Annotated in this window: 39 protein-coding genes and 2 tRNA genes; 14 read left to right on the top strand and 27 right to left on the bottom strand. The window is 71.6% G+C overall.

The window, feature by feature from the left end; genetic code table 11:
• The 11 genes from DW297_RS07470 to DW297_RS07420 all read right to left on the bottom strand — a co-directional run.
• Window positions 1–328 (bottom strand): ATP-binding cassette domain-containing protein (locus tag DW297_RS07470; RefSeq protein WP_136030945.1); only part of this gene is annotated, 328 nt, incomplete at its 3' end.
• Complete coding sequence (locus DW297_RS07465; protein WP_136030943.1) at window positions 325–1,137, bottom strand: ABC transporter permease; 813 nt, start codon at window positions 1,135–1,137, stop codon at window positions 325–327. The genes DW297_RS07465 and DW297_RS07470, both read right to left, overlap by 4 nt.
• On the bottom strand, window positions 1,134–2,078 hold the full coding sequence (locus DW297_RS07460; protein WP_136030942.1) for an ABC transporter permease: 945 nt from the start codon (window positions 2,076–2,078) through the stop codon (window positions 1,134–1,136). The genes DW297_RS07465 and DW297_RS07460 overlap by 4 nt, the downstream gene beginning before the upstream one ends.
• Before the next feature lie 40 nt (window positions 2,079–2,118).
• A complete protein-coding gene (locus tag DW297_RS07455) occupies window positions 2,119–3,738 on the bottom strand; it encodes an ABC transporter substrate-binding protein (RefSeq protein ID WP_136030939.1) in 1,620 nt (539 codons plus the stop codon).
• Window positions 3,739–3,832: 94 nt separating this feature from the next.
• Entirely contained in the window at window positions 3,833–5,356 is a 1,524-nt protein-coding gene (locus tag DW297_RS07450) for a serine hydrolase domain-containing protein (protein ID WP_136030937.1), read from the bottom strand.
• Window positions 5,353–6,066, bottom strand: coding sequence for a type 1 glutamine amidotransferase (locus tag DW297_RS07445; protein WP_136030935.1), 714 nt, complete (start codon window positions 6,064–6,066; stop codon window positions 5,353–5,355). The genes DW297_RS07450 and DW297_RS07445 overlap by 4 nt, the downstream gene beginning before the upstream one ends.
• The gene (locus DW297_RS07440; protein ID WP_240744547.1) at window positions 6,063–7,175 is read right to left on the bottom strand and encodes a dipeptidase; all 1,113 of its coding nucleotides are present in this window, start codon (window positions 7,173–7,175) and stop codon (window positions 6,063–6,065) included. Before DW297_RS07440 ends, DW297_RS07445 begins: the two co-directional genes overlap by 4 nt.
• A 1-nt stretch (window position 7,176) precedes the next feature.
• Complete coding sequence (locus DW297_RS07435) at window positions 7,177–8,067, bottom strand: aminotransferase class IV (RefSeq protein WP_136030933.1); 891 nt, start codon at window positions 8,065–8,067, stop codon at window positions 7,177–7,179.
• A gap of 30 nt (window positions 8,068–8,097) precedes the next feature.
• Complete coding sequence (gene menC, locus DW297_RS07430; protein WP_136030931.1) at window positions 8,098–9,246, bottom strand: o-succinylbenzoate synthase; 1,149 nt, start codon at window positions 9,244–9,246, stop codon at window positions 8,098–8,100.
• Window positions 9,243–9,929, bottom strand: a complete 687-nt coding sequence (locus DW297_RS07425) for a MurR/RpiR family transcriptional regulator (RefSeq protein ID WP_136030929.1) — start codon at window positions 9,927–9,929, stop codon at window positions 9,243–9,245. The genes menC and DW297_RS07425 overlap by 4 nt, the downstream gene beginning before the upstream one ends.
• Window positions 9,926–10,708, bottom strand: coding sequence for a GNAT family N-acetyltransferase (locus DW297_RS07420; protein WP_136030927.1), 783 nt, complete (start codon window positions 10,706–10,708; stop codon window positions 9,926–9,928). The genes DW297_RS07425 and DW297_RS07420 overlap by 4 nt, the downstream gene beginning before the upstream one ends.
• A 92-nt stretch (window positions 10,709–10,800) precedes the next feature.
• On the opposite strand from DW297_RS07420, the gene DW297_RS07415 reads away from it, so the two are divergent.
• The 8 genes from DW297_RS07415 to DW297_RS07380 all read left to right on the top strand — a co-directional run bounded on the left by DW297_RS07415 (window position 10,801) and on the right by DW297_RS07380 (window position 20,365).
• Entirely contained in the window at window positions 10,801–11,949 is a 1,149-nt protein-coding gene (locus DW297_RS07415; protein WP_136030925.1) for a M20/M25/M40 family metallo-hydrolase, read from the top strand.
• A 316-nt stretch (window positions 11,950–12,265) separates the two neighbouring features.
• Window positions 12,266–14,071, top strand: a complete 1,806-nt coding sequence (locus DW297_RS07410; RefSeq protein WP_240744546.1) for an ABC transporter substrate-binding protein — start codon at window positions 12,266–12,268, stop codon at window positions 14,069–14,071.
• 72 nt (window positions 14,072–14,143) lie between these two features.
• Window positions 14,144–15,187 carry an ABC transporter permease gene (locus DW297_RS07405; protein WP_136030921.1) on the top strand — a complete coding sequence of 348 codons (1,044 nt, stop codon included), beginning with the start codon at window positions 14,144–14,146 and terminating at the stop codon, window positions 15,185–15,187.
• On the top strand, window positions 15,184–16,098 hold the full coding sequence (locus DW297_RS07400) for an ABC transporter permease (RefSeq protein ID WP_136030919.1): 915 nt from the start codon (window positions 15,184–15,186) through the stop codon (window positions 16,096–16,098). Before DW297_RS07405 ends, DW297_RS07400 begins: the two co-directional genes overlap by 4 nt.
• A 1-nt stretch (window position 16,099) precedes the next feature.
• Entirely contained in the window at window positions 16,100–17,749 is a 1,650-nt protein-coding gene (locus DW297_RS07395) for an ATP-binding cassette domain-containing protein (protein WP_136030917.1), read from the top strand.
• Window positions 17,746–18,723 carry a S66 peptidase family protein gene (locus tag DW297_RS07390; RefSeq protein ID WP_240744545.1) on the top strand — a complete coding sequence of 326 codons (978 nt, stop codon included), beginning with the start codon at window positions 17,746–17,748 and terminating at the stop codon, window positions 18,721–18,723. The genes DW297_RS07395 and DW297_RS07390 overlap by 4 nt, the downstream gene beginning before the upstream one ends.
• Window positions 18,720–19,556: a serine hydrolase gene (locus DW297_RS07385; RefSeq protein ID WP_136030915.1), complete on the top strand. Its 837-nt coding sequence runs from the start codon at window positions 18,720–18,722 to the stop codon at window positions 19,554–19,556. Before DW297_RS07390 ends, DW297_RS07385 begins: the two co-directional genes overlap by 4 nt.
• Entirely contained in the window at window positions 19,553–20,365 is an 813-nt protein-coding gene (locus DW297_RS07380) for a serine hydrolase (RefSeq protein WP_136030913.1), read from the top strand. The genes DW297_RS07385 and DW297_RS07380 overlap by 4 nt, the downstream gene beginning before the upstream one ends.
• Window positions 20,366–20,462: 97 nt before the next feature.
• Here the strand turns inward: DW297_RS07380 and DW297_RS07375 are convergent, their stop codons facing one another.
• On the bottom strand, window positions 20,463–21,512 hold the full coding sequence (locus DW297_RS07375) for a P1 family peptidase (RefSeq protein ID WP_136030911.1): 1,050 nt from the start codon (window positions 21,510–21,512) through the stop codon (window positions 20,463–20,465).
• A gap of 156 nt (window positions 21,513–21,668) precedes the next feature.
• Between DW297_RS07375 and valS the strand changes: the two genes are divergently transcribed.
• Both valS and DW297_RS07365 read left to right on the top strand, forming a co-directional pair.
• Window positions 21,669–24,263 carry a valine--tRNA ligase gene (gene valS / locus DW297_RS07370; RefSeq protein WP_136030909.1) on the top strand — a complete coding sequence of 865 codons (2,595 nt, stop codon included), beginning with the start codon at window positions 21,669–21,671 and terminating at the stop codon, window positions 24,261–24,263.
• Window positions 24,263–24,478 (top strand): hypothetical protein, encoded by a 216-nt coding sequence (locus tag DW297_RS07365; protein ID WP_136030907.1) that lies wholly within the window; start codon window positions 24,263–24,265, stop codon window positions 24,476–24,478. The genes valS and DW297_RS07365 overlap by 1 nt, the downstream gene beginning before the upstream one ends.
• A 70-nt stretch (window positions 24,479–24,548) precedes the next feature.
• On the opposite strand, the gene DW297_RS07360 is transcribed toward DW297_RS07365, so the two are convergent.
• From DW297_RS07360 to tdh, 4 genes are all read right to left on the bottom strand, one after another.
• Window positions 24,549–24,767: a hypothetical protein gene (locus DW297_RS07360; protein WP_136030905.1), complete on the bottom strand. Its 219-nt coding sequence runs from the start codon at window positions 24,765–24,767 to the stop codon at window positions 24,549–24,551.
• Window positions 24,764–25,381: an ArsR/SmtB family transcription factor gene (locus DW297_RS07355; RefSeq protein ID WP_136030902.1), complete on the bottom strand. Its 618-nt coding sequence runs from the start codon at window positions 25,379–25,381 to the stop codon at window positions 24,764–24,766. Before DW297_RS07355 ends, DW297_RS07360 begins: the two co-directional genes overlap by 4 nt.
• Window positions 25,382–25,446: 65 nt before the next feature.
• Window positions 25,447–26,625, bottom strand: a complete 1,179-nt coding sequence (locus DW297_RS07350; protein ID WP_136030900.1) for a glycine C-acetyltransferase — start codon at window positions 26,623–26,625, stop codon at window positions 25,447–25,449.
• A complete protein-coding gene (tdh, locus tag DW297_RS07345; protein ID WP_136030898.1) occupies window positions 26,625–27,668 on the bottom strand; it encodes an L-threonine 3-dehydrogenase in 1,044 nt (347 codons plus the stop codon). Before tdh ends, DW297_RS07350 begins: the two co-directional genes overlap by 1 nt.
• An 82-nt stretch (window positions 27,669–27,750) precedes the next feature.
• On the opposite strand from tdh, the gene DW297_RS07340 reads away from it, so the two are divergent.
• Genes DW297_RS07340 through DW297_RS07330 form a run of 3 tightly spaced genes read left to right on the top strand, consistent with a single transcriptional unit; the run spans window position 27,751 to window position 31,267 of the window.
• Window positions 27,751–28,689 (top strand): LysR family transcriptional regulator, encoded by a 939-nt coding sequence (locus DW297_RS07340; protein ID WP_136030896.1) that lies wholly within the window; start codon window positions 27,751–27,753, stop codon window positions 28,687–28,689.
• Between the two features lie 9 nt (window positions 28,690–28,698).
• Window positions 28,699–30,750 carry a M3 family metallopeptidase gene (locus DW297_RS07335; RefSeq protein WP_136030893.1) on the top strand — a complete coding sequence of 684 codons (2,052 nt, stop codon included), beginning with the start codon at window positions 28,699–28,701 and terminating at the stop codon, window positions 30,748–30,750.
• 19 nt (window positions 30,751–30,769) lie between these two features.
• On the top strand, window positions 30,770–31,267 hold the full coding sequence (locus tag DW297_RS07330) for a GyrI-like domain-containing protein (RefSeq protein WP_136030891.1): 498 nt from the start codon (window positions 30,770–30,772) through the stop codon (window positions 31,265–31,267).
• A 24-nt stretch (window positions 31,268–31,291) separates the two neighbouring features.
• Here DW297_RS07330 and clpX read toward each other — a convergent pair whose 3' ends face one another.
• From clpX to DW297_RS07280, 10 genes are all read right to left on the bottom strand, one after another.
• A complete protein-coding gene (gene clpX, locus DW297_RS07325; RefSeq protein WP_136030889.1) occupies window positions 31,292–32,560 on the bottom strand; it encodes an ATP-dependent Clp protease ATP-binding subunit ClpX in 1,269 nt (422 codons plus the stop codon).
• Window positions 32,561–32,717: 157 nt separating this feature from the next.
• Window positions 32,718–33,569, bottom strand: a complete 852-nt coding sequence (locus DW297_RS07320; RefSeq protein ID WP_136030887.1) for an aldehyde dehydrogenase family protein — start codon at window positions 33,567–33,569, stop codon at window positions 32,718–32,720.
• Window positions 33,566–35,008, bottom strand: coding sequence for an aldehyde dehydrogenase family protein (locus DW297_RS07315; RefSeq protein WP_136030886.1), 1,443 nt, complete (start codon window positions 35,006–35,008; stop codon window positions 33,566–33,568). The genes DW297_RS07320 and DW297_RS07315 overlap by 4 nt, the downstream gene beginning before the upstream one ends.
• A 13-nt stretch (window positions 35,009–35,021) precedes the next feature.
• Window positions 35,022–35,990 (bottom strand): deoxyribose-phosphate aldolase, encoded by a 969-nt coding sequence (gene deoC / locus DW297_RS07310; protein WP_136030948.1) that lies wholly within the window; start codon window positions 35,988–35,990, stop codon window positions 35,022–35,024.
• Window positions 35,991–36,019: 29 nt separating this feature from the next.
• Window positions 36,020–36,955 (bottom strand): sugar-binding transcriptional regulator, encoded by a 936-nt coding sequence (locus DW297_RS07305; protein WP_136030884.1) that lies wholly within the window; start codon window positions 36,953–36,955, stop codon window positions 36,020–36,022.
• Between the two features lie 151 nt (window positions 36,956–37,106).
• On the bottom strand, window positions 37,107–37,748 hold the full coding sequence (locus DW297_RS07300) for an ATP-dependent Clp protease proteolytic subunit (protein ID WP_025105017.1): 642 nt from the start codon (window positions 37,746–37,748) through the stop codon (window positions 37,107–37,109).
• A 17-nt stretch (window positions 37,749–37,765) separates the two neighbouring features.
• Entirely contained in the window at window positions 37,766–38,353 is a 588-nt protein-coding gene (locus DW297_RS07295; protein ID WP_136030882.1) for an ATP-dependent Clp protease proteolytic subunit, read from the bottom strand.
• 81 nt (window positions 38,354–38,434) lie between these two features.
• The gene (locus DW297_RS07290; protein ID WP_136030880.1) at window positions 38,435–38,929 is read right to left on the bottom strand and encodes a tetratricopeptide repeat protein; all 495 of its coding nucleotides are present in this window, start codon (window positions 38,927–38,929) and stop codon (window positions 38,435–38,437) included.
• 70 nt (window positions 38,930–38,999) lie between these two features.
• Entirely contained in the window at window positions 39,000–40,475 is a 1,476-nt protein-coding gene (tig, locus tag DW297_RS07285; protein ID WP_136030878.1) for a trigger factor, read from the bottom strand.
• A gap of 59 nt (window positions 40,476–40,534) precedes the next feature.
• Window positions 40,535–40,608 (bottom strand) — tRNA-Pro (locus DW297_RS07280).
• Between the two features lie 94 nt (window positions 40,609–40,702).
• Here DW297_RS07280 and DW297_RS07275 point away from each other — a divergent pair.
• Window positions 40,703–40,773 (top strand) — tRNA-Gly (locus DW297_RS07275).
• Between the two features lie 23 nt (window positions 40,774–40,796).
• Here the strand turns inward: DW297_RS07275 and DW297_RS07270 are convergent.
• On the bottom strand, window positions 40,797–41,273 hold the full coding sequence (locus DW297_RS07270; RefSeq protein ID WP_136030876.1) for a GNAT family N-acetyltransferase: 477 nt from the start codon (window positions 41,271–41,273) through the stop codon (window positions 40,797–40,799).
• Between the last annotated feature and the right edge of the window lie 206 nt (window positions 41,274–41,479).

Genomic DNA, 41,479 nt, shown 5'->3' with positions numbered 1-41,479 from the left:
CGGCGACCTCCGCCCCGATGCGGCGCAGGGGGTCGAGCGAGACCAGCGCGTCCTGCGCCACCAGGCCGATCCGCGCGCCGCGGAGCCGCCGCCAGGCGCGCTCGCCGAGGGCGGCGGCATCCGTCCCGTCGATCACGAGCCCCTCCGCGGTCACGGTCGCCGCACGCGGCGTGAGCCCGAGCAGAGCGCGGGCGGTGAGGGTCTTGCCCGCACCGGACTCCCCCACGATCGCGACGCACTCGCCGCGCTCGACCGACAGGGAGACGCCGTCTACGACCGCCGTGCCGTCGAACGCGATCCGCAGACCCCGCAGCTCGAGCGCCCTCATGCCGTCCTCCCGTCCGCCCTGGCCCGCAGGATCCGTCCGACGACCGTCGCGCACACGACCGAGAGCGTGATCGCGATGCCGGGGAAGACCGAGATCCACCACGCCTGTCCGAGCACGTTCCGGCCTCCGGCGAGCATCAGCCCCCACTCCGGGGTCGGCTCGGACGGCCCGAGGCCGAGGAAGCTGAGCCCGGCGGCGGCGAGGATGCTGGATCCGATGCCGATCGTCGCGAGCACGCTGAGCGAGCCCAGCACCCCGGGGGCGACGTGCCGGGTGAAGGCCCGCAGCGGCGGCACCCCGAGGATGCGCGCGGCCTCTACGTGCTCGGCCACGCGCAGCGTCCTGGTCTGCACCCGGGCCAGGCGCACGTACACCGGCACCGCGGCCAGGGTCACCGCGATCGCAATGTTCACCGGTCCCGGGCCCAGCACCGCGACCACCACGAGCGCCACCAGGAACTCGGGGAACGCCATCAGCACGTCGTTGACCCGCATCACGGTGAGGTCCACGCCCCGCGGCGCCATCCCCGCCACCGCGCCGACGAGCAGCCCGACGACGACCGCGATGCCGGTCGCGAGGAGCCCGATGCCCAGCGACCGCCCGGCCCCGTGCACCACGCGCGCGTACACGTCGCGTCCGCTCTGGTCGGTGCCGAACAGGTGCTCGGGGCTGGGCGGCAGCAGGGCCGAACGCACGTCGGTCTGCAGCGGGTCCTGCGGGGCGAGGAGGTCGGGCCACACCGCCGCGACCGCGATCACCGCGAGCACCGCGACCGCCGACCACAGCGCCGCCCGCTGACCGCGGCTCATCGGGCGCCTCCGGCCGCTGCGGCCCGCACCCGGGGGTCGATCAGCGGATGCACGAGCTCGACCACGAGGTTCACCGCCACGAACACGACGGCGCTCAGCAGGATGATGCCGGTGATGACGGGGAGGTCGCGGTCGCTGATCGCCGCGAGGGTCACGCGCCCCAGCCCCGGCCGCGCGAACACCGTCTCCACCAGCACCGCGCCGCCCAGCACCGAGCCCGTGAGGTAGGCGGCCAGCGTGATGCCCGAGGCCGCACCGTGACGGAGTCCGTGCCGCAGCGTGAACCACGACGGGCTCGCCCCCCGCGCGCGGACCGTCTCGGCGAACGGCATCCGCTCGGCCTGCACGAGCGCGTCGCGCAGCACCTGGCTCAGCAGGGCCGCCACCGGCAGCGCGAGCGTGACCGCGGGGAGCACGAGGGTCGCAGGGTTGCGGGCGCCCGACACCGGGAACCACCCCAGACCGAACGCGAAGACGCTCAGCAGCACGAGCCCGATCCAGAACACCGGCGAGGACAGCACGACCAGCTCGACCGCCGCGGCCACCGCGCGCGCCGTCCGTCCGCGCACCAGCACGGTCACGGCGAGCGCGAGCACCACGGCGATCGCCAGGGCCAGCGCGGACAGCTGCAGGGTCGCCCCGAGCTGTCGGCCGATCACCTCGGTCACCGGCAGCCGCAGCTGATACGACTCGCCCAGGTCGCCCCGGGCGAGCTGCCCGATGAACGACGCGTACTGCTCCAGGACGGGCCGGTCGAGCCCGAGCTCGGCGCGGATGCCGTCCTTCACCTCATCGCTCACCTGCGCCTGCGGGCCGAGCATCACCGAGACCGGGTCGCCGGGGATGAGCCGGAAGGCGAGGAACGCGAGGGTGGCGGCGCCCCACAGCACCACCACTACGGTCGCGAGGAGGCCGGCGATCCGCGGCAGGGCAGCCTTCACCGTTGCGTCCTGCTTCCCTCGTCCCGGCGGCTGAGCGGACTCAGCCGAGGGTCACATCGTAGAACAGCGGCCGGCCGTACAGGTCGTACTGCAGGCCGTTCACGCGCTCGCCGACCGCCGTGATCGCGGACGGGCTGTAGAGCGGCACGATCGCGGTGTACGTGGCGTTCCACTCCTGCAGCTGCGCGTACAGGGCGTTGCGGGTGTCCTGGTCGCTCGAGGAGACCGCCTGCTCCAGCAGCGCGTCGATCTGGGGGTCGGTGACCTGCGAGGCGTTCTGGAAGCCCTCGCTGTGCAGGTGGTTGCGCAGGAAGTCGGCGTCCACGCCCGAGAAGCCCCAGTCCGTGAGGTCGAACGTCTTCGGCTCGTACTGCGCGTTGTAGGCGCCCGGCTCCAGCACCTCGCGCTGCACCTCGAAGCCGATCGCCTTGAGGTCGGACTGGATGGCGTTCGCGAGCGCGGCCTGGTCGTCGGGCACCGGGGTCCACGCGATCCAGCGCACCGAGAGGCGCGCGCCGTCCTTCATGCGGATGCCGTCGGCGTCGCGCTCGGTCCACCCGGCCTCGTCGAGGAGCGCGTTCGCGGCGTCCTGGTCGTACGGCCAGGTGCCCTCCAGCGCCGCGTCGTACCCGGGCGTCGTCGAGCCGAGGATGCTCCACGCCCGCGGGAACTGGCCGAAGTAGATCTCCTCCACGGCGGCGTCGATGTCGATGCCCCGCGCGAACGCCTGGCGCACCTTCTCGTCGGCGAATACGCCGTACTTCTCGTTCAGGTACAGCGAGTAGGGCAGGCCGGGGTACTCGACCGAGTCGACCGTGACGCCGTCGCCGAGCTCCTCGACCAGGTTCGGCGGGATGTCGCTGGCGAGGTCGGCCTCGCTGCTGCGCACGACGCCGCTGCGCACGGCGGCCTCGGGCTGGATCTCCACGCGCAGCGTCTGGAACGACGGCGCCTTCTCCCCGTGCGGCCCCCAGGCGTAGTCGTCGTTGCGCGTGTACACGAGCTCCTGATCGGGCGTGTACTCGGTGAGCTCGAAGGGACCGGTGCCCACGGTGACGCCCGGGCCCCCGGCCTTCAGCTTCGCCGCGGACTCCTTCAGCACCGCGGGCGAGTAGAAGCCCAGCTGCGGCGTGCTGGCGGCCTGCAGGAACGGGGCGTACGGCTGCGTGAACGTGACCTTCACGGTGTGCTCGTCGACGACCTCCGTGCCTTCGTAGAAGTCGGCGCCAATCATGCTGGCCGCCTGCGCGGACTTGGTCTTCGGGTCGACGATGCGGTCGAAGTTCGCCTTCACGGCCTCGGCGTCGAACGGCTCGCCGTCGGTGAAGGTCACGTCGTCGCGAAGCGTGAAGGTGTACTCGGTGCTGTCGTCCGACACCTCCCACTCCGTCGCCAGCCACGGGCTGAAGCTGCCGTCCTCCTCCTGGAACACGAGCGAGTCGAGCACGGCGCGCTGCACCATGCCGGAGACGTCGAGCTGGCTGACCTGCGGATCCATGTGCCCTGCGGAGAGGTTCGCGCCCTCGATCGACCAGACGAGCTCATCGCCCACCTCGCCGTCGGCATCGGTGGAGGGACCGGCGCACGCGGCGAGCACCAGGGCGGTGACGGCGGCGAGCGCGGCGGCGGGCAGGAGACGACGCACGGGGGTGGCGGGCATGACGGTCCTCAGAACGATCGGGTGGGATGGATCCATCCTAGAACCGATTTTTGGACGGGGTCGATCTGTGACCGCGGCCCTCGTGCGCCGGAGGTCAGAGCGCGGGGAGCACGAGGCGGTGGCGGTCGGCCGGGCCCGGCTGCTCCCCCTCCGACCGCGACTCCCCCGTCGGCACGACCACGACCGACAGCCCCTGTATCCGCGGCTCGGGCAGCCCGATCATCCGCACCTCGACGCGCAGATCGGCCCGCACTCCCGCGATCCGCCAGCGCAGCTCGGCCTCGCTCCCGGCGGCGACCACACGCTCCGCGAACGGCGCCTGCTCCGGCACGAGTCCGCCGACCTCCTCGAGCTGGGCGCCCAGCCGCGCATCCCGCACATCCGCGGGCACGTCGGCCAGCACGTGATCCGCGAGGACGGGATACGCGGAGGCGGACCGGCCCTCACGGATCGCCGCATCGATGGCCTGCGCCGCCGCCACGGTCTCCCGCCACGGTCGCACCACGGCCGACGGCGCCCCCGTGCCCGCGAGGAGCTCGTCCAGTGCGACGCCGGCCACGCGCCGCGCCGCGAAGTCATCCGAGTTGCCGAAGGCGACCACGCCGAGCCCGGTCGCGGCGTGCCACCGCATGTGCGACGAGAACCCGGGCAGCCCGCCCGAATGCTGCACGATCCGCCCGAACCGTCGATCCTCCTCGACGACCAGCCCGTAGCCGTAGCCGGCGGCGGCGAGCTCGTGTCCGGGGAACGCCCCTGGCGGCCCGGGGATGGGCGTGCGCGGCTGCTGCAGCTCCCTGCGTGACGCGGGTGAGAGCACCTCCGGCGCCACGGGCTCATCCGTGAACGCCGAGCCGAGGAACCACATCCACGTCGCGATGTCGTCCACCGTGCTGACCATGCTGCCGATGCACCCGAGCGCCCCCGCCCCCACGAACGGCTCGGGGCGGAAGGTCTCCCCGCCGTCGAACGTGCGGAAGCCGTGCGCCCGCTCGTCGTCGGGGAACGCGTCGGGGGTGTGCGCGGTGCGGTGCAGCCCGAGCGGCTCCAGGAGCACCTCGCGCACCACGTCCTCCACCGCTCTCCCGGTCACGGCCTCGACCGCCCGCCCGAGCAGCGACTGCCCGAGGTTGGAGTACTGATACACGGTGCCGGGGACCGCGGCGAGCGGCAGGCCCGACGCGAACAGCGCCGCGAGCTCCTCCCGGCCGGCGCCGAGGTGACGGTCGACCCAGGCGTTGTCCTCTCCCAGCCCCGAGCGGTTCGACAGCAGCTGCTCCCCCGTCACCGTGCACTCCCGGCCGTCGTGGAGCAGTCGCACGCCCGGTACCGACGTGGTGATCGGCGCGTGCAGGTCGAGCAGTCCGCGGTCGCGCAGCACCAGGACCGTCGCGGCGAGGAAGCTCTTCGACATCGAGGCGATGCGGAACACGGTGTCGCGTGTGGTCGGGCGCCCGTCGCCGTGCGGGTGTCCGTGCACCGCGACCGCCCGCACCGTGCCCCGGTCGCACACCGCCGCGACGGCCGCGGGGGCCCCGCGCCGCGCGTCGTCGTCCAGCCCGAGCCGGAGGACGCCCTCGTCCGTCGCCTCCGCCGGCCCGCGGGGCCCGGGGGACGTCATGCCGAGACCCCGGCGCGCACCTCGTCGGCGAAGGCCTCGATGAGCGCGCGGCTCGCGGCGGTGTTGTGGTCGTGCACGCGTTCGGCCTCCGCGATCAGGGCCGGCAGCGACCGTCCCTCGCCACGCAGCGCCGCGTCGTCCCAGCGCTCCAGGTCGGCGGCGGACGCCTCGGGGTGGAACTGCACGCCGCGCACGTGCGCACCCAGCCGGAAGGCCTGGTTCTCGACCGCCGCGCTGGAGGCCATCAGCACGGCCGCGGGCGGGAGAGCCGTGATCATGTCCTGATGGTTCTCGATCATGGGGGCCTCGTCACCGAGGGCGGCGAACACCGCGTCCTCGCGCCCCGCGTCCGTGGGCTGGATGGGCGTGGCCCCGCGTTCGACCGGCCCGGTCTTGGCCCGCACCTCGCCCCCCGCCACGTGCGCGAGCAGCTGACCGCCGAGGCAGATGCCGAGTGTCGGAAAGTCGCGGGCGATCGCCTCGGCGGCGAGCGCGCGCTCGGCCGCCAGCCACGGCGCGCGGTCGTCGTCGTCGGGCATGAGTCCCCCGCCGAGGAGCACGAGCCCCGCGTAGCCGTCGAGCGAGGTCGGCAGCGGCTCCTGCGCTCCCACGACCGGGTGGACGTCGAGGCCGCGCTCCGTGAGCCACGCACCCAGACGTCGCGGGCCCGAGCTGGCGGAGTTCACGATTACGAGCACACGGGCGCTCATTCCGCCCCTTCTCGCGCGGTGGTGTCGACCGCGGGCACCAGCGCCGCGGGGGCCGGTGACCCCGCGCGGCCGGCGAGGAACGCCTCGTGGTCGGGGTCGGAGGCGGCGAGCACGCGCAGCACGTTCTCGTGGGCGGCCGCGGCCAGGTCCTCCTCCGACCAGCCGCGTCGCCGGAGCTCGGCGAACAGAGCCGGGTAGCACGAGACGTCGCCGAGACCGTCGGGCATCGCGTCGGAACCGTCGTAGTCCGCGCCGATACCGACCGCGTGCGCACCCGCGACGCGCCGGACGTGGTCGAGGTGATCGGCCGCGTCGCTCACCCCGACCGCCGGGGCCTCGCCCGCACCGCCCGCCTCCCACCAGTCGCGTCTGGCCTGCGACAGGAACGTCGGCACAAACGGCACCATCACCACGCCGCCCTGCGCACCGATGGCCGCGAGCACGTCGTCCGGCACGTTGCGCGGGTGGTCGCACAGCGCGCGCGCTCCGGAGTGGCTCACGATCACGGGCCGCGTGGTGATCGCGAGCGCGTCGCGCATCGTGCTCGGCGCCACGTGGGACAGGTCGACCAGCACGCCGATGCGGTTCAGCTCGCGCACGACCTCCCGCCCGAACTCCGTCAGTCCGCCGTGGCGCTCCTCGTCGGTCGCGGAATCCGCCCAGGCGATCGTGCGCGACCACGTCAGAGTCAGGTAGCGCGCACCGAGCCGCGCGAACTGGCGCAGCGCCGCGAGCGAGCCGCCGAGCTGGTCGCCGCCCTCGATGCCGATCAGCGAGGCGATGCGCCCCTCGGCCATCGCCGCCCTGACGTCCGCCGCGGTCCGGGCGAAGGCGAGCCGATCGGGGTGGGCGTCCACCAGCCGGTGCACGAAGTCGATCTGCTCCAGCGTCGCCACCACCTGCTCCGCACCCTCCAGCACCGGGTCGACCCACACCGACCAGAACTGGGCCGCCACGCCCCCGGCATCCAGCCGCGGAAGGTCGGTCTGAGTGGCCGCCACCGGCCCGGCCAGCTCGTCCACCCGGTACCCGAGCAGCGTCCTGCTCGCCCAGGCCAGGTCGTTGTGCCCGTCGAACACCCCGTCCAGAGTCCGTCCGTCGCCGGTCATGTCAGTCCTCCCGTGCATCCAGCACCGCGTTCATCCGCGCGGTGAGCTCATGGTCGATCGCCAGGGCCGCGCCGTCGAGGGCGCGCACCGGCACCGCACCGCGCGTGCTGGAGCACAGCCACAGGGCATCCGCCCGCCGCAGATCCTCCCGCGTCACGGGCACGATCGCGGTGCGGCGGTCGGCGAGCCCCGCGAACACATCCCCCTGGGTGGTGCCCGGCAGCACGCCGAACTCCGGCGGCGGGGTGACCAGGGTGTCGTCGATGCGGGCGATCAGGGTCGACCGCGGCCCCTCCAGCACGAACCCGTCTGCGCTGACGAACACCACGTCGTCCGCACCGCGGCGTGCCGCCTCCCGCAGCGCCGCCTGGTTGACCGCGTAGGCGAGCGACTTCGCGCCCTGCAGCAGCCAGGGCGCCGTGTGCATCACGTCGTGCCGGTACCCGCGGTCGAGCACCACCGCGGTGACCCCCGCGGCGCGCACGGTCGAGGGGTCGGCGCCCGCGAAGCCGAGCACCCAGCCGGTGGGTCCCGCGTGGTCGAGCTCGTCGCCGCGGGTCATGGCGAACTTGATCGAGGCGATCTCGCCGTCGCGCAGCACCCCGGGTCGCGACACCGCGGCGGCCGCCCTGCGCACGGCCGTGCGCCAGCGGTCGAGCGACGGCGCCGGCAGCTCGAGCAGCGCAGCCGACCGTTCCAGCCGGTGCAGGTGCGCCTCCAGCGCCTGGGGCACGCCGTGGCGCACGGCCGCGGTCTCGAACACGCCGTCCCCTCGGGTCACCCCCAGGTCGGTGGCGCGGATGATCGGGGTCGCGGGGTCCACCTCGACGACGGCGTCCGCGGGGTCGGTGTCCGGGGACAGCTCCAGCCGGTACAGCAGCAGTGCGCGCATGGGTCCACTCCTCGCAGCGGTCCGGGGCCGTCAGCCGAGCGTGAGGGTGGTGTCGCGCACGTCGGACGCCGCGGAGTCGTACACCCGCGCGGCGTCGCGCTCGATGCGCGCCACCTGCACCTCATGGCCGAGGCCGGGCCCGGTCGGCACCCGCACACGCCCCGCCTGAGCGGTGACGGGCGGCTCGATGATGTCGCTCTCGTAGTACTTGTCCGATCCGGACACGTCGGAGGGCAGCAGGAAGCCGGGCAACGACGACACCGCGACGTTCGCGGCCCTGCCGACGCCGAACTCGTGCATGCCGCCGCACCACACGGGGATGCCGGCGTCGAGCGCGATGTCGTGCGCGGCGCGTGCCACCCCGAGCCCGCCCATCCGCGAGACCTTGATGTTGAGGATGCGCCCGGCGCCCAGACGGATCATGGCGCGCAGGTCGCCGAGCGCCACGACCGACTCGTCCAGGCACACGTCCGTGTCGAGGCGCGCCTGCAGTTCCGCGTGGGCCACCAGTTCGTGGGGGCCGAACGGCTGCTCGATCATGGTGAGCCCCTCGCGGTCGAGGCGCGCGAACACCGCGGCCGCCTCGTCGTCGTCCGGGTAGGCGCCGTTGGCGTCGACGTGGAGATCGAGGTCGGGGTGGGCGGCGCGCACGGCCCGCACGGGCTCCACGTCCCACCCCGGCGCGATCTTGAGCTTGACCCGCGGGTAGCCGGCCGCGCGCTGCAGCTCGACCTGCGCGAGGAGCTCGTCGATCGACGGTTCGATGCCGAGCGAGACCCCCGCGACCACCTCGTCCCTGGTGCCGCCGAGCGCCGCGGCGAGCGCGATGCCGTGCGTGCGGGCGTACAGGTCCCACACCGCGCCGGAGAATCCCGCCTTCGCGAACTCGTGTCCGCGCACGCGCGACCACGTCGACTCCAGGTCGGCCGGGTCGTCGCCGGTCGCTCCGAGCAGGGCGGGGACCAGGTACCGCGTGGCGATCTCCCACGCGGTCACCGTGGTCTCCGCGCCGAAGTAGGGGTCGCTCGGGGACGCGATCTCCCCCCAGCCGGTGCGCCCGTCCGTGTCGGTGACCTCGACGAGGATGTGCTCGATGCCGGACTTGCGGTGCGAGCTGGTCTCGAAGCTGTGCCGCAGCGGCTGGCGCAGCGTGAACAGGCGGATGCGGTCGATCTTCACGCGCCGCCCTCCTCGCTGCGCGGCCGCGGCTGCTCCGGGCCGTAGAGGCCGAGGCGCGCCACGAGCCGGTCGCGCTCGGCCAGGCGGCGACGCGCACCCTTCGCGCTCGCCGTGGTCAGGGCGCTGAGCAGGTGGCAGACCGCCGCGACCGGGGTCGGCGAGTCGGCGTACGACGCCGACCCGGTGCGCACGCGGATGAGCGACGTGGCGATCGGTGCCAGCGGCGCGTCCTCGCTGTCGGTGATCACGACGAGCTGTCCGCCCGCCTCGTGGAACAGCCGTCCGAGCCGCACGGTCTCCTCGCGGTAGCGCCGCAGGGAGAACGCGATCAGCACGTCGGAGGCGCGCACATCGGTCAGCACGGTGAGCGGCTGCAGTGCGTGCCCGTCCACGAGGAACACGTTGGACAGCGTGGCGGAGAGATCGGCGGTGAGCAGCTGCGCGTACGCGGCGGCCTTGCCCTCGCCCGCGACGTAGCGACGGCGGGCGCCGAGCAGGAGCGCGGCCGCCTGCGGCACCTGCGCCGAGCGGCTGAGCTCCTCGAACGTCTGCGCGAGGGTGCGCTGCTCGGTCTCGATGATGCGTGCCTGGATGCTCTCGGCCGACTGGTTGGTGCGGATGCGCTCGCCGAAGCGGTCGCGCGGTGAGACGAGGTCGCGGTCCTCGTGGTGGTGGTCGCTCATGCCGGGCCCTCCCCTGGTGTCGCGCGGTAGACCGCCGTCTGATCGTCGAGGCGCGTCGCCGCCACCAGGACCTCCCCGCGGTGGAACACCCCGGTCATGCTGCGCTCGAGGTCGCGGCGCAGCGCCTCGCGCTCGGCCGGGCTCAGGCGGCCGGGGTGCACGGGGATCGCGATCCAGGTGCCGTCCGGTGCGGCGACCGCGCGACCCCAGTCGTCCGGCCCGAGCGCCGGGGCGGACGGCGGCGTGGCACGCGGAGACGGCGCGGCGGCGGTGAGGTCCCACGAGACCACGAGCCGGTCGGTGTCGGGGCGCGCGTAGTAGTCGCGCTCGAACGCGATGCCGACGGCGCCGAGCGAGCTGAGGTTGAAGTGCGCGTTGCGCGACAGCAGCGGGTCGAAGGTCCAGCGCATGGTGCGCTGCCCCCACCGGAGGGCGACCGCGCGCTGCGCGAGCTTGAGGGCCTGACCGACGCCGCGGCCCTGCTGGGCGGCCTCGACGGCGGCCGCCTGCGAGTAGTGGAACAGCGTGCCGTCGGTGTCGCACCCGGCGAAGCCGTAGGCGAATCCGATGAGCGCGCCGTCGTCGGCGAAGGCCCCGATCGCCGAACCGCCGTTGCGGGCGAGCGCGGTGAGCAGGTTGGCGTTCAGCGCGTACTCGCTCTCGGTGTAGGCGAACACCCTGGCGTACAGCGCCGCGGCCTCTCGGAACTCGGTGTACTGGGTCAGCTCCCGACAGCCGTAGCCGATGCCCGCGTCAGCGGCCACGGAGAAATGAGGCACGATACGTTTCCTAAGATTGAAGAGTCCTGCTGCTCTGAGCGATGTTATCGGCGGCTTGCACGGGGATCAAGAGGCAGATACGGTTCGTAACTGTGACCACTTCTCCGGCGGCGCAGCACGCGGACCACTCTTCTGACGACATCATCGCACTCGTGCGCGAGCTCGTGTCGATCGAGTCGCCGAGCCGCGACACCGCCGCCAGCGCCCGCATCGCCGACGTCCTGAGCGCCCGCTTCGAGGCCATCGGCGGCACTGTCCGCCGCGAGCCCACGAGCGCCGGGACCGACCTGGTGATCGACGTGCCGGGCACGGGCGATCCGCTCCTGTTCATCGGGCACACCGACACCGTGTGGCCCGTCGGCGCCCTCGACGGGGAGGTGCCCTGGGTGGAGGACGGCGACGTCGTCCGCGGACCGGGCGCCTACGACATGAAGGCCGGGATCGCGGTGATGCTCGAGGCTCTGCGCACCCTCCAGCCGCTCGCGGTCGAGCGGCGCCGGGCCGTGCGGGTGGTGCTCGTGTGCGACGAGGAGATCGGCTCCCCCGTGTCCGGGCCGCTGCTGGCCGCACGCGCGCGCGGGGCCGCGGCGGCGATCGGCTTCGAGTCGCCGCACCCCGACGGCGCCCTCAAGGTCGGCCGTCGCGGCAGCGCGCGGGTGCGCCTCTCGGTCACCGGGCGCGCCGCCCACGCCGCCCTCGATCCGGAGCACGGGATCTCGGCCGTGGACGAACTCGTCGACCAGCTGCTCGCGGTGCGACGCATCGTCGCGGATCCCGCCCTGCCCGGTCCGGTGCTGTGCAACGTCGGCACGATCGCCGGAGGAGCCCGCACGAACGTGGTGCCGGCGGAGGCGGCGGCCGAGATCGGCCTGCGCTTCACGGATCCCGTGACCGAACGCCGGGTGCTCGACGCCCTGGCCGCGCTGCACCCGGTGCGCGAGGGCGCGACCGTGACGGCGGAGGTGCTCAGCGCGCGGCCGGCCTGGCGGGCCTCCGCGCAGGACGCCGCCCTGCTGGAGCAGATCTCCGAAGCGGCGGCCGGTGTCGGTCAGCGCATCGAGGGTCGTCCGGCCGCGGGCGCCGGGGACACCAACCTGCTGGGCGGGCTCGGCCTGCCGACCGTCGACGGCTTCGGGCCACGGGGCGGGGGCGCACACGCGGTGGACGAGCATTTCCTGCGCTCCTCCCTGCACGACCGGGTCGCGCTCCTGCGTGCCGTGCTCACGATCGCCGCGGACTGACGATACGATTCCCGTTCGCGTGCCCCGGGACCCCTGGCGAGGATACGTTCCGGATCTCCACGGTGACGATGCGACGCCGTCTCGGCGGTTCCCGCACGTGCGCATCCTGGCAGCCCCGTGTTTCCGCCGTGTTACACCCAAACGGCGCCGGGGGGTCTTCTCCACGACCGCAGTTTTTCTTCCGCGATACGCATCGAATCTCTTGACCCCGGGCCCGACTTCCGCTTGCATGGTCTCCACCGACCCGGCTTCATCGTGGATCCGGGCGGCGCCCGAAGGGACTTCTTCCATGCGTCTTGCCCCCCGCTCGAAATCAGTGCGAAGTCTGACCGCCGCCGCGATCGCGACCGCGCTTCTCGTCGCCGCGCCGGTCGGTGCCGCCCAGGCGCAGACCGCGAGCGCCGCCACCGAATCCCCCGCATCGGACACCACGCTGCGCATCGCGACGTCCGGGTTCGTCGACACGTTCAACCCGTTCATCTCGATCTACCTCACGCCGACCAACATCATCCGGTACGTGTACGAGTCGCTCGTGCAGAACGACGCCGAGGATGGCTCCCCGACCAAGGGTCTGGCGGACTCGTGGGAGGCCACCGACGGGGGCCAGACCTGGACCTTCACGCTGCAGGACGACCTGGTGTGGTCCGACGGCGAGCCGATCACCTCCGCCGACGTGAAGTACACGTACGACCAGATGCTCACGGTGCCCGCGCTGGGCACCGCCAACGGCAACCTGGTGTCGAACTTTGACACGGTCGAGACGCCCGACGACAAGACCGTCGTCATCACCCTGAAGACCCCGCAGGCCCCGAACCCCGGCTCCGAGATCCCGATCGTGCCGAAGCACATCTGGGAGAAGGTCGACGACCCGACCACGTTCGCCAACGACTCCGAGGTCGTCGGCTCCGGCCCGTTCGTGCTGGACAGCTACTCCGCCAACCAGTCCATCACCCTGAAGGCGAACGAGAACTTCTGGCGCGGCGCCCCCAAGATCGACGCGATCCAGTACGTGTACTACACGAACTCCGACGCGCAGGTGCAGGCCCTCAAGGCGGGCGACGTCGACCTCGTCACCGGTCTCACCCCCACCCAGTTCGAGGCGCTCGACGGCGTCGACGGCGTCACCACCCACTCCGGTGAGGGCCGCCGCTACCACTCGATCAGCATCAACGTGGGCCAGCAGACCCGCGACAACGTCCCCTACGGCACCGGCAACGCCGCGCTCAAGGAGCTCGAGGTGCGCCAGGCCATCCGCCTCGGCACCGACACCGCGACCCTGCTCGACAAGGTGCTCGACGGCGAGGGCACGCTGGCGACGAGCTTCATCCCCGCGTCCTTCCCGAAGTGGCACCTGTCGGAGGACGACGACGTGATCGTCGGCTTCGACCCCGAGGCCGCGCAGGCGAAGCTCGACGAGGCCGGCTGGACGCCCGGGGCCGACGGCATCCGCGAGAAGGACGGGCAGCGTCTCGCGCTGCGCCTGCTGATTGACGCCGACGACGCGAACGAGCAGTCCATCTCCGACTTCTTCGTGCCGTGGATGAAGGACATCGGCATCGAGATCACGGTCGAGTCCACCGACTCCGACACCATCAGCGCGAAGGCCACGTCCGGCGACTACGACCTGTACTTCAGCGGCTGGTCGGTCAACCCCGACCCCGACTACCAGCTCGGCATCAACACCTGCATGAACCTGCCGACCGCGACCGACGGCACCGGCGGCACCACGCAGGACGGCTACTGCAACCCCGAGTTCGACGAGATGTACGCCCAGCAGCGCTCCGAGATCGACGAGGAGAAGCGGCAGGAGATCGTGCACGACATGCTCGCGCTGAACTACACCGACACCGCGCAGGTGGCCACCTGGTACGCCAACTCGCTCGAGGCGTACCGCTCCGACCGCTTCACCGGGTTCACCCTGCAGCCCAAGGACGGCGGCATCATCGCCAACCAGGCCGGCTACTGGGGCTACCTGACCGTGGAGCCGGTCGAGGGCGCGACGGCCGGCGGCACGGGCACCAACACGGGCCTCATCATCGGCGGAGTCGTCGTGGGAGTGATCGCCGTGGGCGCCCTGGTCTTCTTCCTGATCCGACGCCGCAACATCGCCGACGTCGAATGAGCCCCGCGAGACGTCGCGGGCGGCGGTAGCCCGCCCCCGCGACGTCTCCGGCTCCGCAGCAAGGAGACCCCCATGTCCAACGCGGTACCCCCCTCCACCTCGGCCATCGCCACGAGCGCGGCCGCCGAAGAGCAGCCGACCGGCGTCGGCGCCCTCCGGTACATCCTCGGCAAGCTCGGCGGCGCGGCCATCAGCCTCGCGATGGTGATCCTCCTCGGATTCTTCGCCTTCAAGATCCTGCCCGGCGACCCGGTCGCCTCGATCGCCCGCGAACGCGGCATGAGCTCCGAGCAGGCCGACCAGCTGCGTGAGCAGCTCGGCCTGAACAAGCCGCTGTGGCAGCAGTTCTTCGACTACCTCGGCAACGTCTTCACCCTCAACTTCGGCACGAGCTACGTCTACCGCACGTCGGTGTCCGAGCTGATCGGCCAGTACTTCTGGAACACGATCCTGCTCACCGGGACCGCGGCGGTGATCGCGATCGCGCTCGGCCTGTGGCTCGGCCAGAAGGCGGCGTGGAAGCACGGCTCCACCTTCGACCGCATCGTCTCCGGCACCTCGCTCGTGTTCTGGTCGGTGCCGACGTTCTGGCTGGCCCTGCTGCTGCTGATGATCTTCGGCGGCACGCTGCACTGGTTCCCCACCGGCGGCATGGTGTCTCCCAACCCGCCGACCGACCCGGTGGGCATCGTGCTCGACGTGATCTCGCACATGGTGCTGCCGGTGATCACGATGGTCGCCGTGGTGTACGCGCAGTACCTCATGGTGATGCGCAGCTCGCTCCTGGAGGAGATGGGCGCCGACTACCTCACCACCGCACGCGCCAAGGGCCTCCGCGAAGACCTCGTGCGCCGCCGCCACGCCGTGCCGAACGCGCTGCTTCCCACCGTCACCCTCGTGTTCATGCACATCGGCGGCCTGATCGCGGGAGCCGTGACCGTGGAGACGGTGTTCTCCTGGCCCGGCCTCGGCAAGCTCACGTTCGAGGCGATCTCCGGCCCCGACCTCCCGCTCCTGCAGGGCACCTTCGTGGTGTTCTCCACGATCATCATCGTGATGAACCTCATCGCGGACCTCATCTACCGTCAGCTCGACCCGAGGGTGAGGCGCGCATGACCACGGCATCCCCGACCATCCGTTCGCCCCGCGCCCTGGCCTGGCACCGCCGCGGCGTCGCCTTCACCGGCTTCTGCCGGGAGTTCGCGCACCACCGCGCCGGCATGGTGGGGCTCGTCTTCCTCATCATCGTGGCGCTCGTCGCGATCTTCGCGCCCGTCATCGCCCCCGCGAGCATGCTCGACGTGACGAAGCTCGTCGACGTGCAGCGGTTCGCCCCGCCCTCGTGGGAGCACCCGCTGGGCACCGACCACCAGGGTCGCGAGATCTGGGTGCGCATGGTGTGGGGCGCCAGGGTGTCGCTGCTCGTCGGCCTCGCCGCCACCGCGATGTCGATGATCATCGGCACGCTCGTCGGCATCGCCGCCGGACACTTCACCGGCTTCTTCGGCGGCCTCATGATGCGCATCATCGACTTCTTCCTGGTGCTGCCGTCGCTGATCCTCGCGATCGTGCTGTCGTCGGTGCTGAGCCGCGGAGTGTGGACGATCATCATCGCCATCGGCCTCACCTCCTGGGCGGGCACGGCCCGCGTGGTGCGCGCGCAGACGCTGTCGGTCGAGTCGCGCGACTACATCGAGCGCTCGCGGGCGCTCGGCGCCGGCCACTGGCACATCATCCTCAAGCACCTGCTGCCCGGGGTGCTGCCGCTCGTGCTCGCGAACACGACCCTCACGGTCGGCTCCGCGATCATCTCCGAGTCGACGCTGGCGTTCCTCGGCCTCGGCGACACGACCCTGCAGTCCTGGGGCTCGATCCTGAAGAACGCGATGGACGTCTCCGCCGCGACCAGCGGCTACTGGTGGTACGTGCTCGTGCCCGGTATCGCGATCGTGCTCGTGGTGCTGGCCTTCACCGTGATGGGCCGCGCGGTCGAGAACATCACCAACCCCACGCTGAGGAGCCGCTGAGATGCCCGACCTGATCTTCGACGACGTCTCCATCACCTACCGCACCTCCGGCCGCTCCGGCCGCGACGAGGTCGCCGCGGTGCGCAACGTCTCCCTCACCCTCCCCGCCGGGCAGACCCTCGGCATCGCCGGCGAGTCGGGGTCGGGCAAGAGCACTCTCGCGATGAGCGTGCTGCGCCTGCTCCCCCGCAACGCCCGACTCAGCGGACGCGTGCTGCTGGGCGACCAGGACGTGGCGACGCTGTCGTTCGGACAGCTGCGCGCCGTGCGGTGGGCGCAGACCTCCATCGTGTTCCAGGGCGCGATGCACTCGCTGAACCCGGTGCGCACGGTCGCATGGCAGCTGAACGAGGCGCTGGAGCTGCACGCCTCCGATCGCTGGAAGACCGAGAAGGCGCGGAAGGAACGGGTGCGCGAGCTGCTCGACGTCGTCGACCTTCCGCCGCAGAAGGGCGAGGCGTATCCGCACGAGCTCTCCGGCGGGCAGCGGCAGCGCGTCATGATCGCGATGGCTCTCGCGTGCGACCCCGAGGTGATCATCGCGGACGAGCCCACCACCGCGCTCGACGTGATCGTGCAGAAGCAGATCCTCGACATGATCTCCCGGCTGGTCGCCGAGCGCGGCATCTCGATGCTGATGATCAGCCACGACCTGTCGGTGCTCGCGACCGCGTGCGACCGCATCGCGATCATGCGCAACGGCGAGCTGGTCGAGGTCGGCGAGAGTTACGCGGTGTGCACGACGCCCGAGCAGGCGTACACGCGCCAGCTCGCCGACGCGTTCCCCACCATCGGCGACCCCGCCTCCCGCATGGCGCCGGTGACCCGGCACGGACGCGACGCCGACGACGTGCCGGAGATCGTCCACGGCGACGAGGTGCTGCTGGAGGCGAAGGGCCTCAACGTCACCTACCGCTCGGGAGGCCGGCCCGTGCACGCGGTGCGCGACGTCGACCTCGCGGTGCGGCGCGGCGAGATCGTGGCGCTGGTCGGCCAGTCCGGCTCGGGCAAGTCGACCCTCGCCCGCGCCCTCATGGGACTGCAGCCCGCCGACCCGGGGTCGCAGATCCTGTTCGAGGGCTCTCCGATCGCGGCGAAGGGCCGGGCGCTCGCGCAGTTCCGCTCGCAGGTGCAGCTGGTGCTGCAGGACCCGTGGGCGGCGCTCAACCCCAAGCACAGCGTGTACGAGTCGGTCGCCGAGGGCCTGCGCGTGCAGCGCTACCCCGGAGACGAGCGCGAGCGCGTGGCGCAGAGCCTCGCCGACGCCGAGCTGACGCCGCCCGAGCAGTACTTCGGCGCGATCCCGCAGGAGCTCAGCGGCGGTCAGCGGCAGCGCGTCGTGATCGCCGGGGCCCTGGCCGTGCAGCCGCAGATGCTGATCGCCGACGAACCCGTCGCCTCGCTCGACGCCTCGGTGCGCGGCGAGATCCTGGGACTGCTGCTCGACCTGCGCCGCCGCCTCGGGCTCTCGGCGCTCGTCATCACGCACGACCTCGGGCTCGCGTGGAACATCGCCCACACGGTCGCCGTCATGTACCACGGGCAGATCGTGGAACACGGCCCCACGGAGGAGGTGCTGCTGAACCCGCAGCACGAGTACACGCGGCACCTGCTCTCTGCGGCACCGCGCATCGAGGAGAGGACCGCATGACCGACACGATGGAGGGCACCGCGATCGGCACGGACTCGCCCTACCTGGACTCCGCGCCGCTGCGACCGGGCGACACCGTGGCGATCGTGTCGCCCTCGGGCCCCGGCAACGAGGAGAACACGCAGCGCGCCGTCGACTACTACGAGTCGTGGGGCCTGAACGTGAGGGTGGGAGAGCACGTGCTCACGCCGCACCCGCGCGCCTCCTACCTCGCCGGCCCCGACGACCTGCGCCGCGCCGACCTCGTGGCCGCCTGGCTGGACCCCGAGGTCGACGCGGTCGTCACGGCCCGCGGCGGCTACGGCGCCCTGCGGCTGCTCGACGGCATCGACTGGGCGGCCATGCGGCGCGGAGCCCTCCGGCGCGACGGACGGCCGAAGCTGCTCACCGGCTCGTCCGACGTGACCGCGCTGCACGAGACCTGGCGCGCGCACCTCGGCGTCGCCACGCTGTTCTGTCCGATGGCGGGCAACAACGTGTTCCGCGACTCGCCGACCGTGCGCGACGACGTGCAGCGCTGGCTGTTCGAGCCCTGGCGCGGACGCGAGCTCATCGGCCCGAAGACCGAGATCATGACGCGGGGCCGGGCGGAGGGACGCTTCACCGGCGGCAACCTCAGCCTCCTGGCGGCGGGACTGGGGGCGCCGGAGGCCGCCGTCGCCGCCCCGGGCATCCTGTTCCTGGAGGACATCACGGAGGAGCCGTACCGGCTGGACGGCTTCGTGACGCAGCTGCGCCGGGCCGGGCGGCTCGCCCAGGCCTCGGGCATCGTGCTGGGCTCCTGGCACGAGTGCGGCGACCTCGAGCTCGTGCACGCCCTGATGCGCGACGAGTTCCAAGACCGCGGGGTGCCGGTGCTGTGGGAGCAGGGCTTCGGCCACGACCCGCACGCGCTCACGATCCCGCTCGGCGTGGACGGGGTGCTCGACGCGACCGGGGACGAGCCGCGCCTCACGGTCGGGCTGCCGGCATGATCGCCCTCCCCCCGCTCGACCCCCGGGCGACCTGGTCCGTCCGGCTGCTCGACGCGGACACCGGGGCGACCCTGGCCGAGCACGACCCGGACGTGCAGTGCGAGACCGCGAGCATCGGCAAGATCTTCCTGCTCATCGAGGTCGCCCGGCGGCTGGAGGACGGGACGCTCGCGGCGGACGCGCGCATCGACATCCCCGACGAGCACCGTGTCGAGGACTCGGGGCTGCTGTACCGGATGCACGACCAGCGCGTCACCGTGCACGACGCGGCACTCCTCGTCGGCGCCGTGAGCGACAACCTCGCCACGAACGCGCTCCTCCACCTCTGCGGACTCGACGCCGTCCGCGCGGTCGCCCCGGAGCTCGGCTACCGCGACACCGCGCTGCACGACTACATCCGCAACGAGCGCACGCCCGACCTGCCGTGGACGCCGTCGTTCGGCACCGCGGCCGAGCTGTCCGACGTGATGCGGCGGCTCGGCGCCGGCGAGGTCTTCTCCCCCGCCGTGAGTGCGCGCGTGCTGGACTGGCTGGCCGCCGACACCGACACGTCGATGGCCGCCGACGCGTTCCTGCTCGACCCCCTCGCGCACGTCGAGGCCGAGTACCAGGGCCTGGTGCTGCGTCACAAGACCGGCAGCGTGGGCTTCGCTCGGGTGGACGTCGGACTGCTGCGCGGCCCGGAGGGCGCGGTCGCCTACGCCGTCGCGGCGAACTGGAAGACCGCGGGCACCGATCTGCGAGCGCCCGTGCTCGACGGCATGCGCGCGGTCGGCGAGCTCATCCGGGCGCACGTGACCGGACGCCCGCGCGACGACGGAGGGGACGCATGAGCGCGATCGACGTGGAGCTGCCGAGCGGGAACGGCACCGTGTGGTCGGTGCTCGTGCAGGACGTCGACACCGGCGAGGTGCTGCTGCGCCACGACCCCGAGGCCGTGCAGGACACCGCGAGCGTGGGCAAGATCTTCCTGCTGCACCGGCTGCTCGCCGAGGTCGACGCGGGCACCCGCACGCTGGAGGAGCGCGTGACCCGGCGCCCCGTGGAGGCCATCGAGGACTCGGGGCTGTGGTACCTGCTGCAGGCCGACGAGCTGTCGCTGTACGACGTGGCGGCGCTGATCGGCGCGGTGAGCGACAACGCCGCCACCAACACCCTGGGCCGCGTGATCGGCATCCCCGTGGTGCAGGAGCACACCCGGGCGCTCGGCTACACCGCCTCCGCGCTCGACGACATCGTGCGGTGGCCGATCCCGCCCGGCGCTCCCCGGACGCTGTCGCACGCGAACGCCGCGGAGCTCGTGCGCTTCATGTCGCGGCTCGCCGACGGCGCCGATCTCTCGCCCGCGTCGGCCGACACGCTGCGGCGGTGGCTCGGTGCCGGCATGGACCTGTCGATGGTCGCCTCGGCGTTCGAGCTCGACCCGCTCGCGCACTGGGGTTTCGACCGCGGCGTGTGGCTGCTGAACAAGACCGGCACGATCTCGCGGGTCCGCGCCGACGCGGGCCTCGTCATGTCGCCCACCCGGCGCATCGCCTACGCCGTGCTGGCCACCTGGAACAGCGGTGCGGACGGCCGCGGCCCGGTGCTCGCGGCCATGCGCCGGATCGGCGAGGGCATCCACGCCGCGCTCGCCGACTGAGCACCGCTCGCACCGCAGGACATCCGGGCGCGGTTGCCGTGACACGTCGCGCGTCCGTCCTCCACGGCGACGTTTCCCCCCGGGTCGTGAACGCCGGTCAGACGACCCCGGCGCGCGCCAGGCGCTCGCGCACCCGATCGATCGGCACCGCGTGCGCCGTCCGCCCCTCGGGGCCCACGGTGGTCTCGGCGGCCAGCACGGAGTTGATCAGCGCCTCCTCGACCGCGTCCATCGTCGCGGCGAACAGCGGCGAGAGCTCGTCGTCCGCCGCGAGCCCGCCCGTCGCCGGGTCGTGCACGGAGAACGCGATGGCGTAGTCGCCGCTGCCCTGCGCGTAGTCGGCACCGACGCCCCGCATCGCGAACACGGCGCGGTTGGCCACGCGCCCGAGCTGGCGGCCGTCGACCGGCGCATCGGTGGCGACGACGATCATGCAGGAGTTCCCGACCGGCTCCGCAGGGTCGTCCGTGAGCAGCTCCTCCGCGGGCAGGGGCACCCCGGCGATGCGCAGCGTGCCACTGAAGTTCGTCTGCACGAGCGCGCCGACCGTGCACGGGGTTCCGGCCACGTCGGCCACCCGCGACGCCGTGCCGATGCCGCCCTTGTAGCCGAGGGCGACCGTCCCGGCACCCGCACCGACACAGCCCTCCGCGACGGGACCGGACGCCGCCGCCTCCAGTGCCGCGACCACCTGCTCCTCGCCCACGGCCCGCCGACGGATGTCCGAGAGGAACCCGTCGTTCGTCTCCCCCACCACCGGGTTCAGCGTCGTCGTGTGCGCGTGCGCGGGTGTCGCCAGCAGGTGCCCGAGCAGCGCGTCGGCCACGCGGAACACCGACAGGGTCGACGTGAGGAGGATCGGCGTCTCCAGCGCGCCGAGCTCGCGCAGCTGCGTGGCACCGACGAGCTTGCCGTAGCCGTTGCCCACGGAGAGGTTCGCGGGAAGGCTGCGGCGCCGCGCGGTGAGCGCGTCCGGCACGATCGCCGTGACCCCCGTGTGCAGACCGTCGCCGTGCAGCGTGGCGTGGCCGACCCGCACCCCGGGCACGTCGGTGATCGCGTTCTCCGCACCGCGCGCGAAGGCTCCGGCCGCGACGCCGAGGTCGGCGAGCCGGGGACGGGTGGACGAGGACGACGGCGATGTCATGCTCCGATCCTCCCAGTCGCGGCGGGTGCGGGTCCGCGCCGCGCCGAGCGCCCGCCGCGGTCGAGCGACCCGCCCGCACGCTCGGTAGACTGGGCGGCACCACCCACACTCAGGCACGCTCACACAGTGCCGCATACATCGCTCGAGGAGACCTCCATGTCCGCCATCCCTGACAAGCCCGCACTCGAAGGTCTCGAAGCGAAGTGGGACGCCGCCTGGGCGGAGCAGGGCACCTACCTGTTCGACCGTCTGCGCGCCGCGGAACTCGGCCGTGAGGGCGTGTACTCGATCGACACCCCGCCGCCCACCGCCTCGGGCAGCCTGCACATCGGGCACGTGTTCTCGTACACGCACACCGACGTCAAGGCGCGGTACGAGCGGATGCGCGGCAAGACCGTGTTCTACCCGATGGGCTGGGACGACAACGGCCTGCCCACCGAGCGCCGCGTGCAGAACTACTACGGCGTGCGCTGCGACCCCTCGCTCCCCTATGACCCCGACTTCGCCCCGCCGTTCGAGGGCGGAGACAACAAGTCCAGCCGTGCGGCCGACCAGCAGCCCATCAGCCGGCGCAACTTCATCGAGCTGTGCGAGCGCCTCACGATCGAGGATGAGAAGCAGTTCGAGGCACTGTTCCGGCAGCTCGGCCTGAGCGTGGACTGGACGCAGACCTACCGCACGATCTCCGACGACACGATCCGCCAGAGCCAGCTCGCGTTCCTGCGCAACATCGACCGGGGCGAGGCCTACCAGGCCCTCGCGCCGACGCTGTGGGACATCGACTTCCGCTCCGCCATCGCGCAGGCCGAGCTGGAGGACCGCGACCAGCAGGCCGCGTATCACACGATCGAGTTCCCCTTCGCGGACGGCTCCGGCTCGATCGCGATCGACACCACGCGTCCGGAGCTCCTCCCCGCGTGCATCGCGATCGTGACCCACCCCGAGGGCCCGCACAAGCACCTGATCGGCACGAAGGTGCGCACCCCGTTCTTCGGTGCCGAGATCGAGATCCACGGTCACCACCTCGCCCAGCCCGACAAGGGCACCGGTGCCGCCATGGTGTGCACCTTCGGCGACGTGACCGACATCGTCTGGTGGCGTGAGCTGCGCACGACCGATGGTCGCGACCTGCCGAACATGACCACGATCGGCCTCGACGGCCGCTTCCTCCCGGAGGCTCCGTCCCTCGTGGCCGACGCCGACGCCCGCGCCTGGTACGCGGCCGAGGTCGCCGGCAAGACCGTGTTCAGCGCCCGCAAGGCGATCGTCGAGAAGCTGCAGGAGACGGGCGACCTGACCGCGCTCGGCAAGCCCTTCCAGCACGCCGTGAAGTTCTTCGAGAAGGGCGACCGTCCGCTCGAGATCGTGTCCACGCGCCAGTGGTACATCCGCAACGGCGCCCGCGACGGCGAGCTGCGTGACCAGCTGCTCGCGCACGGGCAGGAGCTCGCGTGGCACCCCGACTTCATGCGCGTGCGGTACGAGAACTGGGTCGGCGGTCTCACCGGCGACTGGCTCGTGTCCCGGCAGCGCTTCTTCGGCGTGCCGATCCCCCTCTGGTACGCGCTGGACGAGAACGGCGACCGCGACTACGACCGCGTGCTCGTCCCCGACGCCGCGAGCCTGCCGATCGACCCGACCACCGACGTGCCGGCCGGGTACACGGAAGACCAGCGCGGCGTGCCGGGCGGGTTCGACGCCGAGGCCGACATCCTCGACACGTGGGCCACGTCGTCGCTCACGCCGCAGCTCGCCGGCGGCTGGCAGCGCGACGAGGAGCTGTGGCAGCTCACGGCCCCGTTCGACCTGCGTCCGCAGGGGCAGGACATCATCCGCACCTGGCTGTTCTCCACCATGCTGCGTTCCACGCTGGAAGACGGCAGGGCCCCGTGGAAGAACGCCGCGATCTCCGGCTTCATCGTCGACCCGGACCGCAAGAAGATGTCGAAGTCGAAGGGCAACGTGGTCACCCCGGCCGACGTGCTCGACGCGCACGGCTCCGACGCGGTGCGGTACTGGGCGGCCTCCAGCCGACTGGGCATGGACGCCGCGTTCGACCCGCAGAATCCGACCCAGGTGAAGATCGGGCGGCGCCTGGCCATCAAGGTGCTCAACGCCGCGAAGTTCGTGCTGTCGTTCCCGGTGCCGGAGGGGGCGCAGGTCACCCACGCGCTGGACGCCTCGATGCTCACGGCCCTCGACGCCGTGGTGGCGGAGGCGACCGCGGCGTTCGACCGCTACGACGCCGCGCGCGCGCTCGAGCTCACCGAGGCGTTCTTCTGGACGTTCTGCGACGACTACCTGGAGCTGGTGAAGGAGCGGGCGTACAACCAGAACGACGTGGGACAGGCGTCGGCGGCACTGGCGCTGCGCCTGGCGCTGTCCACGCTCCTGCGTCTGCTCGCGCCCGTGCTGTCGTTCGCGACCGAGGAGGCGTGGTCGTGGTTCGAGCAGGGTTCCGTGCACACCGCCGCGTGGCCGGAGCCGCTGGGCATCGAGGGCGACGCCGCGGTGCTGGCCGCCGCGAGCGAGGCCCTGATCGGCATCCGTCGTGCGAAGACCGAGGCGAAGGCGTCGCAGAAGACCCCGGTGTCGCGCGCGGCGATCGCCGCCCCTGCCGCGAAGCTCGACGCGCTGCGCGCCGCCGCCGACGACCTCCGCGCGGTCGGCCGCATCGCCGAGCTCGAGTTCACCGAGGCCGAGGAGTTCGCGGTGACCGCGATCGAGCTCGCCCCGGTCGAGGCGTCGTGATGCAGCTCGGCACCCGCTGGGCCACCGGCACGCAGCCGCCCGCGTCGGTCCCGGAGGCGCTGCGCCCCGCGATCGCCGAGGTCGAGGCCCGCGGGCTCACCGGACACTGGACGCTCACCTGGCTGGAGGGCCGGGCGCTCGCCGAGCTCGACGCGGGCTGGGAGGTCGTGCAGACGGCGTCCGGCGAGGTGGTGGCGCGTCCGTTCGAGGACTGAACAGCCCCCGTGCGACGAGAGCCCCGGATCCTCTGCGGATCCGGGGCTCTCGCGTCCGTGGCAGGGGCCGTCAGCGGCGCGGCGCCCCGAGCTGGGCGAGCAGGTGGTCCACGGCGTGCGGGTCGTGGCGGCGAGCCTGCTGCTCCGCCAGCAGGTCGAGGGCGAGCTGGCGGCGCCGCGCGCGCTCGGCCACGCGATGCTCGACGAGTCCGGTGAGGCGGTCGGCGAGGCGCAGCAGCCCCCGCTCCGTGCGCGTGGGGGCGGAGAGGTGCAGCGTGGCGGCGGTCATGATGCGGACCCCGGCTCGGCCGCACCCGCCGCGGACGGCGGCGTCGGCAGGTCGAACAGCTCGGCGCGCACCGACACCCGCCGCACGTCCGGCCCGGTCTGGCCGCGGTACCGCTCGATCGCCGATTCGATGACGGCCTCCAGCTCCGCGCGCAGGGCGAGTGCCTGGGCGGGGGTCACGTCGAGGTGCGTGGTGAGCGTGATGCCCACGTCACCCCACCCGTCGGGAACCTCGGACGCCGGTCGGTTCAGGTACGACATCAGCGTCTCGTGCCGCAGCCGGAAGAACTCGGAGGTCACGATCTGCGCGGCGGCGCGGTTCGCGGGCGAGGTCATGTCGTCCGGGCCCGGCACGTCGATGCGCCCCTTAGGCCGCTCCCACCAGCGCTCCCTGGCGGTGCCGCGGCCCTCGACCTCGCGGATGAGGTCGTGCGCGGCGAGGGCGCGCAGGTGATAGCTCGTGGAACCCGAGGTCTCCCCTACGAGCGCGGCGAGGGAGCTCGCGGTCTGGGGGCCGCGCGAGGCGAGCAGGTCGAAGATCTTCACGCGAAGCGGGTGGGCGAGGGCCTTCAGCGCTCCGGCGTCGAGCGTTCGCACCTGGGTCTGTTCGGTCATGAGTGCAAAGATACCCTTGCAAACGATTCTTTGCAAGGGTTTCTTTGCATCCGGATCCGCTCCCGTCAGCCCACCGCGTCACGCGCCGCCACGAACGCGGCGACGCACTCCTCCACCTGCTCCGGCGTGTGTGCGGCGGACAGCTGCACGCGGATGCGCGCGAGCCCGCGCGGGACGACGGGGAAGCTGAACGCGGTCACGTAGATGCCCCGCTCCTGCATGGCCTGGGCGATCCGCGCCGTCTTCGCCGCATCGCCGAACATCACCGGGACGATCGGGTGCTCCCCCGGCAGCAGCTCGAACCCCTCCTCGGTCATCCGGCGCCGGAACAGCGCCGCGTTCTCGCGCAGTCGCGCCCGCAGCTCGGCGGATCCCTCGACGAGGTCGAGCGCCGTCAGGGTTCCCGCCACGATCGCGGGGGCCAGCGTGTTCGAGAACAGGTAGGGGCGCGACCGCTGTCGCAGCAGTGCCACGATGTCGGCGTGGGAGGCCACGTACCCGCCCGAGGCGCCGCCGAGCGCCTTGCCGAACGTGCCGGTGTAGATGTCGACCCGGTCCGACACCCCGCACAGCTCCGGAGTGCCGCGGCCGTGCTCGCCCACGAACCCGACGGCGTGGGAATCGTCCACGAACACCAGCGCGTCGTAGCGCTCGGCCAGGTCGCAGATCTCGGCCAGCGGCGCGATGTAGCCGTCCATCGAGAACACGCCGTCGGTCACGACCACCCGGAACCGGGCATCGGCCGCCGCCCGCAGCTGCTCCTCCAGGTCGGCCATGTCGCGGTTGCGGTAGCGCAGGCGACGCGCCTTGGAGAGTCGGATCCCGTCGATGATCGACGCGTGGTTGAGCTCGTCCGAGATGATCGCGTCCTCCGCCGAGAAGAGCGTCTCGAACACCCCGCCGTTCGCGTCGAAGCACGACGAGTAGAGGATCGCGTCGTCCGTCCCGAGGAAGTCCGCCAGGCGCCGCTCCAGCTCCAGATGCTGCTCCTGGGTGCCGCAGATGAAGCGGACGCTCGCGAGCCCGTATCCCCACTCCTGCAGCGCGGCGGTGGCCGACGCGAGGATCCGGGGGTCGTCCGCGAGGCCGAGGTAGTTGTTGGCGCAGAAGTTCAGCACGGGCGTCCCGTCGGCCGTGATCTCCGCGCTCTGCGGTCCGCGGATGCCGCGCTCCCGCTTGGTGAGCCCGGCCTCCTCGATCCCGGCGAGCTCCTCCGCCACATGGGTCCTGAAGTCTCCGTACATCACAGCTCCGTCCAGTCGAGGATGATCTTGCCCGTTCCCGCCGATTCCGCGGCCGCGAAGCCGCGCTCCCACTCGCGCGCCGGCACGACGTCGGCGATCACGCGGCCGATCGCCTCGCGCAGCGCGGCGCTGGTCTGCAGCATCGCGCCCATGGCGTTCCACGTCTCGAACATCTCGCGGCCGTAGATGCCCTTGATCGTGAGCATGTGCGTGACGAGCTTGCCCCAGTCGATCTCGAAGCCGGCGCTCGGCAGCCCGAGCATCGCGATCCGTCCGCCGTGGTTCATGTTGTCGATCATGGCCGGGAGGGCCGACGCCGCCCCACTCATCTCGAAGCCGATGTCGAAGCCCTCGCGCATGCCGAGCACGCGCTGGGCGTCGCGCACGTCGCGCTGCGACACGTCGACCACCTCGTCCGCGCCCATGCGCCGCGCCATCTCCAACCGCGGTGCGCTCACATCGGTCGCGGCGATGAAACGCGCACCGGCGTGCCGCGCCACCGCGATCGCCATGAGGCCGATCGGGCCGCACCCGGTCACCAGCACGTCCTCACCGACCAGCGGATACGTCAGGGCCGTGTGCACGGCGTTGCCGAGGGGGTCGAAGACGGCCCCGAGTTCCGGGGTCACGTCGGCGTGGTGCACCCAGACGTTCGCGGCAGGCAGCGACAGGTACTCCGCGAACGCCCCGTCGCGCTGCAGCCCGAGACCGATCGTGCGGATGCACATCTGCCGGCGCCCCGCGCGACAGTTCCGGCAGGTGCCGCACACGATGTGCCCCTCGCCGGAGACGCGGTCCCCGACGACGATGTCGTGCACCAGGGGCCCGACCTCCACGACCTCCCCGTAGAACTCGTGTCCGGGGATGAGCGGGGTCGAGATGGCGGAGGCCGCCCAGTCGTCCCAGCGGTGGATGTGCAGGTCGGTGCCGCAGATGCCCGTCCGCAGCACGCGGATGACCACGTCTCCCGGTCCGGCCGTCGGTTCGGGGCGGTCGACGAGGGTGAGTCCGGCGCCCGGCTCCTCCTTGAACAAAGCCTTCATGTCTTCGATCTCAGCGCATCCATCGCTGTAGAACAATCGGCAGATCCTGCATCGTCCCTGTAGTGCTGGCTAAACTATCGCGATGGAGCTCCACCAGTTGCAGATCCTCCGCGAGCTCGGCGCCCTCGGGAGTGTGACCGCGGTCGCCGAGGCCCTGCGCGTCACGCCGTCCGCGGTGTCGCAGCAGCTCGCCGCCCTCCAGCGGGCGTTCCCCACACCGCTCACCCGTCGCGAGGGACGCTCGCTCGTGCTCACTGCGGCCGGAGAGGTCCTGGCCGCGGCGGGCACCGAGGCGATCGACGCGATGGCCGCCGCGAGGCACGCCCTCGACGACTTCGAGGAGGCGGCGACGGGCGTGGTGAGCCTCAGCGGCTTCCACAGCGTCGGGCAGGCGCTGTTCGGGCCGCTGCTGCGTGAGCTGTCCGCGCTGGATGCCGCGCCCACCGTGCAGCTCACCGACGAAGACGTCGCCCAGAGCGAGTTCCCCGCCCTCACCTCCCGGTACGACCTGGTGCTCGCGCATCGCATGGAGCACTCCGATCCGTGGCCAACGGCGGGTGTGCGCAGTGTCACGCTCGTGCGCGAGCCGCTCGACGTGGCGGTCGCCGCCGATCATCCCCTCGCCACGCGGTCGAGCCTGAAGCCCGCCGACGTGGCGGCAGAGCGCTGGGTGACCAGCCGCACCGGCTACTCCCCCGACGACGTGCTGCGCGCCGTGTCGGCCGTCGCGGGGCGCCCGGTCGACGTCCTCCACCGCATCAACGACTACGGCGCCGTGTCCGCCGTCGTCGCCGCGGGCGGGGTGCTCGGCATGCTGCCGCGCTTCACGTCGCGCAGCGTCGACGACCGGGACATCGTGCGCATCCCGCTGCGTGGCGTGAGCACGCACCGCATGATCGACGTCCTGGCGCGGCCGGAGAACCTGCGCCGGCGGTCCGTCCGCGTGGTCGTCGACGCGCTGCGCGCCGTGATGGTCGGGCTGCGCACCGAGGCCGACGATGCGCTCGGCACGGGTCGTTAGGCTCGGGGAATGACCGACGCCACGAACCCGCTCCTCCAGCCGTCGTCCCTTCCCTTCGGACTGCCGGACTACCGGGCGATCCGCGCCGAGCACTACCTCCCGGCGTTCCAGTCCGGGTTCGCGGCGCAGCTCGCCGAGGTCGCGAACATCACGCGGGTGCGATCGATGCCCACGTTCGAGAACACGATCGAGGCGCTCGAGCGGTCCGGGGAGCTGCTCGACCGCGTGGCGCACACGTTCTACACGGTCAGCTCGGCCGACGCGACACCGGAGATCCAGGAGATCGACGAGCAGCTCGCGCCGCTCATGGCCGCCCACCAGGACGCGATCACCCTCGACGCGGCGCTCTTCTGGCGCGTCGAACGCGTGCACGAGCAGCGCGACGCTCTGCCCCTCGACCCCGAGCAGCGTTACCTCGTGGAGCGGTACCACCGCGAGATGACGCACGCGGGCGCGGGCCTCGACGACGCGGCCAAAGCCGAGCTCACGGCCCTCAACCAGCGGCTCTCCGTGCTCACCAACACCTTCGAGCGCAACCTGCTGGGCGACACGAACGACCTCGCCGTCGTGTTCGACTCCGCGGCCGAACTCGACGGCCTCAGCCAGGGCGAGCTCTCCGCGGCCGCCCGCGCCGCCGCCGACCGCGGGCTCGACGGCCGGTACCTCCTCACCCTGCCGCTGTTCACCGGCCATCCCGCCCTGGCCCGCCTCCGCGTCCGGGAGTCCCGGCGGCGCGTCCTGGCCGCGTCGCGCGCCCGGGGCTCGCGCGACAACGCGAACGACAACCGTCCGGTCCTGCGCGAGATCGTGCGCCTGCGGGCCGAGCGCGCCGCACTTCTCGGGCACCCCTCGCACGCGGCATACGTCACAGCCGACGAGACGGCGGGCTCTCCCGAGGCGGTCGAACGGATGCTGCGCCGGCTGGCTGCTCCGTCGGCCCGCAACGCGCGCGCCGAGCGCGCGGCGCTCCAGGCGCTGGTCGACGAGTCGGAGCCCGCTCCCTTCCCGGTCGAGGCGCACGACTGGGCGTTCTACACCGAGAAGGTGCGTACGGCCCGCTACGACATCGACACGGCTGCGCTGCGCCCCTGGTTCGAGGCGGAGCGCGTGCTGCAGGACGGCGTGTTCTTCGCGGCGACCCGGCTGTACGGAGTCACCTTCCGCGAGCGCGACGACCTGGTCGCCTACCACCCCGGGGCCCGGGTGTTCGAGGTGCGTAACGCCGACGGTTCCCCGCTCGGCCTCTACGTGCTCGACCTCTACACCCGCGACTCCAAGCGCGGCGGCGCCTGGATGAACGCGATCGTCAGCCAGTCACGACTCCGCGGCAGCGCGCCCGTCGTGGTCAACAACCTCAACGTCCCCCAGCCCGGAGAGGGAGAGCCCACGCTGTTGACGCTCGATGAGGTGACGACGCTGTTCCACGAGTTCGGGCACGCCTTGCACGGCCTGTTCGCGACGGTGACGTATCCCCACTTCGCCGGCACCAACGTGTTCCGCGACTTCGTCGAGTTCCCGAGTCAGGTCAACGAGATGTGGATCCTCTGGCCCGAGGTCCTGGACAACTACGCCCGCCACCACGAGACGGGAGAGCCGCTCGACCCCGCGATCGTCGACCGCCTCCGGGCAACCGAGACCTTCGATCAGGGACACGCGACGAGCGAGTATCTGGCCGCCGCCTGGCTCGACCAGGCCTGGCATCGGCTCTCCGTCGACGACGACGTGGACGATGTCGCGGCGTTCGAGGCCGCGGCGCTGGCAGACATCGGGCTCGACGACCCCGCCGTGCCGACGCGGTATTCGTCGACGTACTTCGCGCACGTGTTCTCCGGCGGTTACAGCGCGGGGTACTACTCATACATCTGGAGCGAGGTGCTCGACGCCGACACGGTCGAGTGGTTCCGGGAGAACGGGGGCCTCACCCGCGAGAACGGCGACCGCTTCCGGGAGCGTCTGCTCGGGGTCGGCGGGTCGAAGGACCCCCTGGAGGCGTATCGCGACTTCCGCGGCCGCGACGCCGAGATCGCGCCGCTGCTGAAGCGCCGTGGACTCGACGGCTGACCCGTGGCACCCTGAGCACATGAACGCCTTCTCCGACGCCCCGTTCGGCCCTGCCGACCGGCTCGACCTCGACCCCGTCCCGCTCGCGGTCATCCGCCACGAGGCGCTCCGTCTCGCCGATCTCCGTGACGCCTTCGACTCCGGGTACCGCGCCATCGGCGACGCGTTCGCCGCCGGCACGCTGCTTCCCGCCGGTCCGGCACTGGCGATCTACCACGGCGACCCGATGGGCGTGTTCGATCTCGAGCTCGGGTTCCCCGTGCAGGCCCCGCCGTCCGACCCCCTCGCCACCGGTGACGGCACCGCCATCGTCGCATCCACGCTTCCGTCCGGATCCGCGGTGGCGACCACCGTCCTCGGCTCCTACGACGGTCTCGGGGCCGGATGGGCGGCTCTCGTCGCACGGGCGGCGGAGGCGGACCTCCATCCGCGCGGCGTCTGGATCGAGGTGTACGTCTCCGACCCGGACACGGCGCCGAAGGACCTGCGCACCGACCTCATCATGCCGGTCGGTTGACCGCCCCGCCGGCGTCGGTCGGGGTCAGGCGCTCTTGCGCTTGCGCTCCATCACCACGGTGGGCGGGGCGCCCTCGTCGACCGCGGCGCGCGTGATGATGACCTTCGCGACATCGTCGGCGGACGGGATCTCGAACATGACGGGGCCGAGCACGTCCTCGAGGATCGCTCGGAGTCCGCGGGCACCGGTCTTGCGCTCCACCGCGAGGTCGGCGATCGAGCGCAGCGCCTCCTCCTCGAACTCCAGCTGCACGCCGTCGAGTTCGAACATGCGCTGATACTGCTTCACGAGCGCGTTGCGCGGGCCGGTGAGGATGTCGATCAGCGCGGCCTGGTCGAGCGGCGACACGTTGGTCACGACCGGCAGACGCCCGATGAACTCGGGGATGAGGCCGAACTTGTGGAGGTCTTCCGGCAGCACCTCGCTGAACAGGTCGAGGTCCTTGCCCTTGTCGTGCAGCGGGGCGCCGAAGCCGACGCCGTGCTTGCCGACGCGCGCCGACACGATGTCCTCCAGCCCGGCGAAGGCGCCGGCCACGATGAACAGCACGTTCGACGTGTCGATCTGCAGGAACTCCTGGTGGGGGTGCTTGCGGCCGCCCTGCGGCGGAACCGACGCGACCGTTCCCTCGATGATCTTCAAGAGTGCCTGCTGCACGCCCTCGCCCGACACGTCGCGGGTGATCGAGGGGTTCTCGGCCTTGCGGGCGATCTTGTCGACCTCGTCGATGTAGATGATGCCCTGCTCGGCGCGCTTCACGTCGTAGTCGGCGGCCTGGATGAGCTTGAGGAGGATGTTCTCCACGTCTTCACCCACATAGCCCGCCTCGGTGAGCGCGGTGGCATCGGCGACGGCGAACGGCACGTTGAGGCGCTTGGCGAGCGTCTGTGCCAGGTAGGTCTTGCCGCAGCCGGTCGGCCCGATGAGCAGGATGTTGCTCTTGGCGATCTCGACCTCTTCGGCCTTCTGCTCCGCCGGCTGCAGGGTGCCGTGCGCACGGACCCTCTTGTAGTGGTTGTAGACGGCGACGGCGAGGGCGCGCTTCGCGGGCTCCTGGCCGACCACGTACTCCTCGAGGAACGAGAAGATCTCCCGCGGCTTGGGCAGTTCGAACTCGGCGACACCCTCGGCGGACGACTCCGCCATGCGCTCCTCGATGATCTCGTTGCACAGCTCGACACACTCGTCGCAGATGTACACGCCGGGACCCGCGATGAGCTGCTGCACCTGCTTCTGGCTCTTTCCGCAGAAAGAACACTTGAACAGGTCAGCGCTTTCACCGATGCGGGCCATGCGCGTCCTCCTATGGGGGATCAGAGATCGTCCTTCGAGCCTAACCGCTGCATGCGACACCGGGCCGCATTGGCGCGGACTCGCTTCCGCGCGGCCCCGGCATCGAGAAGGGCCCCGCCCGCGGGATGCGCGACGGGGCCCCTCGTGCGGTCCGAGCTCAGACCATGCTCTTGGTGTGCCAGACGGTCTTCACCTCGGTGAACGCGGCGATCCGCTCGGGCGACGCGACGACCTCGCCCGGAGCGACCACGCGCTTCAGGGTCTCCGCGGCGGCGATCTGCAGGTCGACCCAGTCGAGCGCTCCCGCGCCGGACAGATCGAGCGCGTTGACGTCCTGGTGCGCGGCGAGCCACGGCGCCATTTCCGCGGGCGACCCGGTCAGCACGTTCACGACACCGCCGGGGAGGTCGCTCGTGGCCAGCACCTCCGCGAGGCTGATCGCCGACAGCGGGTGCTGCTCGCTCGCGATCACGACGACCGTGTTGCCCGCGACCAGCGCCGGTGCCACGACCGAGACGAGCCCGAGCAGCGCCGAGTCCTGCGGCGCGACGATCGCGACCACGCCGGTCGGCTCCGGCACGGAGATGTTGAAGTACGGACCGGACACGGGGTTCGCGTTGCCCGCCACCTGGGCGTACTTGTCGCACCAGCCCGCGTACCAGACCCACAGGTCGATCGCCTCGTCCACCTGCGCGGTGGCCGCCGAGGACGACACGCCCTCCTGCGCCACGATCTCGTCGATGAACTGCGCGCGGCGCCCCTCCAGCACCTCCGCGACGCGGTACAGCACCTGGCCGCGGTTGTACGCGGTCGCCCCCGACCATCCCTTCACGGCCGCGCGCGCCGCGGTGACCGCGTCGCGGGCGTCCTTGCGCGAGGCCTTGGCGGCGTTCGCGAGGAAGCCGCCCTTGCGGGACACCACCTCGTACGTGCGACCCGACTCGCTGCGGGGGAAGGCCCCGCCGATCGCGAGCTTGTAGGTCTTCGGAACGCTCAGTCGCTTGCTCATGCTGCGGCTCCCTTGAGGTACGCGGTGAGCCCCTGGCGGCCGCCCTCGCGGCCGTATCCGGACTCCTTGTAGCCGCCGAACGGGCTCGACGGGTCGAAACGGTTGAACGTGTTGGCCCACACCACACCGGCGCGCAGCCGGTCGGCGACGGCGAGGATGCGCGAGCCCTTGTCGGACCAGATCCCCGCGGAGAGGCCGTACGGGGTGTTGTTCGCCTTCGCGATCGCCTCGGCGGGCGTCCGGAAGGTCAGCACGGACAGCACGGGCCCGAACACCTCGTCGCGCGCGATGCGGTGCGCGGCCTCGACACCGGTGAAGATCGTCGGCGCGAACCAGAAGCCCTGGTCGGGGATGGCGCAGTCGGCGGTCCAGCGCTCGGCACCCTCCGCCTCGCCGATGTCGCTCAGCTCGCGGATCCGCGCCAGCTGGGCGGCGGAGTTGATCGCGCCGATGTCGGTGTTCTTGTCGAGCGGGTCGCCGAGGCGCAGCGTCGACAGCCGGGCCTTGAGCCGGTCGACGACCTCGTCGTGGATGGACTCCTGCACCAACAGGCGGCTGCCGGCGCAGCACACGTGGCCCTGGTTGAAGAAGATGCCGTTGACGATGCCCTCGACGGCCTGGTCGATCGGGGCGTCGTCGAACACGATGTTCGCCGCCTTGCCGCCCAGCTCCAGCGTCAGCTTCTTGTTCGTCCCGGCGACCGCGCGAGCGATGTCGCGACCCACGCCGGTGGAACCCGTGAAGGCGACCTTGTCCACGTCGGGGTGGCGCACGAGCGCGGCCCCGGTCTGCCCGGCACCCGTGACGATGTTCACGACGCCCGCGGGCAGGTCGGCCTGCTGCAGGATCTCCGCGAACAGCAGGGCCGTGAGCGGCGTGGTCTCGGCCGGCTTCAGCACGACCGTGTTGCCGGCGGCGAGAGCGGGCGCGAGCTTCCACGCGAGCATGAGCAGCGGGAAGTTCCAGGGGATGACCTGTCCGGCGACGCCGAGCGACCGCGGGTTCGCGCCGAGCCCGGCGTAGTCGAGCTTGTCCGCCCAGCCCGCGTAGTAGAAGAACCAGGAGGCGACGAGGGGAACGTCCACGTCGCGGCTCTCCTTGATGGGCTTGCCGTTGTCGAGGCTCTCGGCGACCGCGAGCTCGCGCGCGCGCTCCTGCACCAGGCGCGCGATGCGGAACAGGTACTTGCCGCGGTCGCGGCCGCTCATCCTCGACCACGTCTTGTCGTAGGCGCGGCGGGCGGCGGCGACCGCACGGTCGATGTCCTCCTCGCTCGCGGACGCGATCTCGGCGATGCGCTTCTCGCTCGACGGGGAAATGGTCGTGAAGGGGGTGCCCGAGCCGTCGACGAACTCGCCGTCGATGAACAGGCCGTAGCTGTCCCGGAGGTTCAGGATCGCGGTGGACTCCGGTGCCGGAGCGTATTCCAGAAATGACATGGTCGTCTTCCCGTCAGTCGATGGTGACGTAGTCGGGGCCCGAGTAGTGGCCGGAGCGGAGCTTCTGTCGCTGCAGGAGCACGTCGTTGAGGAGGCTGGAGGCGCCGAAGCGGAACAGGTGCGGCTGCAGCCACTCCTCCCCCACGGTCTCCGCCACGGTGACGAGGTACTTGACCGCGTCCTTCGAAGAGCGGATGCCACCGGCCGGCTTCACGCCGATCCGCTCGCCCGTGCCGCGGTACCAGTCGCGCACGGTCTCCAGCATGAGCAGCGTGGTGGGCAGCGTGGCCGCGGGCTGCACCTTGCCGGTCGACGTCTTGATGAAGTCGCCGCCCGCCAGGATCCCGAGCCACGACGCGCGCTTGATGTTGTCGTACGTGTTCAGCTCACCGGTCTCCAGGATCACCTTGAGCGAGGCGTAGGAGCCGTCCTCGCGGCGGCAGGCCTCCTTGACCTGGGCGATCTGGTCGAACACCAGGCCATACCGCCCGGAGAGGAAAGCACCGCGGTCGATCACCATGTCGATCTCGTCGGCGCCCGCCGCGACCGCCTCGGCGGTGTCGGCCAGCTTGATCGGGAGCGACGACCGGCCGCTGGGGAACGCCGTGGCGACCGCGGCGACCGAGATGAGGCCGTCGTCCGGGTCGCCGTGCAGGGAGCCCAGCGCCTCGACCGCGCCGCCGACCATGTCGCCGTAGACGCACACCGCGGCCACGCGCGGCGTGGAGGGGTCGGCGGCGTCCGGGGTCTTCGCCTTGGCGACGAGCGAGCGCACCTTGCCGGGGGTGTCGGCGCCTTCGAGCGTCGTGAGGTCGATCAGGCGGATGATGGTGTCGAGCGCCCAGGCCTTCGAGGTCGTCTTGATCGAGCGGGTGCCGAGACCGGCCGCCCGCTGCTCCAGCCCGACCGCGTCGACGCCCGGGAGTCCGTGCAGGAAGCGGCGCAGCGTGGCGTCGTCCGGCTCTCCGCCGAGGACGTCCACCGCCGCCCTGCGGCTGAGTTCTGTGGTGGTCACTGTTCCTCCAACAATGCTCGTGCTGTGGTCTCGTCGGTGACCAGCACGCTGCACAGGCCGCTGGTCACCACCGTTCGTGCGATGTCGTGCTTCGCGGGTCCCGCGGTCACGAAGACCGCGCGGTCGGCGCCGCGCAGCCGGTCGAGCGAGACGCCCACGGTGCGGGCGTCGAGCTGCGGGTCGACGATGTTCCCCTCCGCGTCGACGTAGCGGCCGAGCACGTCGCCGACGGCTCCGCGGCGTGCGAGCTCCTCGACGTCGTCCGCGCGGAGGTAGCCGTTCTCGACGTGCGCCGACGACGCGTCGCAGGGACCGGCGGTGAACAGGAACGCCTGCGCCTCCGCGGCCTCCTCGAGCACGGCCGCGACGGTGCGGTCGCCCTCGATGGCCCGCTTGGTCTCGACGTGCTCCAAAATCGCGGGACTCGGCAGCAGCGAGACCTGGCCGGACGCGCGCTGCGCGATCGTGACGGCCAGTCCTGCCGCGCCTCCGGAGCGGCGGTTGAGGCTGACCCCGCCGTTGAGCTGCACGACGGTGACGCCGTTGGCCCAGCCGTCGGGGAGCGCCTCGGCGACGGCGCGGAGGGTCTTGCCCCAGCTCACGCCGAGCGTGCGGGGTACCGGACGCATCGCGGTCAGGAAGTCGGCGGCCGCCTGGGCCACCCGCTCGAGCGTGCCGTCGTCGCCCTCCGGAGCGGGCACGACCACCGCGTCCTTGAGCCCGAAGCGCTCGACGAGCTCTCTCTCGAGCCCGAGGCGACGTGCACGGGGGTGCACGATCTCGATGCGCACGATCCCTCTCTCCCGGGCCTGGGTGAGCAGCCGCCCGACCTTCCAGCGGGAGATCTTGAGGAGGCCGCCGATCTCGTCCTGCGTCTTGTCCTCGTCGTAGTACAGCTCCGCCACGCGCACCATGAGCAGGTCTTCTTCCACGGCATCCTCCTTCCCTGTCCAGGGTAGGCCCGATTCAGCGTTCGCGCACGCTTCTGCTCATATGCGCACCCGACCCCCGTCCCGACGCACATCCGCCGGGCACGCGAAAGGGCGCCCGTCTCTCGACGGACGCCCTCTCGAACGGCGGGGCTTACGCGCGCTTGCGCGACGTGAGCACCTGGTCGACGATGCCGTACTCCAGCGCCTCGTTGGCGGAGAGGATCTTGTCGCGATCGATGTCGCGGTTCACCTGCTCCACGGGCTTGCCGGTGTGACGCGCCATGGTCTCCTCGAGCCACGTGCGCATCCGGAGGATCTCGGCGGCCTGGATCTCGATGTCCGACGCCTGACCGTGACCGGCCTCGCCCATCGCCGGCTGGTGCATGAGCACGCGGGCGTTCGGCAGGGCCAGACGCTTGCCCGGCGCACCCGCGGCGAGCAGCACCGACGCGGCCGACGCCGCCTGGCCCAGCACCACGGTCTGGATCTGCGGCGCGACGTACTGCATCGTGTCATAGATCGCGGTCATGGCCGTGAACGAGCCACCGGGCGAGTTGATGTACATCGTGATGTCGCGCTCGGAGTCCTGGCTCTCCAGAACGAGCAGCTGCGCCATCACGTCGTCGGCGGACGCGTCGTCGACCTGCACGCCGAGGAAGATCACGCGATCCTCGAACAGCTTGTTGTACGGGTCCTGGCGCTTGAAGCCGTAGGCCGTGCGCTCCTCGAACTGCGGGAGCACGTAGCGGCTGGACGGCAGGTTTCCGGCGGACTGGAACGTGGGTGTGTACATGGTGTCCTCTCGCATCCTCACTCGGCGCCCGTGCCGCCGCCGCCGGTGACATCACTGGCGTGCTCGCGGATGTGGTCGACGAAGCCGTACTCGAGGGCCTCCTCCGCCGTGAACCAGCGGTCGCGGTCTCCGTCGGCGTTGATCTGCTCGACCGGCTTGCCGGTCTGGCCCGCCGTGATCTCCGCGAGACGCTTCTTCATCGACAGGATGAGCTGCGCCTGGGTCTGGATGTCGCTCGCCGTGCCGCCGAAGCCGCCGTGCGGCTGGTGCAGCAGCACACGCGCGTTGGGCGTGATGTAGCGCTTGCCCTTTGTGCCGCTGGTCAGCAGCAGCTGACCCATCGAGGCGGCCATGCCGATGCCGACCGTGACGATGTCGTTCGGCACGAACTGCATCGTGTCGTAGATCGCCATGCCTGCGGTGATCGAGCCGCCGGGCGAGTTGATGTAGAGGTAGATGTCCTTCTCGGAGTCTTCGGCGGCGAGAAGGAGGATCTTCGCGCAGATCTCGTTGGCGTTCTCGTCTCGCACCTCCGAGCCGAGCCAGATGATGCGGTCCTTCAGCAACCTGTCGAAGACGCTTGTCGCGACGAGGGGTTCAGCCATGTCAGCTCCTGCTTCCGTGTTTCAGTGATTCGAATCTACCGGCGTCAACGCAGCACTCAGGTCGTGTTCGCCGTCGGCATATCAGGTGTCGCGCTCGGCCATCTCCTGCGCGTACGCGGTCATCGAACGGTGATAGCGCGGCAGGTGCGGAACCAGCGCCAGCAGCGCCACCGAGAGCCCCTGATGCGGGCGTCCGGCACTCGCGAGGATCAGCGCATGCACCACGGCGACCGCGTCGCGGTACGGGCCGTCGGCGGAGGCCTCCTCCTCGGCGCGGATCACCGCCAGCGCCTCGTCGTACTCCCCCAGGTTGCGCAGCGAGCTCGCCAGCTGGATCACGCACTGCGGGCGATGCTCCTCATCGAGCCCGAGAGCCAGCGCCCGGCGATACAGCTCGACCGCCTCGGCCGGGCGCCCTGCGGAGTCCCTGGCGCCCGCCCGCTCGAACTCCGCCCGCGCGTCGTCCGGGCCGCGCTCGGCGGCCAGGGCGTCGATCCGTGCGATCGTCTCGTCGCCGACCTCGTCACCGGTCGCCTCGGCCCACACCTGCTCGACCCGGTCGTCCCATGCGCTCATGCATCCTCCTCGTCGATGCGAAAGAAGAGGGCGGATGCCGCAGCATCCGCCCTCTTCACCGTTCGTGCGATCACTCGCCCTTGTCGGCAGCCTTCTTGGCCGGAGCCTTCTTGGCGGCCGGCTTCTTGGCGGCGGGCTTCTCCTCCGCGTCGGCGTCCTTCTGGGCCGGAGCCTTCTTGGCCGGAGCCTTCTTGGCGGAAGCCTTCTTGGCGGCGGGCTTCTCTTCCGCGGGCGTCTCCTCGGCGGCCTCGTCCTGAGCGGCCTCGTCGTCGGTCACCACGAAGTCGGACAGATCGACGGGCTTGCCGTTGGTGTCGACGACCTTGACCTTGCCCAGCGCGATCGCGAGCGCCTTGTTGCGGGCGACCTCACCGACGAGGGCGGGCAGCTGGTTGGACGACTGCAGCGCCTCGACGAACTCCTGCGGAGCCATGCCGTACTGCGCGGCGGACTGGATGAGGTACTGCGAGAGCTCCTCCTGCGAGACCTGCACGTCGGCCTGCTCGGCGATCGTGTCGAGCAGCACCTGCGTGCGGAACTGCTTCTCGCTCGCCTCGGTGACCTCGGCGCGGTGCACGTCGTCTTCCAGGCGACCCTCGCCCTCGAGGTGGTTGTGCACCTCGTCCTCGATGAGCTGCGGCGGAACCGGGATGTCGATCTGCTCGAGCAGCGTCTCGACGAGCTTGTCGCGGGCGGCGGAACCCTGCGTGAACACGCCCTGCTGCGCGACGCGCTCGGCCAGGCTCGCGCGGAGCTCGGCGATCGTGTCGAACTCGCTGGCGATCTGCGCGAACTCGTCGTCGGCCTCGGGCAGCTCGCGCTCCTTGACGGCCTTGACGGTGACGGAGACCTCCGCCTCCTTGCCGGCGTGGTCTCCGCCGACCAGGGCGGAGCGGAACGTGGTGTCCTCGCCGGCGGTGAGCGACTCCACCGCGTCGTCGATGCCCTCCAGCAGCTCACCGGAGCCGATCTCGTACGAGACGCCCTCGGCGCGGTCGATCTCGGCGCCGTCGATCGTCGCGACCAGGTCGAGCTCGACGAAGTCGCCCTTCGCGGCCGGACGGTCCACGGGGATCAGCGTGCCGAAGCGGGCGCGCATGTTGTCGAGCTCGGCGTCGAGCGCGGCCTCGTCGGCCTCGACGGCGTCGACGGTCAGCGTGACACCCGCGTAGTCGGGGAGCTCGATCTCGGGACGGACATCGACCTCGATGTCGACGAGCAGGTCGCCCGAGAAGTCCTTCTCGTTCGGCCACTGCGTGATCTCGGCGGCCGGGCGGCCGACGATGCGCAGCTTGTGCTCGGTCGTCGCCTCGCGGAAGAACTTGTCGAGGCCCTCGTTGACCGCGTGCTCGATGACCGCGCCGCGGCCGATGCGCTGGTCGATGATCGGCGCGGGGACCTTGCCCTTGCGGAAGCCGGGGATCTGCACGTCCTGGGCGATGTGCTCGTAGGCGTGAGCGATGCTGGGCTTGAGGTCTTCCGGGGTGACCGTGATGCTGAGCTTGACCCGGGTCGGGGTCAGCTTCTCGACGGTGCTGTTCGCCATGCTGGTGTGTTCTCCTTGTGGTTTCCGCGCGGACGCGGCTGAAAAGTCGAGGATCTGAGTCGGGGCGACAGGAGTTGAACCTGCGACCTCCCGCTCCCAAAGCGGGCGCTCTACCAAGCTGAGCTACGCCCCGGGGAATCCGCACGCAGATTCAGCCCCACCGAGTCTAACGGACCGGAGCATGCCCGACCGTCCGCTATGATCGTGGGAGTCCGGACTCCGGTTCCGGGGGTGTAGCTCAATGGTAGAGTCTCAGTCTTCCAAACTGATTGCGCGGGTTCGATTCCCGTCACCCCCTCTCCCACGGCAGAGCGTCAGCGCTCAGAGCCGTTTCCGCATCTGCTGCGTCACGACCGCGTAACCCGCCGCGTCGTACATGCGGATCGCCGCCGCGTTGCCGCCGAACACGTTGAGCTCCAGCGCCTCGGCACCGGCATCGCGCGCCGCGCTCTCCACCGCGGCGAGCAACGCCCTGCCCAGGCCCTCTCCTCGGCGATCCCGCACGACCTCGATGTCATAGAGGAACGCGACGCCGGGCGCCCCTCGCGGGTGGTCGAGCCCCACCCAGGCGCGACCGATCGGACGTCCGTCCTCGTCGAGCCCTCGCAGCACGAGCATGCGCGACGTCGCTGGTCCCTTCGGAAGCATCCGCGCATTCTCCGCCCGCGCGCGATCGACGGCGCCGTCCCTCTCCCACCGGCCGGCAGCGACCTGCTCCGCCGCATACTCGCGGGCGATCGCCCCCATCCATTCCTCGAACTCGTCGGTCGTCATCCGTCGGACGCTCACCTGTGCCATCGACTCATCCTGTCACCGGCCGGTCGCGGGACGCAGCGCCGGTCCAATACGCTGACAGCAGATCTCCGCAGCCCGACCGGAAGGCATCAGCGAATGGGCACGTCGTGACGGACCCCGGCGCCCCGAGCGCCGCACCCGCCGGCCCCCCGGGAGGCGCGGGCCATCGGCTTCCGCCGCGGTTCGCGAGCGCGCCCTCCGCTCCCCTG

The sequence above is a fragment of the Microbacterium sp. PF5 genome (genome assembly GCF_004794315.1).
GTDB classification, from domain to species: Bacteria; Actinomycetota; Actinomycetes; order Actinomycetales; family Microbacteriaceae; genus Microbacterium; species Microbacterium sufflavum.
This window is presented reverse-complemented; position numbering and strand designations above follow the sequence as displayed.

Bases quoted from the DNA above. Each gene is read 5' to 3' on its own strand.
- DW297_RS07375 (WP_136030911.1), bottom strand. From the start codon at position 21,512: ATGACATCGCCGTCGTCCTCGTCCACCCGTCCCCGGCTCGCCGACCTC.
- DW297_RS07360 (WP_136030905.1), bottom strand. From the start codon at position 24,767: ATGACCGCCGCCACGCTGCACCTCTCCGCCCCCACGCGCACGGAGCGG.
- DW297_RS07445 (WP_136030935.1), bottom strand. From the start codon at position 6,066: ATGAGCGCCCGTGTGCTCGTAATCGTGAACTCCGCCAGCTCGGGCCCG.
- DW297_RS07320 (WP_136030887.1), bottom strand. From the start codon at position 33,569: ATGAGCAAGCGACTGAGCGTTCCGAAGACCTACAAGCTCGCGATCGGC.
- DW297_RS07340 (WP_136030896.1), top strand. From the start codon at position 27,751: ATGGAGCTCCACCAGTTGCAGATCCTCCGCGAGCTCGGCGCCCTCGGG.
- DW297_RS07380 (WP_136030913.1), top strand. From the start codon at position 19,553: ATGAGCGCGATCGACGTGGAGCTGCCGAGCGGGAACGGCACCGTGTGG.
- DW297_RS07465 (WP_136030943.1), bottom strand. From the start codon at position 1,137: ATGAGCCGCGGTCAGCGGGCGGCGCTGTGGTCGGCGGTCGCGGTGCTC.
- DW297_RS07440 (WP_240744547.1), bottom strand. From the start codon at position 7,175: ATGACCGGCGACGGACGGACTCTGGACGGGGTGTTCGACGGGCACAAC.
- DW297_RS07300 (WP_025105017.1), bottom strand. From the start codon at position 37,748: ATGTACACACCCACGTTCCAGTCCGCCGGAAACCTGCCGTCCAGCCGC.
- DW297_RS07365 (WP_136030907.1), top strand. From the start codon at position 24,263: ATGCAGCTCGGCACCCGCTGGGCCACCGGCACGCAGCCGCCCGCGTCG.
- DW297_RS07450 (WP_136030937.1), bottom strand. From the start codon at position 5,356: ATGACGTCCCCCGGGCCCCGCGGGCCGGCGGAGGCGACGGACGAGGGC.
- DW297_RS07405 (WP_136030921.1), top strand. From the start codon at position 14,144: ATGTCCAACGCGGTACCCCCCTCCACCTCGGCCATCGCCACGAGCGCG.
- DW297_RS07385 (WP_136030915.1), top strand. From the start codon at position 18,720: ATGATCGCCCTCCCCCCGCTCGACCCCCGGGCGACCTGGTCCGTCCGG.
- DW297_RS07390 (WP_240744545.1), top strand. From the start codon at position 17,746: ATGACCGACACGATGGAGGGCACCGCGATCGGCACGGACTCGCCCTAC.
- DW297_RS07425 (WP_136030929.1), bottom strand. From the start codon at position 9,929: ATGAGCGACCACCACCACGAGGACCGCGACCTCGTCTCACCGCGCGAC.
- DW297_RS07295 (WP_136030882.1), bottom strand. From the start codon at position 38,353: ATGGCTGAACCCCTCGTCGCGACAAGCGTCTTCGACAGGTTGCTGAAG.
- tig (WP_136030878.1), bottom strand. From the start codon at position 40,475: ATGGCGAACAGCACCGTCGAGAAGCTGACCCCGACCCGGGTCAAGCTC.
- DW297_RS07350 (WP_136030900.1), bottom strand. From the start codon at position 26,625: ATGTACGGAGACTTCAGGACCCATGTGGCGGAGGAGCTCGCCGGGATC.
- DW297_RS07355 (WP_136030902.1), bottom strand. From the start codon at position 25,381: ATGACCGAACAGACCCAGGTGCGAACGCTCGACGCCGGAGCGCTGAAG.
- DW297_RS07315 (WP_136030886.1), bottom strand. From the start codon at position 35,008: ATGTCATTTCTGGAATACGCTCCGGCACCGGAGTCCACCGCGATCCTG.
- DW297_RS07290 (WP_136030880.1), bottom strand. From the start codon at position 38,929: ATGAGCGCATGGGACGACCGGGTCGAGCAGGTGTGGGCCGAGGCGACC.
- clpX (WP_136030889.1), bottom strand. From the start codon at position 32,560: ATGGCCCGCATCGGTGAAAGCGCTGACCTGTTCAAGTGTTCTTTCTGC.
- DW297_RS07435 (WP_136030933.1), bottom strand. From the start codon at position 8,067: ATGCGCGCACTGCTGCTGTACCGGCTGGAGCTGTCCCCGGACACCGAC.
- tdh (WP_136030898.1), bottom strand. From the start codon at position 27,668: ATGAAGGCTTTGTTCAAGGAGGAGCCGGGCGCCGGACTCACCCTCGTC.
- DW297_RS07395 (WP_136030917.1), top strand. From the start codon at position 16,100: ATGCCCGACCTGATCTTCGACGACGTCTCCATCACCTACCGCACCTCC.
- DW297_RS07455 (WP_136030939.1), bottom strand. From the start codon at position 3,738: ATGCCCGCCACCCCCGTGCGTCGTCTCCTGCCCGCCGCCGCGCTCGCC.
- DW297_RS07400 (WP_136030919.1), top strand. From the start codon at position 15,184: ATGACCACGGCATCCCCGACCATCCGTTCGCCCCGCGCCCTGGCCTGG.
- DW297_RS07330 (WP_136030891.1), top strand. From the start codon at position 30,770: ATGAACGCCTTCTCCGACGCCCCGTTCGGCCCTGCCGACCGGCTCGAC.
- DW297_RS07335 (WP_136030893.1), top strand. From the start codon at position 28,699: ATGACCGACGCCACGAACCCGCTCCTCCAGCCGTCGTCCCTTCCCTTC.
- DW297_RS07270 (WP_136030876.1), bottom strand. From the start codon at position 41,273: ATGGCACAGGTGAGCGTCCGACGGATGACGACCGACGAGTTCGAGGAA.
- valS (WP_136030909.1), top strand. From the start codon at position 21,669: ATGTCCGCCATCCCTGACAAGCCCGCACTCGAAGGTCTCGAAGCGAAG.